This is a genomic window from Legionella londiniensis (assembly GCF_001467825.1).
GTDB lineage: Bacteria > Pseudomonadota > Gammaproteobacteria > Legionellales > Legionellaceae > Legionella_A > Legionella_A londiniensis.
In genome coordinates this window covers 174621-229910 of record NZ_LNYK01000001.1, presented here as the reverse complement: position 1 = coordinate 229910, position 55290 = coordinate 174621, and the positions used below count along the sequence as shown (strand labels likewise).

Sequence of the window (55290 nt, the reverse complement as noted above, 5' to 3'; positions counted from 1 at the left end):
CCTCAGAGGCCGCGCGGCACGTATTAAGGAAAAACTTGCTGCAAAAAAAGACTAAGCAGTTAGCAAATGTTGCCCATCGTTTCTACTTTCAAAACGCCGTTCGGGTTGCTTGAAGTAGCCTTCGATGAGCAACATCTTCTTCGTTCCGCCTTTAAAGGCGCAACAAGAGAAGAGAACACATCCCATCCAGCCCAACTCAATGTCCCTGTTTCGGCTGATAACCAAAGCATATCTCAGGCCGCACGCAACTTTCATCAACTTATCTTTGATGAATTAGCCGCATATTTTCAAAATCCAAAGCATCGCATACAAATCCCATTAAAGCCACATGGTTCGGCCTATCAACTCAGCATCTGGAATGCCTTGCTGGTCATTCCTTCTGGCCGAACCATGACTTATGGGGAACTGGCCATCAGGATGCAAACAAGCCCCAGGGCTGTAGGCCAGGCATGCAAAAACAACCCGCTGCCCCTTTTTATCCCCTGCCACAGGGTAGTTGGAAAAACAAGTTATGGCGGCTACATGGGAAATAAAGACGCACTTTGCTATAAATTGGCTTTATTAAATCACGAAGGCAAACCCTAATGCGCTTGAGGCCGGCCAATTAAAGTTTTTTTGACCGTTGGCGATAAAAAAATAAAGCCAACTGGATAGCTTATGAAAACGTGGATATCGTATATTTTTTTTCTGATTTTACCTTTTACCGTTCAGGCAAACTGCGATCTTACCCAATTTCGTTGGGATTGTGAGTTGCCGCTTCAAACCAAACCCAGCCGTGCTGCACATTCTCTTGTGTATTGCGGAAACAATTACGGTTATTTAAATGGCGCGCAATATGATCAGTTGGCGCGTTATCAGCGGGCCAATGTGAATATGATTTTGACCATTAACGGCGAATATATTGATAGCCCATGCATTCCCGCCGGACGTTATGGGCCAAACTAACGTCCTGTTAGCCCTTTCCCGCAAGCGTTAGAACAACCAAAAAAATCAGGCAGCCGACGTACTGGATTCAAAAGCCATCCGTGCTATTATCCGGGCACAAAATTTTTTCATACTTAAAAATGCACAGCCCTTTTACCACACTCGAAGGCATAGCCATAGAAATAAGACGCAGACCTGTCAAACACATCTATTTGCGAATTTATCCGCCCGATGGGCGAATTTGCCTTACAGCTCCTCAGAGGCTCAGCCAAGAATTGATATCGGAATTTATTAAAAAAAACAGAGCTGGATTCTAGCCAAACAGATTGAAATGCGTCATTATTCCGCTCAATCCGTGCCCGCCATGACCGATGGTTCCCTGCGCCCTTACCTGGGGCAGAATTACCCCCTTGAAATCCATGAAACCACTCATCAGCCTAAAGTCCTCCTCAAAGACAATGTATTGCAGCTTTGGGTTAAACCCCACTCCTCTCAAGCAGTTAAGGAGCGATTGTTGGAAAATTGGTATCGTCATAACATGAAAGCACTATTGCCGATACTCATTGATAAATGGCAGGCAATTATTGGTGTCCATGTTGCTGAATGGGGAATCAAAGCCATGAAAACACGCTGGGGTTCATGTAATACAAGGGCACGAAGAATATGGCTGAATCTGGAACTGATAAAAAAACCAGAACTTTGCCTTGAATCAGTATTGGTCCATGAAATGGTTCATTTATTGGAACCAAGTCATAATAAACGATTTTATGCACTGATGGATAAGTTCATGCCACAGTGGCGAGAACATCCGCAATCATTAAAAAAATAGGGCATCATATTTACCAGATGGGTTGTAAAATGCGCTGATTTAAATTAAGACTAAAAGAGTTTCCGTAGAGTTCTTAATGTTTAAAAAATTGTTAATCCAGTGATTTTTTAGGATAAAGCCTTACTTTGAGAATTTTTGAAGCGGTAGCTTTCTCGATAACCGCTTTGAATTCTGGAAAATCAATATGCTCCCCTTCTTTGGGAACGTAACCCAGCCGTTGCAGAAACAATCCATTCAAAATCTCAATATCATCCTCTACATCAATATCGAGATCAAGGGCTTGTTCTAAAGAGTATATCGAGCAGTTTCCAGATGCCGATATGCTGCCATCATCATTTAATACCCAATCAACTTTAGTGCGGTGAAACTCATCCTGGATTCGACCGATGAGTACCTGAAGCAGGTTATCTAGGGTGATAAATCCAAGAATAGTTCCTTGATAGTTATAAACTACTGCAAAATGAGGCATTCCCTCACGGAATTTACGCAACAAATCCAGCGCGGGCACACGGCGTGAAACCTTTAACACTGGCCTAAGCAAGGATCGTAGTTCTGTTATCTCGCCTTGATGATAAAGGATGGGAAGAATATCTTTCACATGAATAATCCCGATCACATCATTTTTTTCAGGATCATACACTGGATAGCGGCTATAGCGATGTTCCATGATTGTATCCATGATTTGCTCAATCGGTTTATTGATATAAATCATGACCATTTCTTCGCTAAACCGCATGACCTCAGTCACTTTAAGATCAGCCAAATCAAAAGTGTGCTCGATAATTTCAACTTCCTCTTCGGTCAGCTCGCCATGAAGATGGCTTGCACTTAAGAGCAGCTTGATTTCTTCTGTTGAGTAAAAATATTCACCTTTATGAACTATATCTAAATTAAACAATTTCAGCAGATAATTTGAACAATTGTTGAGCACCCAAATTGCGGGGTGCATGAGCCAATAAAATCCATATAACGGTATGGCAGTCCAAATAGATACTTTTTCTGATTGCCGGATAGCAAGTGATTTAGGCATTAGCTCCCCAACAACAATATGGAGAAATGAAATAAAGGAAAATGCCAGGAAAAAAGCAATCACAGCCGTAAACTGAGGCGAACCAATCCCAATAAAAAATAGGAGGGGTTCTATTAGGTGAGCAAACGCAGGTTCACCTATCCAGCCTAATCCAAGAGAGGCGAAAGTTATCCCCAACTGGCAGGCCGATAAATAAGCATCAAGGTGTTTATGGACATGAAATAATATTTTCCCCCTCAAGCCATAAGCACTTTTGATTGCCTCTACGCGGGTTGATCGAAGTTTTACCATGCCGAACTCAGCAGCCACAAAAAAAGCATTTAACAACACCAAAATAAAAGCGAGTAAAACCAGTAAAACATGAGTCATCTGCCACATCCCTATCAAATCATATGCTTGTTCAGCTCGGCATTTTAATGATCACTTGAGCATAAATAGAAAGCTCTGGCGCATTGAAAAAAACATTCGTTGCAGCCAGCTTGAGCTCACATGCTCCCACCTGCATTTTTAAATCCTTGTCACTGCTTAAGGTTAAATCCCTTGTCGCTTGAACCGCCAATGTATTTGCTTCAGCAGTTAACGCCCTCCCCTGAAAATATAGAGAAGAAGCCTTAGCCTCTATTTTATTGCCTTGTAAGTCTAGATTACCTTTTGCGCATTGCAATTGCCAGTCATGGCCCGCGTTCTGCCTGATGCTTTCCTTTGCCTGCCAGCTCATATCCTTTTGCATTGCCATGCTCAATTCCTGATTGGCAGAAAACTCGGTACTTTGATTGGCCATAACAAAATCCTGGCCTGAATGAATATTGAAATCCTTTGCGCTTTGAACATGCATTGTCCCGAGGCTATCCAGCAAAATGGATTCATCATCCTGATTTTTCGAGAAAAATAAACCATGATTCTTCGATTTTGTGTGAAGATAAATATTTTGTTTCTGCTCTGAATCCTCAAATATAAGCGCACTGCCAGAATGATGCCGTATAACCAATTGGGTTGGGTTGCAAGAATTAACTGGGTCTTTCTGCAATTCCCCCGCAATTGTCCCTAAAATGATTGGTTTATCAATAAGGTTATGAAGGTGGGCTAAAATAACCCTTGTTCCGGCAAGCAAAGGCATATGCATCCCCCATGCTTTATCGCAAGCTTGTCCTGTTGCAGGATGAACCATTCTGACTGCATAGGCTTTATTTCGTGCTTTCTGTTGCGGGCAAAATAAAGGAAGCATGGGATAACGTCCTTTTCCATCCAACGCCAACTGGCCTTCCTGACCCGCTATCAGAGCAGTTTCTAATCCAGGGGTTGGGTAAGTTACGCTGTGCTGCCAACTTTCTGGCGCTGGGCCGTATGCTTCATTCCATATTAATTTTGTCGCTGGATGCGGCATGCGATAGGGGTAATCGATAGAAATCAGCCATATTGTTTGCCTGGCAGGATGGGTTGCAGACGATTTTAGACTGCCGTCTGCACTGCCTGTAATCTGGAGGATGCGAAAAACCCCATTTGCACGCGGATTGGGGTGATTTTCAATGGCAATACAATCGCCAGCTTCTGCCGGGAACAGGTTGGTTTCCAACCGCAACCATTCTCTTTGCCAGTCCAGTTGTTCCTGCAAACAAAGCGCACGCCGTTGGCAATCTGCTTCATCGGTTAAAACATATACATGGTCCAGGGTGATAACGCCCTGGCCTGGAATATCCGTTTTATTCACGGTAAACGCCTCAAGGATTCGGGTGGGCTTATCCTCACTTGCGCCTCTTAAGCTTATGTTTTCTGCCAGGTTTTCGCAAAAATAATGAAGGGCGGAAATGACCGGCTGCCCACCTGCCATGCCATTGGCCGGATTGAACAGGACTCGATGTTCATGATAAGGATACCAGTCGTAAGTAAAATAAAGCTCTGTTTCCTGCCGCTGATTGTTGTGGTAGAAAAATACAATGCCGTGTTCGATGCAAAGTCTCAGCAAAAAATCATAATCAGAAACATCGCCCTGTGCTGCATAAGGAATGCGACAGGACACTTTCTCCAAGTGGAAAACCGCTTTTATTTCATGTGAACTTAAAATATCGCGAATGATCTCTTCCAAGCTGCAATCAATGTAAAGCCTATGCTGAACGCTGTTTTCCAGGCGATGCAAGCTTGAGCCAAAAACAAGCTTGAATTCAAAGCCATCCTGTCCCAGATGCTTCTGGGTTAATGATAAAAGCTCGCCATCATAGATTAAATGACTAATCTTGCCAAACTGAATACGCGCTTTGCCATAATCTTCCCTGCAAAGTTTCTTTGGGGTTAAACCGCAAACAGTAATCCGATAGCGGGAATTTAACCCAAAATTCTCCCAACTGATATGATTGGCATAAATGATACAGCCTTGATTTCCGGTAACAGCGGCTGCGGCGTGGCTTGCTAATTCCATTTATAATCCATCCTTTAATTTGGCTTGAAAAATATAAATAAAACAGCATCTCTTGGCAAGCAATCCATGCCCAGATCCTGAATGCTATACTGAGGAAAAGGAATAAAGAAAGAGGTCACCATGAAAGACAAGGATTTTATTGCCCATCTAAAACAAGTTCGTGAACAAGCCAGAAAACACCTGAACCGCGGCCCCGTGACTGAAAATTATGGTCTGGACTTACATGAAGTTTTTGCCATGCTAAACAGCGCGCTCGCCACCGAATTGATCTGCAACTTACGCTATCGCAAGCATTATTATCAGGCAGCAGCAATGGGAGCAAGCGTTGCAGCACGCGAATTTTTAGAACATGCTATCCAAGAAAATGATCATGCAAGCCAGATTGCCGAGCGTATCGTCCAGCTTGGCGGCGAACCCGATTTTTCTCCTGATGGCCTGTCAGGGCGTGCCCATGCAGACTATGTCGACTGCCCGGATATAGCCTGCATGGTCAAAGAGAATTTAATAGCAGAGCGTATTGCCATTGATATTTACCGCGAAATGATAAAAAAAATAGGCTATGCTGACCCAACTACCCGGCAATTATTAGAGAATATTTTAGCTGTAGAAGAAAAACATGCCGACGATTTGCTTGATGTAGCAGCAGAATATGATGTTTCTCTGGATTAACGCTTAAAAAAACACGCAGATTAAAGTAAAGCGCTAGAGGCAAAACATGATCTTAAGGCCATGGTTCTACGCCCCGCGACTTGTTCGCGGGATCCAGCATTTGATTCAGAATCACTGGATTCCAGATAACCCGCAGAACCTGGAAGTCAAGCGTTTTTTCATGCGTAGGTCCTGCAGGCAATGAAGCGGTTGGTTTTTAAGTTCCTTGAATTGCCGTATAATTGAATGTTCCGCATCAATCTAATTTTCCCTTATGGTTTAACGAATGTATGCTCTTGAAATCCAGGGATTGCGTAAAACCTACGATAATGGCGTTGAAGCCTTAAAAAATATCGATCTTAAAGTTAAATCCGGTGATTTTTTTGCGCTGCTCGGAGCAAATGGAGCCGGAAAATCCACCACCATAGGCCTCATCACCACCTTGCTTAAAAAAAGCTCAGGTACGATTAAGGTATACGGTTATGATTTGGAAAAAGAGCCGCAAAAAGCCAAGGCATGTCTTGGCCTTGTTCCTCAAGAATTCACATTGAATATTTTTGAAAACTGTGAACAAATACTGCTCAATCAGGCGGGTTATTATGGTATCTCGCGGCAAAAGGCCAAGCATGATGCCCATTCCTTATTAAAACAACTCGGACTGTGGGAAAAACGCCGGGACATGGTGCGGCATTTATCAGGCGGTATGAAAAGAAGGTTGATGATTGCCCGCGCCCTGATTCATCGGCCTAAGCTGCTTATTCTGGATGAACCTACAGCAGGCGTTGATATCGAAATTCGCCGCAGCATGTGGCATTTTTTAAAAAAAACCAACCAGCAAGGCACTACAATTATTTTAACCACCCATTATTTGGAAGAAGCTGAGCAATTATGTCAAAACATCGCCATTATTCATCAAGGACATATCATAAGAAATACATCCATTAAAAATTTGTTGAGTTCGTTACATCATCAGACTTTTGTAGTCGATACGGTTGATGCGATCGATATACTGCCTGAACTTAGCCCCTTCAGCACAGTCAAACTTGATACGCACAGTTTTGAAATACGTGTTGACAAGCAATGGACATTAAATGATGTATTCGCGGTACTAACCAAACACAAAATCCGCATCGCCAGCATGCGTAACAAAACCAACCGTCTGGAAGAACTTTTCTTGGATCTGATTTCCCAATGAACATTAAACAGCTGATCGCCTTATATACCCTTGTAAGAAACGAAATTGTACGCCTGTTTCGTATTTTTAATCAGGTTTTTTTTCCGCCCATCATTACAACATTTTTGTATTTTCTTATTTTCGGCTCAATCATCGGTGAACGCATAGGATCCATACAGGGGGTAAGCTATTCGCAGTTTATTGCACCTGGCCTCATTATGATGACCGTCATCACTAACGCCTACAGTAACATCTCGACATCCCTGTTTAATATGCGTTTTCAAAAAAGCATTGAAGAAATGCTGGTAAGCCCCATGCATTACAGTTTAATTTTAACGGGGTTTACGCTTACAGGCATCTTGCGCGGCATATTGGTTGCAACCCTCGTTTTCCTCGTTTCTTTTTTATTCGTCGACATTGACCTCACCATTCTTCCAGCTACCTTAGGCGTGGTTGCTTTGGTTTCCGCCTTATTCGCCCAGGCGGGATTTACGAATGGTTTGCTGGCAAGAAATTTTGACGAAATAGCCATCATACCGACGTTTATTCTAACCCCTTTAACTTATCTTGGCGGTGTTTTCTATGATACTGCAATGCTGCCCTCTTTTTGGAAGGAAGCAAGCTTATTTAACCCTATTTTTTATATGGTCAATGCCTTGCGCCAGGTCATGACCGCTCAGCAATTTCTGAATCTACCCCTTGCGCTTAGCCTGATTGTACTCATGCTTGTTTTAATGATTGTCATGAATTTATTTCTGCTTAAACAAGGTGTTGGCATAAGAGAATAAATATAAGGGACGAAATAGATCCTCATCAGAATCCTCAAATCGGAGAGCCGCTGGCAGGGAATGCTTGACGATAAGGCATCATTTCAGGTTTATTTTCAGCTCCCTGAACTTTAGTAAGAGCAGGTTCTTGCAACGCTATCCCAATATCATCTTCACTGATATGCATATCTCGGCGTCCTGTTAACGCAGCCAAAAATTGCAGGTTGATCGCCTGGGCAGCATCAAGATTAATGACGTCTTCCCAAAGGAAGAACCCCTTTAAAATAAGAGGCGCCAACAGATGTAAAGGCTCACCCAGCCCATCGGGAATATTTAAGGCTTTTGCTTCTGCAATGGGTAACTCTCCTGCTGTAATCAGTGGCTCCAAACAAAAGAGGTTTTTACATTCCTGCTCGCTCAGTCTTTTCGCTTCTCTTATGGTCAAGCGCTCAGAAAAAATTAGGGGCATGACCTTGTGCAAATTTAACAGTTCCATGGTAGTTAAGCGCTTTGCTTCAGCCACAGTCAGCAGGTTATTCTGAATTAGGGGTTTTAAATCACAAACGCTTATGCGCTCTCGATTTGTAAGATTGACCGCTTCTTGCAGGGTGAGGATTCCATCCTGAATTAAAGCAGCCGCTTCTTTAAGATGCAAACGCTGGCTATCGGATAAAGATAACTGTTTTGCGTCACTCACAGTCAACTTCCCTGTTGCAACGAGTGTTGTTGCTGCATGAAGGTTTTCACTTTCCTCTCTGGTCAGTCTTCTGCCTTCATTGAGCGCGATATTTCCTGAAATAACAAGGGGCGCAACCCTGCCAAGATTGTACGCTTCTTCAAAAGTCAGCATTTTAACTTCTTCAAGGCTGATTCGATTTGCTATCAGTAATGCGGCTGCAGATTGAATTTTATCACCCTCCTCTCCGCTGAATTGCATTTCCATAGCCTCTTCAAATGAAATATAGTTCGCCAAAAGCAACTCTTTTGTTACCCGCAATTTTGCGCGTTCAGTATCATTTAACCTTCCTGCCCTTTCAATAGAAACAAGATTTGCTTGAATAAGGGAAGAGGCAGTCTGAAGATTCATCCTGAGAGGATTCAGTTGTCTATGTATGGGTAGAGCGCTTCTATCAGGCGCTTTCCGTTCCAGGTATTTTTGAGTCTCTAATTTCATCCGCTTGGCAAACCAGCTTCGACCATGTTGATCCTCTCTTGCAAATTTTGGCAGCCTGCATTCAGGGTGCTTGATATAAATTGCCCGCGCTTCTCCCTGCATTTTGCTGTCATAAATCCGGAAGGGTTCCTTTAAAAAGGCATTCCATAATTGATTGGAGAGAGCAAGAAAATTAAATTTAGCACAAACAAGACGTTTTTTTTCCAGCTCCGAAGGCCCTAAAAATGACAAGGTTTCCAGATTTGAATCATGAGGCTGGTCAAAAAAGGATAAAGGCATTGGGTAGGCTCCCTGCATGAATCATAAAGGGATGGAATTTACCAATTGCAGGCAAGGGAATCAAATCACAGTATAAATTTAATTCATTCTTAATCGCGGCTATTTTTTCGCAATCATGGTACGCCTGGCAGGTAAAAATGCAGAACATAGACAGTATTATTACAACCAGTCCTTGTAGCTAGGTGGATGCCTCTGGAGCGCCTTAGGCTTCCTGATCACAGTCAGGCTTGCTCACAGCGCTCTCAATCTGGCTTCCAGACTGATGATGTTGGCTGTGTAATAGATACTGCCTACACTGGATAGTTTAGATCAGACCTTGAGAAGCTTCCAATATAATGGCAAGGAAAAGTGCAAATTTTTTGTAAATTCACGCCCATGCTTACGCTTTGGGCTTAAATCCAAGAGCCTTAAGCCTTTGCAGGAGGCTTGGATGGGTGGAAAAGACGGAACTTAATGATTTAACAGGATCAATGGAGCTCGGGTCAAAAAGATAAGCTGCCTGCCGGATTTCTTCATGCGCTGTATCGCCATATTCACGGACATATGCGTCTCTATGAACTTCATGATCCTCACTGATTTTTAATAAAGCGCGAGCCATGGGTTCATTGTCCCTCATCAATTCCACTGAACCGGCATCAGCCATATATTCGCGTGTACGGCTCAAAAATAAGGCTAAAACAACTGTCAGCAATGGCAATACATAGCGCAATACCATAATCACCGCCAATAATCGGTTATCCTGTTTGCGATCACGCTTAAACACGGCAGCATAAAATAAGGCATCAATCACAAGAAGCAGCAAGTTACTTAAGACAGCCACCATTAAGGTTAATTTGATGTCATGATGGCGAATATGGCTTAATTCATGGGCCATGACCGCCTGTAATTCTGCGCGGTCCAGCTTTTCCATCAGCCCTCGCGTGATCGCAACCATGGCTGATTTTTCACTATAACCGCTGGCAAAAGCATTCATGTAATTGGCTTCAATCAAATAGACTTTTGGCATGTACTGCAAGCCCGCAGCGACCTTCATTTCCTCGACGACATTATAAAGTTGCTTCTCGCGGAGATTTTGAGCAGTTTCTGGCGTAATTTCCCGGGATTCGGTACCGAGCAGCATAATGCGGTCATAGAGAGCATAGGTCATCATCAAGGAAATAGCAGCAATTATCACCATTAACCCGGTGGCATAAGGCATAAACTGAAAGGTGATAAGCGCACGCAGGCACTGCCCGATAGTTGCATGAGGATAAAATGACTGGAGGATGAATGTGTCGGCAACGAGGCCCACGCCAAGATAAATGAGAAAAAAAGTGATGATGACCCAGCGGGTTTTGCGCTCATTGCGCTGCAATTGTTCCCGCCAGTTGCCCGTTGTTGCGTGATAATCAGATAAGGTCATGTCAATAGTTAAAACTTAACGGTGTAATCTTCTCGGCTTTGGATCACTTCTTCGGGTAAAGACCAGTAGGTGAATTCTTTATCGAGCTTACCGGGAAAAAGACTAACAACCATAGATTCAAAAAAAGACTTTTTCTTTGCATAATAACGTTCTATTCCGTCATTATAAGCCTGTTTGGCATACGACAGTTTATTTTCGGTATTGACAATTTCTTCTTGCAATTGCATCACATTCTGACTGGCCTTTAAGTCGGGATACTGTTCGAAAACCACGTTCAATCCTGAAGCAATACGAGAGATGCCCTCTTCGGCCTGGATTCGCGCCTGTTCATCGCCAGATTCCTTGGCAGCCTGAGCCTGGTTACGCAATTCAACCACATCTTTGAGTGTGGTTTTTTCATAATCCATATATTTTTTGACCGCTTCAATCAAGGATTGAAAGACTTTAAATCGCCTGTCCAGCTGAATATCAATCTGGCGCTTGTTATTGTTTATGGCTTCAATTAAGGCAATAAGCTTATTGTAAATACCAATAACCCAAAAAAATATCAAAAAAACAATTATCAATACGGCTATCAGGAACGTAGTCATCACTCACATCCTTTTCTGATTCAATATTTTTTGCAGGCGCGCGAAACGCGACTGGACCCTGCCATGATCAAAGTTACTATAATATGCAATCTCATGCTAGAGCAAAGAACGCAAAAACTGCCCGGTATAGGAATGAGGCAATTCTGCAACCATTTCCGGCGTTCCTGCAGCAATAATTTTCCCGCCCTTGCTGCCGCCTTCCGGCCCCAAATCAATAATCCAGTCCGCAGTTTTAATCACATCCAGATTATGTTCAATAATCACAATGGTATTGCCCTGCTCCCGAAGCCTCGTCAACACGCTTAGCAATTGTTTGATATCATGAAAATGCAACCCTGTTGTCGGTTCATCCAGGATATAAAGCGTACTGCCCGTTCCGCGTCTTGATAACTCTTTAGCAAGCTTTATCCGCTGGGCTTCGCCCCCTGATAAAGTCGTAGCGCTCTGCCCCAACCGGATGTAGGACAACCCCACATCAATCAAGGTCTGGCATTTGCGCGCCAGAGTGGGAATAGCCGCAAAAAATTCGCACGCATCTTCAACAGTTAACTCAAGGATCTCATGAATATTTTTGCCCTTATATTCAATTTCTAGCGTTTCGCGATTATAGCGCTTGCCCTTGCAAACATCGCAGGTCACATAGATATCCGGTAAAAAATGCATTTCCACCTTAATGAGGCCCTCTCCCTGACAGGCCTCACAACGGCCGCCGCGCACATTAAAACTAAAACGTCCCGGCTGGTAGCCACGCGACCTCGCTTCCGGCGTATTCGCGAACAATTCACGAATTGGCGTAAAGAGCCCTGTATAAGTGGCAGGATTAGAGCGCGGCGTGCGGCCGATGGGGCTTTGGTCAATATCAATCACCTTGTCGCAGAATTCAAGTCCGCTCACGGCCCGGATATCTCCAATCGGTTGCATGCTGGCACGATTCAATCTGGAAGCGGCTAAAGGGTATAGTGTGTCATTGATAAGGCTTGATTTACCTGAACCTGAAACGCCGGTAATGCAGGTTAGCAAGCCGACTGGTATTGAAACATCTACATTTTGAAGATTATTGCATGTAACGCCTTCCAGGCGAATGACTCGCTCCTCATGAAAAGGAATTCTCGTTTTGGGTACGGCAATGACTTCTTTTCCAGAAAGGTATTTCCCGGTTAATGATTGGGGATTTTTCATGATATCCTCCGGGGAACCGCTGGCAACGATGTGGCCGCCGTGCACGCCGGCCCCAGGGCCTAAATCAAGCACAAAATCTGCTCTGCGAATTGCATCTTCATCATGTTCAACGACAATCACTGTATTCCCTAAATCGCGAAGATGAAGCAATGTCTTAAGCAATCTTTCATTATCTCGTTGATGCAGGCCGATGGAGGGTTCATCCAGAATATACATGACCCCAACCAAACCTGAGCCTATTTGGCTTGCCAGACGGATCCGCTGGGCCTCTCCTCCCGAGAGTGTTTCAGCGCTTCGGTTTAAGGACAGGTAATCAAGCCCCACATTCACCAAAAAGCCAAGCCGTTCTACAATTTCTTTATTGATCTTCAGAGCTATTTCACCGCGATAGCCGTCAAGTTTCAGGTTTTGAAAAAAGGCATACGCTTTTTCAATGGAGTATGAAACGATCTCAGGTAGATTTTTATTTTGAATAAACACATTTCTGGCCGCTTCCTGTAAGCGCGTCCCCTGGCAGGATGGACATGGCCTGGTCGATAGGTATTTTGCCAGCTCTTCACGAACGAGATCTGATTCAGATTCACGATACCGGCGGCGCATGTTGGGAATAACTCCTTCAAATGGATGTTTTTTGACCAAAAAACCACCATTTGGGCGTTGGTAACGGAATTCAACAGACTCTTCCCCGCTGCCGTATAACACAAGGTTTTTAATAAAATCAGGTAAATCAGCAAATGGCGTATCAACAGAAAACCGGTAGTGTTCTGCCAAAGAAATCAGGAGAGAATAATAGTATGTGGTGCGCTTGTCCCAGCCGCGAATTGCGCCTTCTGCAAGGCTTAAAGTTTCATCGTGGATAATCTTTTGGGGATCAAAATATTGATCAACCCCCAACCCATCGCAGGCAGGGCAAGCGCCCAAGGGGTTGTTAAATGAAAACAGGCGCGGTTCAAGTTCACTTAAACTATAGCCGCATTCGGTACAGGCAAATTTTGAGGAAAAAACCATTTCCTGAAATTCGTTCCCCATCGGCGTTACAACAGCCAACCCGTCAGCAAGATTAAGCGCGTTTTCGAAGGATTCACTAAGGCGCTGAGCTATATCATGCCGGACTTTAAACCGATCAATCACCACTTCGATTGTATGTTTTTTCCGTAAGGCTAATTTCGGCGCGGCATCCAGCTCATACAACTCACCATTGATTCTGGCCCGGACATACCCCTTAGCCTGCAATTGCTGCAGTAACTGCACATGCTCCCCCTTGCGGTCACGGACCACCGGGGCGAGGATCATCGCCTTACAGCCTTCTGGAAGGGCAAGTACTTGATCAACCATTTGGCTGATTGTCTGAGCCTTAAGGCTTATTCCATGCAAAGGACAGAACGGTTCCCCCACACGGGCAAACAGTAATCTTAAATAATCGTAAATTTCGGTTATTGTTCCAACAGTCGAACGCGGATTATGTGATGTTGCCTTCTGCTCAATCGATATGGCAGGAGACAGCCCCTCAATTGAATCTACCTCGGGTTTTTCCATCATCGATAAAAATTGCCGGGCATAAGCTGATAAGGATTCTACATAACGGCGCTGACCTTCAGCATATAAAGTATCAAAGGCCAGAGAGGACTTGCCCGAGCCAGAAAGTCCGGTGACAACAATTAAACGGTCGCGGGGTAAATCTACACTAACATTTTTTAAATTGTGCGTTTTTGCGCCACGGATGCTGATGGTTTGCATAAGACAATTCTTTTGATACAAAAAAATACAAATTATATCTCTGCTATACTAATAAAACAAACGCACCTCTCCTTCACTCAAGGACGCATATGAAGGGAAAAAAGACAAATCTTTGGCCATTGCTTCTGGCGCTTCTGGCGGTTATTTTGTTATCTCCAAGTCCTTATGCAGCAACGGGCAAAGACGATGAAGTTGCGATGTGGGCAGAAGAGACCCTGCTTGCTACCCTGTCTTTGGATTATGCAAGCGAAACAGAGCGCCTTGAAGAAACGCGCAAAAATTACACTCTCAACGCCTGGAAGGCAATTCACGGCTTTTTAGGCAATTACATGGAGAAAGTGCTTACTGATCAGTTAATTCTGCACCCGGCCCCCATAAGCCCCCCTGTGATTGTTAAATCAGGCATAGTGACCAAAAGCAATTTTTTTGCCGGCGTGCCTTACTGGGTGATCCAGCAACCCATCGCCATCCCCGAACTGAGTATCACCATTGATTTTATCGTCGTGGTGATAGAATTGAAACAGAAAAATCAATACATTATTCAAAGTCTGAATATGAGCATCAAAAATTCATCACCAATGTAGGCGCTGAAGAGGGATAAGGCCAAAATATGAGTTGCCCTGGGCCCAGAGGTAAAAAACTTGGCCTTCGGCTATTCAATGTTATAATGAAATCAGCGTGAACTCTGCCCGGCTTGATATGCGATTATTATACTCTATAATTTTTCTTCCGCTGTTGCTGATTGCCAATATCCCGACGCATGCTGCTGATTTGAAGCATCTTGAGCAACAGTTCAGCGATTCATTCATCACTGCCAAAATCACCGCTAAATTTACGGAAAGCAAAAACCTAAATCCTTTAAAAATCTCGGTATCGACTGATAAAGGAGTAGTCCATTTACACGGGCATGTCAAAAACAAGGAAGCCTTTGTGGAAGCGTTAAGGCTTGCGGTTTCGACAAAAGGGGTAAAATGCGTTGATACTGAAGATTTACATATTAAACGGGTCAATACCCTTTTTACTGATGCCTACATCACAGCCAAAGTGGAAGCAGCCGTGCTCAAAGCAAAGGTTCTTGATGATGAATCCATTCCTCTTGTAGGCATTAATGCCACAACCACTAACGGTATTGTGACTTTATCTGGCCGTGTCAAAAATAAACAATCCATCGCTTTTATCATTAAGCGGGTCAGTGCCGTTCGCGGCGTAAAAAAAGTTATTGCTCATTTGGATGTTAAATCGGATATTCTGTGACCACATTAGGCCGCCTTAAATTTTTTCTGTGGTATTTCAGCCGGTTTAAAGTGCCGCTTATTGGCTATCTCAAACTCCAGCTGCTTACCCTGACCGATAGCGAAGCAGTGGTTAGGTTGCGCTTAAAAAGACGCAGTAAAAATCATCTAAACTCCATGTATTTTGGCGCATTGGCAATAGGCGCTGATGTAGCTGGCGGACTTCATGGCTTTTACCATGCAAAAAAAAACCAGGTTTCTATCTCTTTGGCATTTAAATCCTTTCATGCCAGTTTCTTGAAACGCCCCGAATCAGACGTCTATTTTGTCTGCCGGATGGGAGAAACAATCAGGGATATGATTCTTCATTCCAGAGAATCCAAACAGCGGGTTAATCAGGCAATAGAAGTTAAAGCCTTTACCCATTACTTCCAGGAGCCGGAGGAAGTGGCGCAATTTTGCCTGGAGTTATCGATTAAAGCCTTATAGGCGATAATTTAATCAGAAAGAAATTATTCTCACTTCTCATTGACAAATCCATCCGCGCTCTCTAATTATTATATATCAGCAATTAATATTCAGCCGTATCTTTAAACGCTTCCATTTCATGATTGAACTGAATATCCATACACAACCGGATGATGAAAGCTGCGGCCCAACCTGCCTGCATGCCATCTATGCCTATTACGGACTGGAAAAAAACCTTGAAAGTATGATAGGTGATGTTGAACGCTCTTTTTCTGGCGGAACCTTAGCGCCCCTGCTAGGCAAGCACGCCTTGAAAGAAGGATTCACAGCCACAATTTATGTGAACAATCTTGATGTATTTGACCCAACCTGGTTTGTGCATGGAGAAGCAAGAAGAGAGGTATTGATTTCTAAATTGGACGCGCAGTTAAAGCATAAAATGGATTTGGGCATAGCTCAATCAAGCATTGCCTATCAACAGTACCTGCGCCTGGGAGGCAATGTCCGCTTTGACACGCTGAGTATTGCTTTGTTAAAAGAATTTTTTAAGCAAAAAATTCCCATATTAACCGGCTTAAGCGCCACTTACTTATATCGTAGTGCAAGAGAATTTTTCACCTCAGACGGCTTAAGTGTTTATGATGATATTCGTGGCACGCCTTGCGGACACTTTGTTGTATTATGCGGGTACGATGAGAAAAAAAGAAATGTGGTGGTTGCCGACCCGCATCGGGAAAACCCTTTGTCACATGATAATTATTATAAGGTCAGCAGCACAAGGCTAATTAATGCCATCTTGCTGGGCGTACTGACTTATGATGCAAATTTGTTAATTATCCAACCAAAAAGGATGATGCATGCAAACCATTTTGGTCACCGATGACCCAGAGAATTGGCAGTTTTTAAGCGGCCTTGCCCCCATAGTTTCAGCGAATGATTATTTATCTGATGAGACCTACCATCAAAGCCGCTCCCTGAGGATTATCAACCTCTGCCGCTCTTATAACTACCAAACCATTGGTTATTATGTTTCCTTGCTGGCCCAAGCCCGGGATCATAAAGCCATTCCTACCGTTTTAAGCATCCAGGATGTTTTAAGCTTAAGCCTGTCGAAGCAGATTTCCCAGGAAATCAATGATGAAATTCAGCGAAGCCTGCAAGATATCAAGGGCAATGAGTTTATATTCAGCCTTTACTTTGGGCAGAATATTGCCAAAAGGCATGCCCTTTTGGCCAAAAAACTGCATGGCTTGTTTCCCTTGCCGCTGCTGCGTTTTACCCTGGAAAAAAAGAAACAGTGGAGTATTAAAGAGGTTGCAGTCTTGTCTGTTGCGGATATTCCTGCCCAGCATGAGGAATTCATGCATCAGGCTGCTGAAACTTATTTTTCAAAAAAAAGATTTCATCTTTGGCGAAAAAAACAGCGTTTTCATGATCTTGCTATCTTGATTGATGAAAGTGAGCCAACACCGCCATCTAACAAAAAAGCCCTCGATTTTTTTGTTGCTGCAGGAGAAGATCTGGGGCTTAATGTTGACTTTATTGATAAAAATGAAAGTAAATCTATAGCGGAATATGATGCGCTGTTTATTCGGGCAACCACAGCAGTCGATCATTTTACTTACCGCTTTGCAAGGCGCGCGGCCCAGGAGAATCTCGTCGTGATAGACGACCCCCAGTCGATTGTGAAATGCACCAACAAAGTATATCTTGCCGAATTAATGCAAAGCCATCAGATACTCACGCCAAGCACCCAGTTTATCAGTAAATATGACGAGAAACTGCCGGAGTGCGAATTTCCCTGCGTTTTAAAAAAACCAGACAGCGCTTTTTCTCAGGGCGTCATTAAACTAAGCGACGCCAGGGAATTACAAAAATCGCTTGCCCAGTTTTTTAAAACTTCCGATTTGGTTCTTCTGCAGCCCTTTATTCCTACAGAATTTGACTGGCGGATAGGCATACTCGATAACAAAGCTTTATATGCCTGCCGGTATTACATGGCAAAAGGGCATTGGCAAATCTATAACTGGAAATCCAGTCAGGAATTAGAAGGAGCCTGTGAAGCCGTACCGTTACATGAAGTTCCAGAAGGAATTCTTAAAACGGCGCTTAAAGTCACCCGTTTAATCGGCGATGGTTTTTACGGAGTTGACCTTAAAAGCCAGGGCGACAAACATTATGTCATCGAAGTGAATGATAATCCAAGCATTGATCATGGCAATGAAGACCAGATATTAGGCGAATCCCTTTATCATCAAATCATGAATGTCTTTTTGCAGCGCATCCGCAGGAAACACGGCTATGTCTAATTACCCGCTTTTTTCTGTTATGGGCATTGAAATTGAATACATGCTGGTCGACAAAGAAACATTAAATGTCAAGCCGCAAAGCGATGCCATTCTTAACCTGCTGGCTGGCTGGCAGGCAAATGAAATCTCGCTTGGGGATATTGCCGTCAGTAATGAGCTGGTGCTTCATGTACTTGAATTAAAAAACAGCGGCCCTAAACCCATAGGAGCCCCCATCAGCGCACACTTTCAAGAGGCGATTTTAAAACTACAGCCGCTTCTTGCCGAGTACAATTTGCTGCTCTTGCCCTCAGGGGCTCATCCCTGGATGGATCCCAGGGTTGAAACCAGGCGATGGCCGCATGGCAATCAAGAAATTTATCAACAATATGACAGGGTTTTTGGTTGTTCAGGGCATGGCTGGTCTAATTTACAAAGCATGCATGTCAATTTGCCTTTTGCCAATGATGAAGAATTCTGTCAGTTACACAATGCCATACGGCTCATTTTACCCTTGTTACCGGCCCTTGCTGCAAGCACCCCATTTCTGGATGGAGAAATAACCGGGTTTCAGGATTCAAGGCTATTATATTATGGGAAGAACCAGCAGCGAATTCCTTCAATTAGCGGCGATATCATTCCAGAATTTATTCATTCCCAAAGCCAATATGAACATGAAATTCTAAAACCCATGTATCGGGATATCAGCCGCTATGATCCGGAAGGGATTTTGCAGCATGAATGGCTGAATTCTCGCGGCGCCATCGCTAAATTTGAAATGATGGCGATAGAAATACGGCTGCTTGATACCCAAGAATGTGTTCAGGCAGATATTGCCATCGCTCATCTGGTGTTTGCCATCCTCAAAAAATGGCATTGCGACTCCCATTTATATTTAGAAGATCCTTTCGACACAAAAAAGCTCAAAGCGCTTTTTGAGCAAAGCATCAAAGATGGCTTAAGTGTCACCGTTGACGATGGCTTTTTGCTTGAGCAGTGGCAGCTGCCTAAAAGAACGATGACGATGCGGGATATATGGTCGTCGCTGATTGAGTCGGTGAGCACCGAGCTCGACGAGAAAAGCCAGCTTGCCCTTGAGCATATCTTGCGCTTTGGTAATTTAAGCGAACGGATCCTCAAAGCTTGCAAAAACAATCACAACAGATCCACCCTGGCTCATGTGTACCGCCAGCTGAGTCAGTGTTTATTAAATAACCAATTATTTTATTGATCATGAAACCTACAGTATTGATATTCAGTTGTGAGCATGGAGGAAGAGAAATTCCTGAAGAATACCGGCATCTGTTTCCCAAACAGGAAAAATTGCATTCTCCTTCTGCCGTGGATACAGGGAGCCTGGAAATTGCGCAATATTTAAGCCGTGCTCTGAACTGTGATTTTACCTATACCAATATCTCGCGTTTAATCATCGACTGCAACCGAAGCTTAACTCATCGCAACTGTTTTTCTTCCTATACCCATGCCTTGCCAAGTGCTGAAAAAAAGAAAATCATTGCTAACTATTATTTGCCTTTTCGCGAGAAGACGAGGCAAATCATTCAACGCCACATTGCAGAAAGCAAGCAGGTTTTGCATTTATCGATTCATACTTTTGCCCCGGAAGCGAAGGGCGTCTTGCGCAATGCGGCTATATCCATTCTTTATGATCACCGCCGCCATGGTGAAAAAGAAGTTGCCCGCATTTGGCATGAGCTCCTTCTTGCCCAGTCGCCCCGATATCGGGTAAGGCTGAATTATCCATACCGGGGCGACAGCAACAGCTTTGCCAGCGAGCTTCGCCAGGAGTTAGGCGAAAAAGATTATCTAGGGTTAGAACTTGAAGTCAATCAAGCATTGTTACAGGATGAAAAATCCTTCAAAGAGATAACTGAAACCATCGTCTATACCTTACAGGAGTTAATTCGCCTGCTCTAGCGCTCATCACCAGCAGAAATCATCCCTCTCAACTATACTTTAAATGCACCTCGCAGTGGATGGAGCAGCCTTCATGTATAAACTCTCAAAACTTGAAAATATTGGCGTCAAGTTTGCAGCGCTTTTGCTTGAGGCAGGCATTGAGGATCAGGAGCAATTGCTAGATTTCTGCCGCCTTCGCAATAAACGCCTTGAACTCGCCCAAAAAACAGGGATCAACCCCAAACTGATTTATAAATGGACAATTGAGGCTGATTTGGCCAGGATCACAGGTATTGGCGGAGAATATGCTGAACTGTTGCAGTATTGCGACATCGATTCAGTACAAACGCTCGCCGTGATGGATGCAGAGAAATTGCAGCAAATACTTGAAGATGAGAATAAAAAGACTAAACTGGTACGTCACTTGCCAAGCCTGAACCAAATAGAAACCTGGATAGCTCAAGCCAAAAAACTCCCCCCTGTCGTTGAAAAATAAGCAGCACCCATCAACAGCAACTGGAACAGGATTTCATCAGGCTGCCTGGCAATCCGGGCATAATCCGTAAATATTTAAAGCATGATCAGTCATTTTAAACTGTGCTTCTTTTGCGATGATTTTTTGCCGCTGCTCAATCAGTTCATCATAAAATTCTTCCACCCGGCCGCATTGGATGCAAACCAGATGATCATGGTGCTCGCCCTGGCTAAGTTCATATACTGAGTATCCGCCTTCAAAATTATGGCGGTTTATCAAGCCCGCGGCCTCAAATTGCGCAAGAACCCGGTAAACTGTTGCCAGCCCGACATCTTCCCCCATGTCCAGAAGCTTCTTGTATACATCTTCAGCGCTTAAATGATGATCTGTAGATTGCTCAAGAATTTGCAGCACTTTTAAGCGCGGCATGGTTATTTTCAAACCAGCATCTTTAAGCTGTTGGCTTTCATCCACTCAAGCTCCTCACAATAACAGTTGCAAAAATCATGTTGTACAATTGCTGCAATATTAGTCTTGCCATGAATTGCGTGGTATTATGGCCGAATTTTTCAAGACAGGCAAAAAATAATGCGAAATAGAATCATTCTCATGCTTATCATGGCTTTATTTCTGGCTGGCTGCGCTTCTTATGACTTTTCAAGGCGCAATGTTCAGCAGGGAAACCTGTTGCCAAAAGAAAAAATAGAACGGTTAAAGATTGGAATGAGCAAGCAAGATGCCGCCATCCTCATGGGAACCAGCCTGCTTAGCCCCTTGTTCACCAATGACCGCTGGGATTATGCCTATACCTGGCGCGAAGGCAACGGTCCTGTGGAAAAAAAGAGTTTAAGCCTGTATTTTGCCCATGGCCGATTGGCAAAGATTGAGTCCCATTCTTAAGTTGCGCATGAAATTAGAGGAAAATCCATATGGGTAGTGCAGCAATATTAACGTCCTACCCTTTTATCTCAAAGCCTGGGCATTAGCCCATTTTTTAAATCTCCCTGAACAATGATGCCAGGATCAATCATTGTTCAGGGAAAATCCATCCAGCCGAACCGCCAAACCAAAGCTTGCAGCTTATTATGTTCTAATTGTCCGCTGTATTATTTTGTGCTAAAGTGCACTAAATTTTAAAACATCGAGGTAATTATGCCCAATTTTAAAACCCAACTAAATGAGTTAAAAAAAATTAATCCATCCATCATATACTCATTCGAACCTGAGTCGACTCCGGAACGATTGGCCGGGATAGAAACTTGTGAAACCAGCATTATTCCCGAGCAAAACCAACGTTTAGACATGCTAAATGGATATTTGTATGTTGAAAATCATATCCTGCCTCATCTGGAAAAACATGCAGGAACCATTAGCTCCCAGGAATTATTAACCTGGTTTGATGAATTGCATCGCATCATGGGCAACACATTAATGAAAAATCTTCGCAGCGCCTCCGGGAAATATACAGAACAATTAATCCTTCGCTGGCATAATGGCTGCGCAATATCTGATGAGATTATTTTTTATTTTTCAGGCAAACATCCAATTAAAAAAGAAAAAGAATTTGTCAATGCCTTGGTGAAACAGTATGGAGTTGAAAAAAAGGCAATGGAAGGATTCATAAACTTGCTTCATAAATTGGAAAAAAACGAGGCTATCGAAATTCCACAGTGGCAGCTTCAATTTATACAAGAAAACGCAAAACGTCTTCCAGGAATTCTCGTATTGAATAAATTAGCCATAGCTTGCCTGGAAGATAAATTAACTTTTGAAGAAAAGTCCTGTGTTGATAAAATCTTGAAGATATGCTGCTATCCCCATGAAATCCCTCATAAGATGGATGCGTTAGCACAAGAAACTGCCAAAAAACTCAAGGAAGTCGATACAAATTCTGAAGACGACATGATTCAATTTCTGGCAGATTTCTATTATAAGTTTACCGAGATCCATCCCTATGGGAATGGAAACGGGCGTGTTGCTGCCGCCATGCTCAATGCCTTTTTGCTTTACTTTAAAAAGCCAAGTTTGTCGTTAAGGCTTCCAGGCGAACGGTCGGAAGAAAACAGCGACTATAATCAAGCGTTTAAAGAAATTGATAAGACAAGAACAGCTTTGGCAGAATTGATAAAAAAACGGATTCATACTGAAGAACAAAAACCCTATTCCGATGAACTGCTGCTGGAAACCATCGCAGCCCGGGTAGATACCGCGTTATCCATGCAGGAAATTTTGAGACTGGATCCAAAATTTAATTTGCAAACCCTTCTCGATGAAGCGAACAAAAATCACACACAAACTTTGAAAGAAATGGTTCCTCAATTTTTGTCACTTCTTAATCATGATGTGCAAATTTTTGACCTATATTCCCTTATCCTATCCAAAAAACTATTCGAGATAACCCTGAAAAAGGAAAAGGAATTAAAATTAAAGCATGAAAGCGTTAAAAACATCTCCTTTATTACATCATTAAACCCGGAACAAAAAAATAAGGTTCTGGCAGGCTTATACAATTTGACCGAATGCAAAGAGTGGAAGCTGACCAGCAAGGGTGATAGTGCCTGGATAGTGCTTAACGACAAGAAAACCGCAGGTATGATCCAGCAAAAACTTATGGAAGCCCAAATAGGAACCATAGCGATGGGACAAATCAAGGGGCAAGAGGGTGTTTGGTCCGTTCAGTGTAGGAATATTGACGTTAAAAAAGTTATCGATGCAAGTCACGCCACTTCAGGACTAAATCCGAGTCAGACTCCAGCGCTATCCAAAAACTAAACAAATCAACCAATGCCATTGGCTGTTTTCATCGAGTAAGCAGCCAACATTTAACATGGGCCACCATATTGCCCTGTTTCATTTTGGAGTTAATTTTTTTTTAACTTTGAGCCGTCTTTTTTCCTTCGGGTCAAGGGCTAACGGCCGGTAAATTTCGATGCGGTCGCCGGTTTTCAGTGGTGTATCAAGCGGCAGTTTTTGCGCAAAAATACCGACAGGATAATTGTTTGTTTCGGGATGGACGCGATGGATTCCGGATTGTTGCAGCGCGTCACGGATGGTTGCCCCTTCCGGCAGCTCAATATCAAGATGGAAGGGGTCATTTTTTTCAGGCAGGTAGATCAGTTCAACTTTGACCATACAATGCCTCTGCGCGTTCACAAAAAGCATCCACCATTTTGTCGCTGACTTGCTCAAAAACTGAACCTAGCAGCATGGAAAAAAAGCGGCCGGCGAAATCAAACTCCAGGTCAAAAGAGATATGGCAACCCTCCGGCACTTCATCAAAGCGCCAAAATCCTTCCAAATGACTAAAAGGGCCATCCACTAAACGGATTTCAATCATTTTATTGATTTGCAGGCGATTGCGCGTGGTGAATGATTTGCTGATACCTGCAGCAGAAATCATCAAAGTTGCCTGCACTTCATCTTCATCACGATGATGCACCACGCTTTTGGTAAAATAGGGTAAAAATTCTGCATAACGTTCAACATCATTGACCAGGTTATACATTTGTTCGCAAGTATAGGGAACGGTGCGCGATTTTTTAATGATGGTCATGAGTTGCCTCTTGTTATTTAAAAGATGAATAGTTGTCAGTTAGCCATCTTGTCAAGTCGACAATTTCCTCAGCACAAATCGAGTGTTCCATTGGATACTCATGGAAAGCAATATGGGAATATTCCATCTCCCGTAAGCGATCGGCGCTTTTTTTTGTCCAAACAGGGGAAACAACCGTGTCAAACTGACCGGCAGCCATGAAAACAGGAATGTCCCGATCCTGCTTGAACCTGATTTCCGAAGCCTGCGGCAAATATGCGGATAAAGCGATGATCCCCCCCAATGCCTCCTCATGTTGCAAGGCCGTAAATAAGGCCATGGCCCCGCCCTGGGAGAATCCGGCTAAAATAATCTGCCTTGCAGAAAATCCTTCTTCATACTGTTTCTGCATAATACGGGTGATTGCATCTTGTGATTCAAAAATGCCTGCTTTATCAGCTTGATCGCGTTCTGCAAGACTGGCAATATCATACCAGGCGCGCATCGGCATCCCCCCGTTTAAGGTAACCGGGCGAATCGGCGCGTCAATAAACACGTGACGAATTCCGAAGGACAATGGAAGTTCGCGAGCCAGACCCATCATATCCTGTGCATCAGCTCCCAAGCCGTGCAGCCAGATAATGCAGATTTGCGCCGGCATTCTGGAATCTATCTTGTAAGTATTCAAGCCGCAGTCTCCAGCAAAAAAGAGCAGGGCCTACGCATGAAAAAACTCTTGACTTCTACGTTCCGCGGTTTATCCGCGGAATCCAGTGATTCTGAATAAAATGTTAAAATGTTGGATCCCGCGAACAAGTCGCGGGACGTAGAAACAGGAGTCAAGTTGACCTCATCTAATTCAAGTTTGATTTTTATGCATAGGCACTGCAAAAAAAGAGAGATTATCGCTAATGTGAAATCTCATGACAAGCAGGAATAAGAGTTTTTTATCATGTATAAAAAGCCCCGCATCCACTGTACAAAAATGCAAGTCAGTTGTTGTTTCAGTTTAGTCGATGCATCATCAGATTGCGGAGAAGCCCTTGAGAGCGGGGATTTTCATCACCGAGGGAAACCAAAAATTGACTGTCTTGCCCAATCATTTGTATTAATACTGTGGTAGGATTGGAGAATAGCCATCAGATTTGCCAAAAACCCGGAACAGTAAGGAGAAAATTTTGTTTTTCTTGAGTAAAAAAATCTTGCTGGGTATTATCTTTTTAAGTCTGGGTTTAACTTGTCTTGTATCATGCGGGCAAAAAGGCCCCCTGTATTTGCCTGAATCAGCTTCTGCAAGCAAAGATAAATCATGAAAAAAATTAAATTTACAAAAATGCATGGCCTTGGCAATGATTTCATGGTCATTGATGCAACTCATCAGGATATTGACCTTACTCCAAAAGATATCAGGGCCTTGGGTCGCAGGGATACCGGCGTCGGCTTTGATCAATGTCTAATCATTGAACCCAGTCGCCAGGACAGCGTTGATTTTTTTTATCGAATTTTTAATGCGGATGGGCGGGAAGTTGGCCAATGCGGCAATGGCGCGCGCTGCCTTGCGCGATTTATTCATCACTATGGCCTTTCTAAAAAAAAGGAACTGACTGTTGCCACCTGTACAACATCCATGCGCTTAAAGATAAATGATGATTCATCAGTCAGCGTTAATTTTGGCCATCCTAAACTGGCTCCCGGAGATATCCCATTACTGGCAGAAAAGGAGCAACCTGTCTACAGCGTATTGTTGAAGCATGAAGAAATATCATTTCATGCCATTCATGTCGGCAATCCGCACGCCGTTATCAAAGTGGAGGATGTCAAGCAGGCACAGGTCGGTCAAGTGGGGGAAACAATCAGCAAACATCCTGTTTTTCCAGAGGAAACCAATGTTGGCTTTATGCAAATCATATCGCCGGAACATATTATGCTGCGGGTATATGAACGAGGCTGTGGAGAAACCAAAGCCTGTGGGAGCGGCGCCGTAGCCGCAGTGGCCGCCGGCCGGCTTTTTCATCAGCTGCAAGGCACAGTGAAAGTCAGCCTTCCCGGTGGAGATTTGTGGGTGCATTGGCCCCGCACTGAGCATGATATCACTTTAACGGGGCCCGCTTCTTTCGTGTATGAAGGCATTTTAATGAACATATAGGATAAAAAATGCGTATTGTGATTCTTGGCGGCGGACAAGTGGGCGGCAGTCTTGCCCAAAACCTGGTTCACGAAGACAATGATATTACCCTTGTTGATATTGACGAGGAACGCTTAAGGGATTTGCAGCATCGCCTGGATATTAAAACGGTATTAGGCTCAGCCTCTCATCCCAATGTGTTAATAGATGCCGGCATTCAGCAAGCCGATATGTTGATTGCTGTCACCAATAGCGATGAAATCAATATGATGGGGTGCCAAATAGCCTACAGTCTTTTTCGCACGCCCAGCAAAATAGCCCGCATTCGTTCTACAGATTATTATCAATATCCCCAGTTGTTCTGTAATGAACATATTCCGGTAGATGTATGCATCAGCCCTGAGCAGCTGGTCATGGAGCACATTGTTAATCTGATTGATTATCCCGGCGCTTCCCAAGTGGTTGATTTTTGCAATGGCGAAGTATTGCTTGCTACCATAAAACCTCGGGAGGAGGGTATTCTGGTCGGTAAAACCATTGCCCAAATCGATGAGCATTTACAATCCATAGAAGCAGGCGTTGTAGCCTTGTTTCGCAATCAGTCCGCCATTCTGCTGCAAGAGGATACTGCTGTCGCCAAAGGCGATGAAGTTGTCTTTATTGCGTCTCCTCAGGCAATTCAACAACTGTTGATTGCTTTAGGACATTACACTCACCCCAACCGACGAATCATCATCGCCGGCGGCGGTCATATAGGCGCAAAACTGGCCCAGACGCTGGAAACCCGTTACCGCCTGAAAATCATAGAACACAATGCCTCGAGAGCCAATTATCTCGCAGCCAAACTGCATAAAACCACCGTGTTGCAAGGTGACATTGGCGATAGAGATTTATTAATCAATGAAAACATTGAATTTACAGATGTCTTTTGTGCCGTTACTAATGACGATGAAGCCAATATCATGTCCTGTCTTCAGGCTAAAAGGCTTGGAACAAGGCATGCTTTGGCACTGGTCAACCGAAAGGCTTATGTGGATCTTATCAATGACAGCACAATTGATCATGCTATATCACCGCAGTTGATCACAATTGGCAGCATTTTGACAAAGTTAAGACGCGGGAATATGGTTAAGGTTCATCGGCTTTACGACGAGGCAGAGGCTATAGAACTAATCGTTCATGGCGATGAACAAACATCTCAGGTTATAGGACGCAGCCTTGCGGAAATTGAATTGCCGCCCTCTTGCCTCATAGCCGCCATTATGCGTGAAAATAAAGTATACATCGCAAGCAAGGAATTAACTTTAGAAACAAACGACCATGTGATTTTATTGGTCTTGAAAAAACGCTATATTCGTCAGGTTGAATCTTTGTTCCAGGTTAATTTAAGCTATGTTGACTAGAGCTTACGCCCTAAACCCAATGTTATGGTATGTACAAATGATAAGCCATCTCATTTCGATTGCGTCATTGCTCCCCTCTTTCCGTCATCCCGAACGCAATGAGGATATCTGATTTGGCATCCCCATGATCTTCGCCGGCGCTCAGGGTACGGGGCAGGAAAGCATTTAGACTACGGCTCTATCCAGGATTGATTATGCAAATCAAAACAATATTGCGCTTCATCGGCTTGCTGCTCATGATATTCAGCGGAAGCATGTTGACTCCTCTCATAGTCAGCTTGATTTTTCATGAAGCATTCTGGTTTCCTTTTGTCGCCGCTTTTCTTTGCACTTTAGGCACAGGATCAATATTGTGGCTTGCTTTTCGCAAGCATCAACAGGAACTCAAAATCCGCGACGGCTTTTTAATTGTGGTGCTCTTCTGGTTTGTGCTTTGTTTCTTTGCTGCGCTGCCATTCATATTTACCATTGACGATCATGGTTTTACCGATTCTGTATTTGAATCCGTTTCCGGGTTTACTACTACCGGGGCTACCATCATTACTCACCTCGATGATTTACCGCATGCCATCTTGTATTACCGCCAACAGCTGCAATTTTTAGGAGGCATGGGTATTGTGGTGTTAGCGGTAGCCATTTTACCAATGCTTGGCGTCGGTGGAATGCAGCTATATCGGGCCGAGACCCCAGGACCAATGAAAGAATCGAAACTCACACCCCGAATAGCACAAACCGCAAAGGCACTCTGGTCTATTTATTTTTTACTCACTTTTCTTTGCATGCTTGCGTACCGTGCTGCAGGAATGGACTGGTTCGATGCTATTGGAGAAAGCTTTGCAACCGTGTCTACGGGCGGGTTTTCCATGCATGATGCCAGTTTTGCGTACTATCAAAGCACAGCTATAGAATTAATTGCCTGTGTTTTCATGCTTCTTGGCGCCACGAATTTTGCCTTGCATTTTATTGCATTACAAAAAAGAAGCATCAGCCATTATTGGCAGGATGAGGAGTTTCGTTTTTTCACGCGATTTATCCTGGCAGCAAGCATCATTATCACCTTCAGTCTTTTGTGTTATGGTTTCTTTGAAAAAAGCAGCCATGCCTTCACCAAAAGTCTTTTCAATGTCATCTCGCTTGCGACAACGACCGGGTTTATTTCTGCCCCATTCAATCATTGGCCAAGTTTTACCCCCATACTCCTTACCTTATTAGCAATTGTTGGCGGATGTGCTGCTTCTACAAGCGGTGGGGTTAAAGTGCTGCGTGCACTTTTATTGTACAAGCAAAGCCGAAGGGAAATGACGCGCCTCCTTCATCCACATGCCATCATTCCTATTAAATTTGGCCAGCAAATTCTGGCTGAGCCGGTTTTGCAATCGATGTGGAGCTTCATATCTGTATTTATTGCTCTTTTCTTGTTGTTGGTGTTAGCCTTGGTGGCTTTAGGGAATGATTTTCTCACCTCATTTTCTGCGGCAACGGCAACGCTTGCTAACGCAGGTGCCGGCATAGGAGCCATCAGCGTTACTTTTTATCACCTTAACCTGCCCAGCAAATGGTTATTAATGGTCGCCATGATAGCAGGAAGGCTTGAAATTTTTTCTTTATTGATTTTATTTACCCGGCAATTCTGGCAAAAATGAGCGATGCAGGGGTTTTAGTCTTTAACGAAGACCCTAATGCCATTAAAGGCGACAGGCCGTTCGCCTCCAAAGCGCGGGCGCAAGCAGGCTTGAAGAGACTCAGCGCCAGATGCAGCTTGGATTCGCACCCTCGCTTGGAAGGCAGGGAATCGTGGACGCTCTTTAATGTCGCCCGCCAAAATTCAGTGGAAACGGCGTTAGCATTGGTTTTTTAACTTCCAGCGCTTATGCAGCCAAAGCCATTGCTCAGGATGCGCAAGAACCATCCGCTCCAGCGCCTGATTATACGCCAGGGTATTACGGTAGATTGCCTCTTGCGCATTTGCAAAATCCTGCCAGTAAATCGGTTCGTGAAACTCAAGCACATGACGGCCGTTAGCTAAGCGATAGCCGGCAGCAGGGATTACAGGGATCCCGGTATGCCGGGATAAGCTTGCCAGGCTGCGGTAAGTACCCGCCTTTTTGCCAAAAAATTCTACCGCAATCCCATCGCGATTAGCCAGTGAGGCATGCTGATCTAGCACAAAAACTACTGCATGATTGGCTTCTAAAGCGTCGCAAACTTTCTGTAAGGAATTTTTTTTGGGAATAACGTTAAGCCCTGCCCGGTAGTAACGTCGAAACAAAATTTTTTCCACAAACTTATTCCCCAAAGTACGGCGGATAAAATGAAACTGCCCTTTAAATTCATGAAAATTCAAAATTCCGCCGATGGGCGCAAATTCCCAGTTACCAAAATGACCGGTCAAAATCAGCACCCCACGCCCCTTGGCGGCTTCAGCTAACAGACGCTCATAGCCACGCACTTCCACCTGATCACGAATTTTTTTTTCGGTCATAAAGCGCATTTTGAGCATTTCTTTAATGGAAGTGGCAAGATGGGAGTAAAAAGCCTTGGCAAGATGCTTTTTTTCTTGCAGGCTTAGGCTTTCACCAAACACCTGATTGATATTGTGCAGAACTACCTGGCGGCGATAAGGCAGGAGATAGTAAAATACTTGACCAGCCAGGGTTACGGGCAGTGATTTAACTGATTTCATAACTCAAGTACAGGCTTTCAGCAACAAACAGGCATTCATGCTTGCAAAACCGCGATTAATCACCAAAGCATGTTTCTTGCCGCTTTCCATGCTGCGGTGGTTGTGACTGATATTCAATTGCGCACATTCAGGAGCAGGCTGTACTAAATTTGGAATCCCCGGGACACAGCCATCGCGCAACGCGTGTACCGCCAATACGGTATCCAGGATTCCCGAGGCACATAAAGTATGCCCCATAGACCACTTATAAGCCGTCACAGGAACTGATGCTTGACCAAAAACTGATGAGATGGCAATTGCTTCGCTCACATCCGATTTTTTGTTGCCGTTGCCGTGCGCGACCAGCAATCCTACTTCTTCTGGCTGAATGCCGTTTTTATATAAAACATGAGCCAGCAAGGCAGCTAAATGCGAGCCGTCTTCTTCGATAGAGAACAAGCCGGCAGCCTCTGTAGTTGATGCGCCTTCCAGTAACTCTGCATAACAAACCGCCTCGCGCGCATTTACGCTCGTTTCACTTTCGATCACTATCGCTGCTGCTCCTTCACCAAGTATTGTGCCGTCATGCTCCGCATCAAAGGGCTTTAAATGGCGGGAACTGATAACGCCAAGCCTGTTGTAATAAAACAAGGCCTGCGGTTCCGTTCCAGTATCATACGCCACAACCACAGCTCTCTCGGCCTGCCCGGTTTTAATGGCATGATAAGCTTCAATCAAAGCCTGCATGCCGCCTGCAGCATGGTTGGTCACATTATGATTGACTCCCTTGAAGCCATAGGTAATGCCCGTATAGGCAAGCACATTGTTCGGCAGAATCCGCAACAGCCACATTGGATGCACTTCGGCAAACAATTGTTTGGCAAAATGTCGCATATCGCCTTTTGTCTTGGCCAGCAAAGGCAAGAAATCATATTGTTGATAATATTTGTTACCCGGCGAGCCGACAAAAACCGCAGTTTTATCATTAAATTCTTCAGAATTATCAAGAGAGTCGCGGTAGCCCTGTAGCTGGCTGCTCTCAATTGCCTGCATGGCAGCATTGATTCCCAATACATCCTGCCGGGAAATAACTTTCATCAATTTACGATCAGGCAGGAATTTTGCCGGTTGAAATTCTTTGAGTTCGCCACCCAGCCGATGAGACCATGAAGCAATATCCCAGCTTTGAATTTCATCTATATTCTGAACTCCGCCTAAAATACTTGCCCAGTTTTTCGCATCTGTGGTGCCTGAAGCTGTTAAGGCGCCAAGTCCTGTGATAAATACCCGCTTTGTGCTGCTCATGCGTAGACCTCATGGAAAGCTGGGTGCTTAAATAAAAGGCAACTATTTGAGCCGCCAAATCCAAAAGAATTGGAAAGTACTACTCCCAGTGCTTTTTCTCTGGGACCGTCGGTGACGTAATCTAAATCACATTCTGGATCACGTTGAGTTAAGTTGGCCGTTTTAGGGATTTTTGCATGCCGGATGGCAAGCACAGATAAAACAGCCTCCAGGGCGCCGGCAGCAGCAATGAGATGCCCTGTTTGGCTTTTGGTAGAACTGACCGGCAATTGATGAGCACGCTCGCCAAAAACCGCCTTAATGGCGTTGGTTTCACTTAAATCATTCATTTTGGTAGATGTTCCGTGAGCATTGATGTAATCGACATCGTCGGGCTTAACACCCGCATCACGCAAAGCCTGTAAAATAGCCTGAATCGCGCCATCCCCATTTGGGTGCGAATCAGTAATCCGGTAAGAACTTAGGGAGTTACCTTCCCCTGCCAATTCAGCATAAATTCGGGCGCCGCGAGCCACCGCTTTTTCCCATGCTTCCAAAATCAGGAAGGCGGCTCCTTCTCCCAGTACGAATCCGTTGCGCGTGGCATCAAATGGCCTGCTCGCAGTGACGGGAGCATCATTGTAATTCGACAATGCCCCTAGAAGACAAAAACTTGATAAACCCAAAGGATTAATCATGGAGTCAAATCCGCCTGCCAGCATATAATCCGCTTCACCCCGGCGAATCACCTGCATGGCGAGACCCAAAGCCTGGCCGCCTGATGCGCAGGCTGTATGAACAGAGCTGGCATATCCCTTGATGCCAAACTCCTGAATCAATAACGACAAACCGGAGTTCGATGTTGTTTTACCAAAATCAATCAATTTGTAAAAATTGCGCGCCTCATGCTCAAGTTGCGCCCAATCTGGGTTACCGTTTGCTGCACAAGTAGCCTGAAAACGGTTCAAATACTCAAATTCAGCAGTCATCATGCCGCTGCCCACAACCACTCCCCATCGGGAAGCAGTGTTTTTCCCTGGCCGGATAGCTGCGTCAGATAATGCTTGGTGTGCTGCATCCAAAGCATACCGGGTAAAGGACATCGCAAAACGCTGATGCTTGCCAGAAGTGGGGAAAGAGGGCGAAAAATTCTTCACTTCAGCAGCAATAGAGGTCGGGAAAGAAGAGGCATCAAAATGGCTGATTGCCGCAATGCCGGACTTTCCTTGCATCAAATTGCTCCAGGTTGTAGAGACATCATTTCCCAGTGGCGAAACGACGCCAAGGCCCGTAATCGCAACCCGCCTCTTACTCATGTGATCCACCCTTTAGAACTAAAACCACATCCAATATGCAAACCCTCTTTCTGTTGATTTCAGTATGATAATTTAAAACCATCTCTTGTTCGCTTTGGCTTTTTACTGTCATTTCACACTGCAAAACATCACCCGGATGCACAAACCCGCTCATTTTAATCCGACGCATTTCGCGAACAACATATCTGCCGGCAAGCCCCGAGCGGGCAAGAAATTCTCGTGCCAGGTTTAATTTACACTCTAATAAAACAGTCAAAGGTAAAACCGGTTTCTTTGGGAAATGATCCGGAAAATAAGCAGCCGCCCGGGTAACACGCTTCTCTGCACGGATAGAAACATGAGGTTCGCAATGCAAGATGTGATCAAATTGCATTTGTATTAAATGCAAACCTTCATTCGCCACAACGCCGCTGCCCTGTTCAAAAAGTGATTGAGCCAAAGGCCAATCGGCTGGGCGATTAATTTCATTAAACTGTTGGCGTACAGCCTCTTTATCAATAAACTCATTCATGGGCAACAAAGGCCCCAAAGCGCTGTCAATACGGAATATGATCTCTTGGCCTATGCTTGCCGTACCGTGATAACGGACAACTGCATCATCCACTGCATCAATAGCAGCTTCGAGCTGGATTGTTTCCCCTATATAAGCCGGCCGATACAAACAGGCGCTGGAAACTACTCCTGCAACCGGCCGGCAGGAGAATTCTTGACTTGCCATTACATGCCAGGCAGCCAATTGGCCGAGGGTTTCTCCAATAAGAGAAGGAATAAAACAAGGACGGCCATCATCATCCGCGCAAAGATAATAATCCTCACGCGTGACATGCTTAATACCCCGCGCTATGGTCGGAGATAACTGTAAAATTCTATCGACGAATAAAAACCGCATCAGGCTACTGTTTCACAAGCTTTTTGTTCTTTAACGGCAGCTACAATCAACTTGCAAAAGGTTTCAACAGTAAACAAGGCAGGAATTTCATTGACCTTTAAATTGGGTTTAAAATATGCCTCCGGTACTTCGCTTAAGTAATTTTTCAATGCGCTCATCCCTTTTGCAGTTAATACCCCCCCTTTTTCAAATTCATCTTCAGGGAGATCGCCTCTTGCATTCTTCTCAAGTTGGCCACGAGGAATTTTAATATCAAATTCTTTTTCAAGCTGGAAAACAAGATCCAGAAAATCAATTGATTCAGCACCTAAATCAGCGATCAAACGGCTTTCTAGAGAAATATCGCTTTCATCAATGACCAATACATCTGCTATAATTTCCCGTACTTTGGGATATACGCTTTCTACATTCATGTTAAACCTCGTGCTCAAATACCGTTCAAATGGCAAAGTATATCATAAGTTTTTAATTTACAACCATCAGAAACGTTGGGGGATTGATTAAATTATTCACAAAAAAAATTTCACTGCGATTTTGCGCCCCACTAACCAACCACGCTATACCCTGCATCCACATATAATGTATGACCTTTAATCATTTCTGCTTCCGGGAGGCATAAAAGATAGATAGCGTTTGCCACATCTTCTGGCATCAGCGGCCGTTTTGCCAGTGCATGGGCCTGGTATTCGTCCAGCAATTGCTCGCGATTGGGGAAATGTTTCAAAGCATCTGTATCAACAACGCCTGCAGACACGGTATTTACACTAATACCCATTGGGGCAAGCTCAAGGCTCAACGAGCGAACCAATGCCTCAAGGGCTGCCTTGGATGCCCCGATAAATGCATAATTCGGAATAGCACGCTGCGCACCAAGGCTTGACAATGCTAAAACCCGGCTTCCGGCGGGCATCAAGGAACGCGCTTCGCTGACTAAATGATTTAATGCCAAGGCATTGGTTTCCATACACCAGCGCCAGTGTTTGGTTGTCATCTTCATTGCCGGCTTTAATACGCCGCTTGCAGCATTACTCACTAAAAAATCGAGTTTGGAAAAGTGTTCTTTAAAATCATCGAATAATTCCCTAACAGACTGATGATCAGCTACATTAGCCTGTATTGCTACAGCATGCCTTCCCATTTGTTTGATGTGTTCTGCCAGCTCGCTTGCTGAATCTGAACTGTTAAAATATACAAGGGCAATATCGCAACCCTCCTGAGCCAGTTTCAAGGCAGTAGCCCTGCCTATACCGCGGGCGCCGCCAGTGATTAATGCCACCTTGCCAGTTAATGCCGTACCCATCGCCTTTTCCTCTGGATTAAAAATGAACTAAATTACTCGGATTAAAGGAGCCTGTCAATTTTACCGGGAGAATTTGTACGATTCACTGCAACTTTAGCCGCACCAGAAAGAATTTATTTTATCAAGCGCCACGTGTTTCGGCCTTGCTTCCCGCATCCAGTTCACCATCAAGCTTGTCTCTGGAACACGAACTTTGTACCATCTGCACACGAATTTAAATCATCCGCCAGGCTCCTATGAAACAAATTTGGTTAAAAACCGTAGCACCCATTGCTTTGCTCTTTTCTTTTCGCATGCTGGGACTTTTTATGTTAATCCCGGTATTTACGGTATATGCAAACCATCTGCACTCAGCATCCCCTGCTTTAATCGGCATAGCCCTTGGAAGCTACGGTTTAAGCCAGGGCTTATTGCAAATTCCATTTGGCATGCTTTCTGACCGCTTAGGCAGGAAACCTGTTATTGCAGGGGGTCTTATTTTATTTATTGCGGGCAGTCTCTGGGGCGCTGTCACCCAATCTATCTATGGCATGATTTTAGCGCGAATCCTGCAAGGCATGGGGGCTGTCGGCAGCGTTTTAATTGCCCTGCTGGCTGATTTAACTCCGGATGAGGCAAGAACCAAAGCCATGGCTGCCATAGGAGCCACAATCGGCTTATCGTTTATCTTCTCAATGGTTTTAAGCCCGCTGCTTGCCCACCGTTTTGGGTTAAGCGGCATATTTTATCTTAGCGGATTTTTAGGCATAACAGGGATAGCGCTGTTATATGGGTGCATACCAACCCCCAAGCGGGAACCATTTCATCCTGATACAGAAGCAAATCCCGTTTTATTTAAAACAGTTGTAAAAGACGAGGACTTATTGCGCCTGGATTTTAGCATTTTCTGCCAACATTTTATCCTGACTGCTACTTTTTATGTTTTACCAATCCTGCTGCATGCTCAAATGAAACAGGGCAACCTTGCTCAATCCTGGCATTTTTATGTGCCTGTCATGATAATCTCGTTTTTTATCATGTTGCCACTTATTGTTTTGGCCGAAAGGAAGCGCCAGACAAAACGCATCTTCATCAGTTCTATCGTGGTAACTGCTGTTTCTCAGCTTGCATTGGCTTTTGGTCATCAATCACTGACGGCAATTTTCATTACTGCCTTTATTTACTTTATTTGTTTCAATTATCTTGAAGCAAGTTTGCCTTCTTTGGTGTCTAAGCAGGCACAGCCCCATGTTAAAGGAACAGCCCTTGGGATATATTCAAGTTGTCAGTTTTTAGGCATCTTTGCGGGAGGGTCAGCAGCAGGCCTGCTTTATCATTATGCGGGTTTGAGCGCAGTCTTGCTTGTCAATAGTCTGCTGGCATGCATGTGGCTGATAATAGCCTGCTTTATGAAGTTAACCATTTATCGCTCTACCTTACTTATTCATTATCCAGATCCATTAGGAATGCCAAATAAGGCTTTGCTGACTGGACTTAAGAATTTGCCAGGGATAATCCGTATCGACAGTTCTCAAGAAGAAAAGTTGATTTATCTGCAGGTAGATCATGCGCTTTATCAACCAGGCAGCGCTGAGCGGTACTTAAAAAGCTTACGCTGATTCTGAAGATAACTGATATTATACCTACGAATTTCAGATGAGATTGGCTATAATCAGCCAAAGCATGTTATGAATTGGAGATTAAGGTATGGCGCGGGGAATCAATAAAGTTATTTTGATTGGGAACGCAGGTGCTGACCCTGAGGTACGGTACATGCCAAATGGCGCTGCTGTTTCAACTTTGTCTATTGCTACAAGCGAAACCTGGAAAGACAAACAAACTGGCGAAAAGCAGGAACGAACCGAGTGGCATCGCGTAGTATGCTTTAATCGCCTTGGTGAAATCGCGGGAGAATATGTCCGTAAAGGTTCAAAGCTCTATATAGAAGGAAGTTTACGCACAAGAAAATGGCAAGATCAGCAAGGTCAGGATAGGTACACGACCGAAATTGTGGCGTCAGATATTCAACTGCTTGACGGCAAAGGACAGAGTCCGGCCTATCAAGACAACGAACTTGGCTCTTCACAACCAGCCTCAGGCAGCAAGCCTGCTCATGAAGGTAACTCAACTCAATTTAATGATCTTGATGATGACATTCCATTTTAATTAATCAAGCCGAGGTAAAATAAATTAAATTTCAAAAAGCACATTCGCACCGTTAAAGGCGCCATCCCTAAGTTGCACTTAACAGCATGCGTTCAAGTCACATATCAAGCCAATTAGGCTTTATGGTTAGTAGGCTCTGTTTCAACGCATCACTAAAATAAAAAAAAAAGCCAGAATAAATTCTGGCTTTTTTCTAGATATATAATTACTCGGCTTCTTTTTCCTCTGCCGGCCTGTCAACAAGTTCAACAATGGCCATTGGTGCGTTGTCTCCAGCCCTAAAACCGCATTTTAAGACGCGCACATATCCACCCGGCCTTTCATTGTAACGAGGTCCCAAGGTGTTAAACAACTTGCCTACTGCACTCTTTGAGCGAAGCTTATTAAAGGCTTGTCTGCGAGTTGATACACTATCTTCTTTGCTAATTGTAATTAATGGTTCAATATATCGTCGTAATTCTTTGGCTTTTGGCAAGGTTGTCTTAATTAACTCATGCTCAATCAGCGAACAGCACATATTTGAAAACATGGCTTTTCTGTGACTGCTGGTTCTACTTAAATTACGACCACTGTTTCGGTGACGCATAGCTAAAACTCCTAAAAATTATTCGCCAAGATTCTCTGGTGGCCAATTTTCTAATTTCATTCCTAGTGATAGGGAACGCGATGCAAGTACATCTTTAATCTCAGTTAATGATTTCTTGCCAAGATTGGGTGTTTTGAGCAATTCATTTTCCGTCTTTTGTACCAGATCACCAATATAATTGATATTTTCTGCTTTAAGGCAATTTGCAGAACGGACCGTTAATTCAAGGTCGTCCACCGGCCTTAGCAAAATGGGATCAAACTCATTTGCTTCACTTTTATCTTGCCCTTTTTCCTCAAACTTAATATCAACAAAAGCATGCAACTGTCTCTGCAGGATATTTGCTGAAATGCGGATTGCTTCTTCAGGTTCAATTGTCCCATTGGTCTGCAGATCAATCGTTAGCTTATCTAAGTCGGTTCGATTTTCAACCCGGGCGTTATCAACAAAATAAGCAACCTTACGTACTGGCGAAAATGAGCTGTCAATCCTTAATTTTCCTACTGACTTGCTTTCTGCTTCCTCGTCAAAATTGCGTATAAAAGTATCTGTAGAACGAAACCCAATGCCTTTCTCAACTTTCAAAGTCATGGAAAGTTTGCCATGCTCATTGAGGTTTGCGATAACAAAATCTGGATTGAGTATTTCGACACCGTGAGTTAACTCGATATCACCAGCGGTTACCTTGCAAGGCCCTTGCTTATTGAGTTTCAATGTCGCTTCATTTCCAGCAGTCAACTTGACCGCCACTTCCTTAAGATTCAACAGGATATTGACCACATCCTCTTGAACCCCTTCTATTGTACTATACTCATGCAGCACATTATCAATTGTGACTTCAGTAATTGCACTTCCAGGCATGGAAGAAATTAATATTCGTCGTAGAGCATTTCCTAACGTATGACCAAAACCACGCTCCAAAGGCTCCAAAACAATTCGTGAATGATTTGGAGACTCAGAGTGTACTTTAAGAGCCTTAGGTGTCAGCATTTCACTAATATCGGTATACATTCGGCATTATCTCCGATTTTACTTAGAGTAAAACTCAATCACTAAGTTTACGTTAAAATCTGGGGGCAGATCATCAAGCTTCGGTACGGTAGAGAAAGTACCTTTGAAAGATGCTGCATCCACGCTAATCCAATCACAAGGCGCGCGTTGTTCAGAAAGCGCAAGTGCTGCCTGGATTCGACCCTGTTTCATTGCTCTTTGTCTTATAGATACGACATCTCCTGGCTTAACCAGATAAGATGGGATATTCACCACACGGTCATTGACCATAATAGCTTTGTGTGAGACCAATTGCCTTGCCTCAGCCCGAGTGCTTGCGAATCCCATACGGTAAACCACATTATCAAGCCTTCTTTCCAGCAGAATCATCAAGTTTTCACCAGTTGAACCCTTTTGGCGCCCGGCGAGCTTGTAATAATTATGAAATTGCTTTTCTACTATGCCATACAATCGCTTGATCTTCTGTTTTTCACGCATTTGTATGCCATGATCACTTAATCTTGGACGCTTATCGCCATGCTGTCCTGGCAATTTTTCAGCCTTGCATTTTGATTTGTGATCTCTTACACCACTTTTTAGTAATAAATCGGTCCCTTCTCTACGTGACAACTTGCACTTTGGACCAAGATATCTAGCCATTGAATACTCCTCTGAGATTTAAACGCGACGTTTTTTAGGTGGCTTGCAACCATTGTGGGGGATGCCCGTCACATCGGTTATCTCGACAATTTTAAAATCTTGTGAAATTAGTTCTCTGATAGTAGATTCACGACCCGGCCCAGGTCCATGCACAAATACAGCAACTGATTTCATACCATACTCCTTAGCCATCTGAGATGCTCGCTCAGCAGCAACCTGGGCTGCGAATGGAGTACTTTTTCTTGACCCGCGGAATCCAGATCCGCCGGCGGTAGCCCAACACAAGGCATTGCCTTGCCGATCGGTAAACGTAACTATGGTATTGTTAAACGAAGCCTGGACATGAACACAACCATCTGTAACTACACGCTTTACCTTTTTTCTTGTCTTTTGTTGTTTAGCCTTAGAATTTGCCATATCAATTTACCTAAATTAAATTCAAACCACGCTTGCTTTACGGCGACCTTTGCGCGTTCGGGCATTTGTTTTTGTTCGTTGCCCTCTAAGAGGCAACCCTCTTCTATGCCGGAGCCCACGGTAGCATCCCAAATCCATTAAACGCTTAATATTCATGCTGACCACCCGGCGCAAGTCTCCTTCAGTAGTCAATTTGGATATTTCGTTTCTAAAAAGATCCAATTCTTCTTCGCTTAGCTGCGATACTTTGGTTTCTGGATTAACACCTACTTTTTGGCAAAGTTTTTTTGAAGTAGTCTTTCCAATGCCATAGATCGATGTTAATGCAATAACCACATGTTTGTGGTCCGGTATGTTAACTCCTGCAATGCGAGCCATTAATATCTCCGATCTTATTTGCTCTGTCGAAAAGGACAGAAGAATACTAGTTTCAGAATTTAAGATCAAGTATAAAACTTAACCTTGACGTTGTTTGTGCCTTGCGTCTTTGCAGATTACTCTAAGTGTGCCACCACGCTTAAGGATTTTGCAATTACGGCAAATTCTTTTCACTGATGCTCTAACTTTCATGATTAACTCCGATACAAATTCATAACAATCCTGGCAGCCTTGTTCCTTTTAGGTTAGCTTTTTTCATTAGTGAATCATATTGCTTAGTCATAAGATGTGCTTGTACTTGAGCAACAAAATCCATAATGACTACAACAATAATCAGCAATGAAGTTCCACCGAAATAAAAAGGTACATGCCAGGTGTACATCAAAATTTGCGGCAGCAAGCAAACTAAAACTAAATAGATTGCACCAACCAAGGTTAAACGAGTCATAACTTGATCAATATATCGCGCTGTTTGATCTCCAGGGCGTATTCCAGGTATGTAAGCACCAGATTTTTTCAAATTATCCGCCGTATCCTTTGGATTAAACACCAACGCAGTATAGAAAAAAGCAAAAAATATAATTGCACCAGCATACACTATTAAGTACAGCGGTTGTCCAGGCGAAAGCGCCAACCCAATATCAGCCAACCAATCCATTCCTCTACCCCTGCCAAAGAACTGTGCTAAAGTGGCCGGCAATAGGATAATGCTTGAAGCAAATATTGGCGGTATAACACCTGACATATTAATTTTCAATGGCAAATGGCTTGTTTGGGCCGCATAAACCTTCCGACCATGCGTACGCTGGGCATAATTGACCCTGATCCTTCTCTGAGCTCGCTCCATAAAAACAACAAACCCGGTAACAACGATAACTATTACGGCAATCGCAATGAGCGTTAACGCTTGCATCTGTCCTTCTCTGACTTGTTGCAAAACTGATGCAATAGCTCCAGGCATACTGGATACGATTCCTGAGAAAATGATGAGGGATATCCCATTGCCAACACCTTTTTCAGTAATTTGTTCCCCTAGCCACATGAGAAACATCGTACCTGTCACTAGCGTGACTACGGCCGTAAAATAGAAAAATAAATCAGGCTGCAGTGCTATTTGCTGACCAGCCAGCCATCTAGCCATGCCCAGTGACTGAAAAATGGCAAGAACTAACGTTAAATAACGCGTGTACTGATTTAATTTTCGCCTTCCAGATTCACCTTCTTTTTTCAGCTGCTCAAGCGAAGGAAGAACAACAGAAAAGAGTTGTATCATAATTGATGCTGAAATATAGGGCATAATCCCGATTGCAAATACGGTTACCCGCGATAATGCTCCTCCAGAAAACATATTAAATAAGCCAAATATGGTGTTCTGTTGCTCACTAAAAAAATTGGCTAATTTTTGCGGATCCAAACCTGGAACAGGTATATGCGCCCCTAATCGATATACTAAAATACCAAGCACCACAAACAGCAGCCTTGACTTAAGCTCGCTTAATCCACCGAAAGGGGATCCGCCGACATGTTTCTGACTATTCATTGTCACTCTTCTATGCTTCCGCCTAACTTCTGAATCAATTCGCGCGCACCTTTGGTTACACGTAACCCCTTCAGCTTTAATGGCTTATCAATATCGCCGGATAGGATTACTTTAACGCTGCAAATTGATTTTCTAATTAGACCTGCATCTTTTAAGGTTTCCAGCGTAATTATCTCTTTGTCCAACTTTACAAGCTCACCCAGGCCTACTTCGTCTACAGTCTTGCTGACACGGGATTTAAAACCAAATTTAGGCAAACGTCTTTGAATAGGCATCTGACCGCCTTCAAAATTAATCTTATGATATCCGCCTGCTCTTGATTTTTGGCCTTTATGACCTCTTCCGCTTGTTTTACCTAATCCAGAACCAATGCCTCTTCCGACTCTTCTTCGAGCAGCACGTGATCCATCGTCAGGAGATAAATTATTTAAATTCATTCTGATTTCTCCTCAACTCTAACCATATACTGTATTTGATTAACTAAACCTCGAATTTCTGGTACATCATTATGAGTGACTTCAGAATTCACTTTTTTAAGGCCTAACTGTTTTGCTATTGCAATGTGCTTTGGTTGCCGTCCGATTAGGCTTTTAACCAATTTTATACATATTTTACTCATATCAACCTGCCGTAATCTCTGCTACTGTTTTACCGCGTTTAGCCGCGACATAATCAGGTGTGCCAATGCTGGTCAGCGCACCAATGGTAGCTCGCACAATATTACTCGGGTTTGTTGACCCAATGCTTTTTGCCAAAATATTTTGGACGCCTAAAACCTCAAGAACAGCTCTCATTGCTCCACCAGCAATAATACCTGTTCCCTCACTGGCAGGCTTCATGAATACTTTTGAGGCACCATAGTTATATGTAATCTCATGATGTATGGTATTTCCAGCCAATGGGACATAAACCATATTTTTTCTTGCCTGATCCATTGCTTTTTGTATGGCAATTGGCACTTCACGGGCTTTGCCCCGCCCATATCCGACCTTACCTTTACCATCGCCAATGACAACAAGTACGGCAAAACCAAATACTCGCCCACCTTTTACTACTTTGGCGGTTCTGGTTACAGAAACAAGCTTTTCCTGGTAACCATCATTTTTTGTAGATTCATCTAATGCCATATCTGTTCCTTAAAATTCCAAGCCAGCTTCTCGCGCACCATCTGCTATGGCTTTAACGCGACCATGATAGAGGTATCCAGATCGGTCAAAAGCAACCTGGCTGATATTCTTAGCTTTTGCACGCTCTGCCAAGCTCTTGCCAACTTGCATTGCTTGTTCAGTTTTGCTGCCTTCAACTTTAGTTCGCAAATCTTTGTCCAACGTTGAACAGGATGCAACCACCACATCACCTTGTTCTCCTGCAGTAACGATTTGTGCATATATATGCTTAGAGCTTCTATATACAACCATTCTTGGCAAGCCTGATTTTCGAATAATAGCTTTAGCTTTTGCTCCTCGCCTGCTTCGAGCAATATATTTATTCATGTTCAACACCTTATTTCTTTTTCGCTTCTTTACGGGCTATAACCTCGCCAGCATATTTTACACCCTTGCCCTTATACGGCTCTGGCTCGCGGAAAGCCCTTATTTCTGATGCAACCTGGCCTAAAAGTTGCTTATCCATGCTTTTTAAAACAATTGAAGTTGCGCTGGGAGTTTCGGCCGTGACTCCTTCCGGCAGGTTATATTCAATTGGGTGTGAATACCCCAGTGATAAGGTTATGCTCTTGCCTTTACTCTGGGCTCGATAACCTACGCCAACGAGTTCTAAAGTTTTTTGAAATCCTTCGGTAACGCCTTGAATCATATTGCGCACCAGTGCTCGGGCTGTTCCTGCCTGCGCCCATCCTTCCTGAGTATCATTCTTGGGCTTAAAATGCAACTGCTTGTTCACGTCTCCTGATTGCGTGATTTGCACCAGGCGATTATGATGCTCAGTCAATTTGCCCTTTGGTCCTTTTATCGTGAACACCCCTTTCTCTAAAGAGAAATCTACATTGCTGGGTAAAAGAACCGGAGCTTTAGCTACTCTAGACATATTAATCCTCTTTATTACTACGCCACTTCACAGATAACTTCCCCACCAATGCCTTGATTTTTGGCCATAACATGTGTCATCACTCCCTTAGAAGTCGACAAAATGGCAATTCCAAACCCTGGCACTGGGGTGAGTTCTTTAGCAGCCTTATAAATCCTCAACCCAGGTTTGCTTATACGCTTGATGTGCCCGATAACCGGCCTGCCTTTATAATACTTAAGCTGGATTGTGATTTCTTTTATGTTGTTGCTTGATGACTTTATCTGATAGTCACTGATATAACCTTCATCTTTTAATACGCTTGCAATAGCTTCTTTCAAATTAGATGAGCTGAGCGTAACTTGCTGATGACCAGCTTGCTGGCCATTTCTAATTCTGGTCAGCATATCAGCAATAGGATCATGCATACTCACTGTTATTCTCCAAATAATTAATCAATTACCAGCTGGATTTTCTACCGCCGGTCACATTGCCATTCATTAATTGTTGCCGCAAACAAATTCTGCACAATTGAAACTTTCGGTAAACTGCATGTGGCCTTCCACATTGTTTGCAGCGCGTAGTATGGCGTACAGGATTAGAATTCAATGGTAATTTTGCCAGCTTGGCTTGTGCTTCCATGATTTCATCATAATTAGTTGACGACTTGATGATATTCTTTAGCTCAGCTCTGCGGTTGCGGTACTTGTTAACCAAATGTTCTTTCTTGGTTCCTCTTGCAATCATTGATTTTTTAGCCACTTTATTACCCTTCTATTTTTTGTCGCGATCTTTTAATGGAAAATTAAAAGCTTCCAGCAATGCTTTTGCTTCTTCGTCAGTCTTAGCGCTTGTAGTAATACAGATATCTAGCCCACGTATTGTATCAATTTTATCAAAATCAATTTCTGGGAAAACAATCTGCTCATGCAAACCCATGCTGTAATTACCTGTTCCATCAAATGATTTTGGATTTAATCCACGAAAATCACGGACACGAGGCAAAGCTACTGATATCAAACGATCTAAAAATTCATACATACGATCGCCGCGCAATGTTACCTTGCAACCGATTGGCCACCCTTCACGGATTTTAAAACCAGCAATCGATTTTCTCGCAACTGTGACAACGGGTTTTTGCCCTGAGATACGCGTCAGATCATCCATTGCTGAATTCATAACCTTTTTGTCACCAACTGCCTCTCCTACACCCATATTCAGTGTAATCTTTTTAATGCGCGGCACTTGCATAACACTTTTATACTTAAACTTAGTCATCAAGTTATTGATTACTTCTTTATTATAAAATTCTTTTAATCTAGCCATTTCGTCACCTAATTAAACAAGGTCTACAAGTTCATTGTTAGATTTAAAATACCTTGCCTTGTATTGATTGCCATCTTTTTCAATCAACCTGAAGCCTACTCTATCCGCTTTCTTAGTTGCCGGATTATATAAAGCCACATTTGAAACATGGATTGGGGCTTCTTTGTCAACAATCCCTCCAGGCTGGTTTGCCTGGGGATTAGGCTTTACATGCTTCTTAACTAGATTGGCACCCTCAACAACGACTTGATCATCGGTTACTCGCAACACCTTGCCAATGTGATTTTTGCTTTTTCCAGCTATTACGATGACAGTATCGTCTTTTCTTATACGCTTCATAATCAATCCTTCTTACAACACTTCTGCAGCAAGAGAAATAATTTTCATAAATTTTTCTCTAAGCTCGCGGGTAACTGGGCCAAATATTCGTGTACCAATTGGCTCATATTGGTTGTTTAGCAGTACAGCAGCATTACCATCAAAGCGGATCAAAGATCCATCGTCTCTACGCACGCCTTGGCTTGTTCGCACGACAACTGCATTCATAACAGCCCCTTTTTTTACTTTGCTGCGTGGTATTGCTTCTTTAACACTCACTTTAATCACATCGCCAACACGTGCATAACGCCTATGAGAGCCGCCAAGCACTTTGATACACATTACTTTGCGCGCGCCACTATTATCAGCAACGTCTAGCACGGTCTGCATTTGTATCATTCTATTCTCCAGCTTTCTAATTTCAACCAGAAAAAGGCTGCTGATTATAGCAGCCCGTTTGGTTTTATAAAAGTAATCTATTAGGTATTATCAAGAAATAACTTCAATTAGCTTCCAAGCCTTTGTTTTTGATATAGGCCTTGTCTCTTGAATTTTTACAATATTGCCAATCTTACAAACTTCATTTTCATCGTGCGCATGCAGCTTTGTTCTTCGCTTCATAATCTTTCCATATTTAGGATGCTTAACTGCGCGCTCAACTAGAACAACGATTGTTTTATTCATCTTATCACTGACAACCTTTCCAATGATGGTTCTGGCATTGGTTTCTTTCATCTTAATGTCCTGCCTTTTCAGTCATAATCGTTTTAATTCTTGCAATAGACTTTCTTACTTCGGCTACTTTATGCGTTTTATCTAATGCGCCGCTGGCCTTTTGCAAACGATGGTTTAGTTGTTCTTTGCGCAAAGAGATTAGCTCTTTTTGTAACTCATCCAGAGATTTTTTTCTCAATTCATCAGCTTTGTTCATCACATCACCTTACGCTCTTCAAATATCACCTTAAATGGAAGTTTTGCCTTGGCCAAATTGAATGCCTCCATAGCCAACTCTTTGCTTACCCCTTCCATTTCAAATAAAATTTTTCCTGGTTGTATCTGTGCAACCCAGTATTCTACGTTTCCTTTACCTTTACCCTGACGCACTTCCAGTGGTTTTTGCGTAATTGGCTTATCGGGAAACACGCGAATCCATATTTTGCCGCCTCGCTTGATGTGGCGAGTCATTGCTCGACGTGCTGCTTCTATTTGGCGCGCTGTTAGCCGGCCTCTTTCAATAGCCTTTAATCCAAATTCGCCGAAACTGACCTTTGAACCTCTCAAGGCCAGACCTCTGTTTCGACCCTTCATCTGCTTTCGGTATTTTGTTCGTTTTGGCTGTAACATTTTAAAAAATCCTCACTTACTGGCTACTTTCAGCAATTCTAGTCTTTTGAGCAACTGTCTCGCCCTTGAAGATCCAAACTTTCACACCGATAATGCCGTAAGTAGTTTTTGACTGCGCTGTTCCATAATCTATATCTGCCCTAAAAGTATGAAGAGGTACGCGCCCTTCTCTATACCATTCGCTTCGGGCAATTTCAGCACCACCCAACCTGCCGCTGACACAAATTTTGATCCCTTTAGCACCAGCTTTCAATGCTGATGTAACTGCACGCTTCATTGCTCTTCGAAACATGACGCGCTGCTCTAGTTGCTGTGCTATATTTTCTGCAACCAAAGTTGCATCAAGCTCTGGTTTTCGAACTTCTTCAATGTTGAGATGGACAGGAATACCAAGCTTTTCTGAAATTTCAGATCTGAGCGATTCTATGCCGCCGCCTTTCTTACCAATAAGCACGCCAGGCCGTGCGCTATGTATTGTCACTACAGCGTTATTAGCAGGCCGCTCTATTAGAATTTTGCTCACTGCTGCAGCAGATAGCCGCTTTTTTAGTTCTTTACGAATATTAATATCTTCGTTTAATAGCTGAGCATAATTTTTGCTGGCATACCATTTGGAATTCCAATCTTTAATAATTCCTAATCTTATGCCTATTGGGTTTACTTTTTGTCCCATTTTTATTCCTCATCCGATACTTTAATGGTGATATGGCATGTTCGTTTGCTGATACGGTTTGCACGACCTTTTGCACGCGCACGAATTCTTTTGAGAGTCATGGCTTCATCCACGCACACCATACCTACCTTTAATTCATCAATGTCAGCACCATTATTGTTTTCGGCATTCGCTATCGCTGACTCTAATACCTTCAGCATTAATTGAGCACCTTTTTTAGGTGTAAATTTTAACACTTCTACTGCATTAGATACATCCATATTGCGTATCAAATCTGCAACAAGTCTACCTTTCTGCGCAGATAGAGGTGCGTTTTTAAGTTTTGCTATTACTTCCATCTTCGCTCCTTATTTACTTTTTGGCCTTTCTATCGCCAGCATGACCCTTAAATGTTCTGGTCATAGCAAATTCGCCCAATTTATGACCAACCATGTTGTCGGTTATAAACACCGGCACGTGGTCACGACCGTTATGGACGGCAATTGTTAAATCAATCATTTCCGGTATAATAGTTGATCGTCTTGACCATGTTTTAATAGGTTTTTTAGACTTGGCTTTCGCTGCTTCTTCTACTTTAGCGAGCAGATGATAATCAACAAATGGACCTTTTCTAATAGATCGTGCCACTTTAATTTCCTCATAACTAATTATTTATTTTTGCGACCACGTACAATATATTTACTGGTACGCTTATTCCTTCTGGTTTTATAACCTTTTGTAGGAATTCCCCAGGGAGTTACAGGATGCCGTCCCCCAGATGTCTTACCCTCACCACCTCCGTGCGGATGATCAACAGGGTTCATTGCGACCCCTCTCACGGTTGGCCTTTTACCTCTCCACCTTGAAGCGCCTGCCTTGCCTAAAGCTCTTAAATTGTGCTCGCTATTACTGACTTCTCCGACAGTAGCCCGGCATGCCGACAATACTTTTCGCATTTCCCCTGATCTTAGCTTCAAGGTACTATAAGCGCCTTCTTTGGCGACAATCTGTCCGCTGCAACCGGCACTTCTTAATAATTGTGCTCCGCAACCTGGCTTTAACTCAACACAGTGGACTGTTGTTCCAACAGGTATATTTTTTAGAGGAAGGGCATTGCCTGTGCTAATTGGAGCGTCATCGCCACTAACAACAGTATCATTGAGAGCTAAACCTGCAGGTGCAATGATATATCGTCTTTCGCCATCTTTATATACAATTAATGCAATTAAAGCAGAGCGATTAGGATCATACTCAATTCGTTCAACTCTGGCTTCAATACCATCCTTATTACGCTTAAAGTCTATGTGCCTGTATTGAACTCTTGTACCGCCGCCTATATGTCTTACCGTAATTCGCCCTTGATTGTTTCTTCCGCCTGTTTTCTTGACGGTTGATATCAGACCAGGAAAAGGGTCACCTTTGTATACGTCGTGACGAACACGTATTTCACCGCGCTTTCCAGGAGATGTTGGTTTGGATTTTATTAGTGCCATCTTAATTGCCTTCTTACTCAGTCACTGTGAAATCAATATCAAATCCAGGCATTAAGGATACGTAAGCCTTTTTCCAGTCCTTACGCTTTCCTTGCATCTGTCGAAAACGCTTATTTTTGCCTTTCACATTAACGACAGAAACTTCTTTTACCTTTACATTAAATACCTGTTCCACAGCTTGTTTAATCTCATTTTTGGATGCAGATTTTAACACTTTAAACGTAAATTGTTTAAACTTATCCGCCAAAATAGTAGTCTTTTCTGACGTGTGTGGCTCACGCAGGGTCATCAGGATTCTTTCAGAATTCATTGCAACTGCTCCTCTAACTTTTTGATGGCTTCTTCGGTCATCAAAATGTTTTTAAATTTCAGCAGACATACAGGATCCAACCCGGCAACATCACTAACATCATAATTGATCAAGTTGCGAGAAGATAAATACTCATGTTCACCCACTTCATTCAAAACGACAAGCGCGTTTTCGAGATTCAATTCTTTCATTTTGGCCATGAAATCTTTGGTCTTATGAGTAGAACACTGAAAATCGCTGACTACCAGCAAAGAACCTCTGCGCTGCATTTCAGAAAGAATGCTTCTCATTGCCCTCTTGTACATTTTACGATTAATTTTTTGTGAGTAATCGCGTTTTTTTGAAGCGAATGTAACACCGCCTGTACGCCATAATGGGCTTCTAATGGTACCTGCACGAGCTCTGCCTGTCCCTTTTTGATTCCATGGTTTTTTCCCGCCTCCACTGACTTCGGAACGGCTTTTTTGCGCGCTGTTGCCACTGCGAGCGTTATTTAAAAACGTGGTAACAGCCTGATGAACCAAGCCTTCGTTATAGTGATAGGCGAATATATCATCACTCACTTCGATTTTTAGGTTTGTATCTTTAGTGACCAACTGCATGACTAGCCCCTTTCTCTTTTCTTAATTGCAGGCTTTATTTCTACTCTGGCTCCGGGAGCGCCGGGAATTGCACCTTTAATTAACAACAAATGTCTATCACCATCAACCCTTACCAGCTCTAAGGATTGAACTGTGCATCGCTTATTTCCCATTTGGCCTGCCATTTTTTTCCCTTTAAAAACTCGGCCTGGAGTTTGGTTTTGCCCTATAGATCCAGGTACTCGATGAGACAGAGAGTTACCATGCGTTGCATCCTGAGTTCTGAAGTTATGTCTTTTAACCGTACCAGCAAAGCCCTTTCCTTTAGAGATTGCGGATACATCGACATACTGGCCGCTACTAAACACATCCGTGAGTGATATTTCTTGCCCAAGCTCGTACTGCTCTCCTTCGTCCAGGATAAACTCGCATAGCATATCACCGGCTTCAATGTTGGCTTTTGCGAAATGGCCGCTTAAAGATTTGCTTAAGCGACTTGGTTTTTTACTGCCTGCAGTTAGTTGTAATGCAGTATATCCATCTGTTTGCAAAGTTTTAATTTGTGAAACGCGATTTGGCTTTACTTCTACTACAGTTACAGGCACAGAAGCACCTGCATCTGTAAATACTCGCGTCATTCCGATTTTACGGCCTAATAAACCGATTGTCATGGCAACACCTCTTTTTCAGTCCTATGCCCTCTTTTCAACTAATCATCTAAGCTGATTTGCACATCTACGCCAGCTGCCAGATCTAGCTTCATTAGAGCATCAACCGTTTTCTCAGTTGGGTTTACGATCACTACTAACCGCATATGTGTTCTTAGCTCATACTGATCACGCGCATCTTTGTTTACGTGAGGAGAGGTAAGTACAGTAAATTTTTCCTTCCTCATTGGCAAAGGAATGGGCCCACGAATTTGTGCTCCAGTTCTCTTGGCCGTATCGACTATTTCACGTGTTGATGCATCTATCATCCGATGATCAAATGATTTCAGACGAATTTTTATATTTTGATTATTACTCATATTTTTTACTCTATGATTTTAGCGACCACGCCTGCGCCGACAGTACGGCCACCCTCTCTAATTGCAAACCGCAGTCCTTCGTCCATCGCGATAGGAGCATGCAGGCTTACAGTCATTTGCACGTTATCGCCTGGCATTACCATTTCTGTCCCTTCCGGCAAATCACATGTCCCTGTTACATCTGTGGTTCTAAAATAGAACTGGGGTCGGTATCCGTTAAAAAACGGGGTATGGCGGCCGCCCTCATCCTTGGACAGAACATATACTTCCGCCTGGAATTTTGTATGCGGCTTAATGCTACCAGGCTTGGCCAATACCTGTCCGCGCTCCACTTCATCACGCTTGGTGCCTCGCAACAATACACCTACGTTATCTCCTGCGCGGCCTTCATCCAGAAGCTTGCGAAACATTTCAACACCGGTACAAGTCGTCTTGACCGTATCGCGAAGCCCTACTATCTCAACTTCATCGCCTACCTTGATAATGCCGCTTTCTACGCGTCCGGTTACTACCGTTCCCCTTCCTGATATGGAAAACACATCTTCAATCGGCAGCAGAAAATCCTTATCAATATTGCGTACAGGCTCCGGTATGTAATCATCCATCGTTTCAACTAATTTCTCAATTGAAGGCACACCTATTTCACTTGTATCCCCTTCCAGCGCCTTCAATGCTGAACCAACAATAATCGGTATATCATCTCCAGGGAATTCATAGGAACTCAACAGGTCGCGGACTTCCATCTCTACCAGCTCCAGAAGCTCAGCATCATCCACCATGTCCGCCTTATTCAAATAGACTACTATGTACGGAACTCCAACCTGGCGTGACAGCAGAATGTGTTCCCGGGTCTGCGGCATCGGGCCATCGGCAGCTGACACAACCAATATCGCCCCGTCCATTTGGGCAGCACCTGTAATCATGTTCTTCACATAGTCCGCATGCCCTGGGCAATCTACGTGCGCATAATGCCGCTTCGCTGATTCATATTCAACATGCGCCGTTGATATCGTAATGCCGCGCTCGCGCTCTTCCGGTGCAGAATCAATCTGATCATAAGCCCGTGCTGTGCCACCGTATTTCTTCGCCATAATCGTTGTTATCGCCGCCGTCAGCGTCGTCTTACCATGATCCACATGCCCTATGGTGCCCACATTCACATGTGGTTTCTTACGTTCAAACTTTTCCTTTGCCATCGGAAAATCTCCCCGTTGAATTAATTAAACATCTTATGGTGCCCACAACTGGACTTGAACCAGCGACCTCTTCCTTACCAAGGAAGTGCTCTACCGCCTGAGCTATGTGGGCCATCTTTTGATTTTACTTTGCACAAATCCTAAAAAATATTTAAAAATGGAGCGGGTGATGGGAATCGAACCCACACCATCAGCTTGGAAGGCTGAGGTTCTACCATTGAACTACACCCGCATGCTGCGAACTGCAATTTAACCCTGTATTAGCAGGGTTACCGATTTTTAATATACTTCTAATGTGCATTGACTTACATTCGAAGCAATGCTCATTTGTCCTATAATCAAATTCTGGTGGAGGGGGAAGGATTCGAACCTTCGAAGGCTGTGCCGTCAGATTTACAGTCTGATCCCTTTGACCGCTCGGGAACCCCTCCAAAAAGAACGTCATTTTCTTTCATGAAGCTTCTAAAGTCAATAGCTTTAGCAATGAGGCAGATTCAGATGGTGCTGGCACCAGGAATCGAACCCGGGACCTACTGATTACAAATCAGTTGCTCTACCTGCTGAGCTATGCCAGCAATTCTCGTTTTGTTGAAGCCATTCTATACTCATATAGCTTCTTTATATATCAACCAACAAGCCATTATATGATATTTTAATGGATTATTTACCTTATCCAATCTACTCAGCACAATACTGGCAAAAAAAAGCCCTGGCGATGACCTACTTTCGCATGGGGAGGCCCCACACTATCATCGGCGCTATCAAGTTTCACTGCTGAGTTCGGGATGGGGTCAGGTGGTTCCATGATGCTATGGTCGCCAGGAAAACTGGTTTGGGCTTGAGTTCAAGCCATTGGTAAAGATTGAGGTAACGGCAAGCGTTATCCAAAAAAACTCAGGATATATGGTCAAGACAATCAGCCAATTAGTACGAGTTAGCTTCACACATTACTGCGCTTCCACACCTCGCCTATCAACGTCGTCGTCTTCAACGGGCTTCATGGGAAAACTCATCTTGAGGGGGGCTTCCCGCTTAGATGCTTTCAGCGGTTATCCCGTCCGAACTTAGCTACCCGGCAATGCAACTGGCGTTACAACCGGTACACCAGAGGTTCGTCCACTCCGGTCCTCTCGTACTAGGAGCAGCTCCTCTCAATTTTCCTACGCCCACGGCAGATAGGGACCGAACTGTCTCACGACGTTCTAAACCCAGCTCGCGTACCACTTTAAATGGCGAACAGCCATACCCTTGGGACCTGCTTCAGCCCCAGGATGTGATGAGCCGACATCGAGGTGCCAAACACCGCCGTCGATATGAACTCTTGGGCGGTATCAGCCTGTTATCCCCGGAGTACCTTTTATCCGTTGAGCGATGGCCCTTCCATTCAGAACCACCGGATCACTAAGACCTACTTTCGTACCTGCTCGAGCCGTCACTCTCGCAGTCAAGCACCCTTTTGCCTTTACACTCTTGGTACGATGTCCGACCGTACCGAGGGTACCTTTGTGCTCCTCCGTTACTCTTTGGGAGGAGACCGCCCCAGTCAAACTACCCACCATACACTGTCCTCATCCCAGTTCATGGGACCAAGTTAGAACCTCAACAATCACAGGGTGGTATTTCAAGGTCGGCTCCATGCAAACTGGCGTCTGCACTTCTTAGCCTCCCACCTATCCTACACAGTCATTGTCAAAGTCCAGTGCAAAGCTGTAGTAAAGGTTCACGGGGTCTTTCCGTCTAGCCGCGGGTATACGGCATCTTCACCGCAATTTCAATTTCACTGAGTCTCGGGTGGAGACAGTGTGGCCATCGTTACGCCATTCGTGCAGGTCGGAACTTACCCGACAAGGAATTTCGCTACCTTAGGACCGTTATAGTTACGGCCGCCGTTTACCGGGGCTTCGATCAAGAGCTTCTCCTGCAAGCAGAATAACCCCATCAATTAACCTTCCGGCACCGGGCAGGCGTCACACCCTATACGTCTTCTTACGAATTTGCAGAGTGCTGTGTTTTTAATAAACAGTCGCAGCCACCTGGTCTCTGCGGCCTCCGCCAGCTCATTACGTAAAGCAATTCACCAGCAAAGGCGTACCTTCTCCCGAAGTTACGGTACCATTTTGCCTAGTTCCTTCACCCGAGTTCTCTCAAGCGCCTTAGTATTCTCTACTCGTCTACCTGTGTCGGTTTCCGGTACGGTTCCCTATAAGCTGTCGCTTAGAGGCTTTTCCTGGAAGCTTGGCATCAGTCACTTCTTCAGCATAATCGCCGAATCCACATCACACCTCAGCGTTATCAAAGGGCCGGATTTGCCTAACCCTTCCGCCTGCATGCTTGTACCAGGACTACCAACCCCTGGCTCACCTAGCCTTCTCCGTCCCCCCTTCGCACTTATAGAAAGTTCAGGAATTTTAACCTGATTCCCATCGACTACGCGTCTCCGCCTCGCCTTAGGGGCCGACTCACCCTGCTCCGATTAACGTCGTGCAGGAAACCTTAGACTTCCGGCGAGAAGGTTTTTCACCTTCTTTATCGTTACTCATGTCAGCATTCGCACTTCCGATATCTCCAGCAAACTTCTCAGTTCACCTTCTCAGACCTACAGAACGCTCCCCTACCACTCACACTCTGTGTGAATCCGCAGCTTCGGTGTATGGTTTAGCCCCGTTACATCTTCCGCGCAGGCCGACTCGACCAGTGAGCTATTACGCTTTCTTTAAAGGATGGCTGCTTCTAAGCCAACCTCCTGGCTGTCTATGCCTTCCCACATCGTTTCCCACTTAACCATAACTTTGGGACCTTAGCCGGCGGTCTGGGTTGTTTCCCTCTCCACGACGGACGTTAGCACCCGCCGTGTGTCTCCCGTGATCCAATTAACCAGTATTCGGAGTTTGCATCGGTTTGGTAAGCCATGACAGCCCCCTAGCCGAAACAGTGCTCTACCCCTGGCAATCACTCACAAGGCGCTACCTAAATAGCTTTCGGGGAGAACCAGCTATCTCCGGGCTTGATTAGCCTTTCACTCCTAGCCACACCTCATCCGATAATTTTTCAACATTACCCGGTTCGGACCTCCAGTTGGTGTTACCCAACCTTCATCCTGGACATGGCTAGATCGCCCGGTTTCGGGTCTACTCCCAGCGACTATCGCCCTATTCAGACTCGATTTCTCTACGGCTTCCTTATCCAGTTAACCTCGCCACTGAAAGTAACTCGCTGACCCATTATACAAAAGGTACGCAGTCACCCAACCTAAGTCAGGCTCCCA

Annotated in this window: 67 protein-coding genes, 4 tRNA genes, 2 rRNA genes, 1 other RNA gene and 1 pseudogene (2 of these 75 running past the window's edge); 23 read left to right on the top strand and 52 right to left on the bottom strand. The window is 43.9% G+C overall.

What is annotated here, in order from left to right; translation table 11 throughout:
* From rplS to Llon_RS01155, 4 genes are all read left to right on the top strand, one after another.
* On the top strand, window positions 1-55 hold the end of the coding sequence (rplS, locus tag Llon_RS01170; protein ID WP_058528234.1) for a 50S ribosomal protein L19. 308 nt of this gene lie to the left of the window's left edge; 55 of the gene's 363 nt are visible here — the last part of the coding sequence; the start codon falls outside the window, past its left edge; the stop codon is at window positions 53-55.
* Window positions 56-66: 11 nt separating this feature from the next.
* Complete coding sequence (locus tag Llon_RS01165; RefSeq protein ID WP_058528233.1) at window positions 67-585, top strand: methylated-DNA--[protein]-cysteine S-methyltransferase; 519 nt, start codon at window positions 67-69, stop codon at window positions 583-585.
* A gap of 72 nt (window positions 586-657) precedes the next feature.
* Window positions 658-945 carry a hypothetical protein gene (locus tag Llon_RS01160; protein ID WP_058528232.1) on the top strand — a complete coding sequence of 96 codons (288 nt, stop codon included), beginning with the start codon at window positions 658-660 and terminating at the stop codon, window positions 943-945.
* A 310-nt stretch (window positions 946-1255) separates the two neighbouring features.
* Complete coding sequence (locus Llon_RS01155; RefSeq protein WP_237758229.1) at window positions 1256-1753, top strand: M48 family metallopeptidase; 498 nt, start codon at window positions 1256-1258, stop codon at window positions 1751-1753.
* Window positions 1754-1844: 91 nt separating this feature from the next.
* Here Llon_RS01155 and Llon_RS01150 read toward each other — a convergent pair whose 3' ends face one another.
* Together Llon_RS01150 and Llon_RS01145 are read right to left on the bottom strand one after the other, a co-directional pair.
* Window positions 1845-3152, bottom strand: coding sequence for a hemolysin family protein (locus Llon_RS01150; RefSeq protein WP_058528260.1), 1308 nt, complete (start codon window positions 3150-3152; stop codon window positions 1845-1847).
* Window positions 3153-3183: 31 nt separating this feature from the next.
* Window positions 3184-5196: a contractile injection system protein, VgrG/Pvc8 family gene (locus tag Llon_RS01145; RefSeq protein WP_058528231.1), complete on the bottom strand. Its 2013-nt coding sequence runs from the start codon at window positions 5194-5196 to the stop codon at window positions 3184-3186.
* A gap of 120 nt (window positions 5197-5316) precedes the next feature.
* Between Llon_RS01145 and Llon_RS01140 the strand changes: the two genes are divergently transcribed.
* The 3 genes from Llon_RS01140 (at window position 5317) to Llon_RS01130 (ending at window position 7806) form a co-directional block, all read left to right on the top strand.
* Window positions 5317-5865 carry a ferritin-like domain-containing protein gene (locus Llon_RS01140; protein ID WP_058528230.1) on the top strand — a complete coding sequence of 183 codons (549 nt, stop codon included), beginning with the start codon at window positions 5317-5319 and terminating at the stop codon, window positions 5863-5865.
* Between the two features lie 265 nt (window positions 5866-6130).
* Window positions 6131-7039, top strand: coding sequence for an ABC transporter ATP-binding protein (locus tag Llon_RS01135; protein ID WP_058528229.1), 909 nt, complete (start codon window positions 6131-6133; stop codon window positions 7037-7039).
* Window positions 7036-7806 (top strand): ABC transporter permease, encoded by a 771-nt coding sequence (locus Llon_RS01130; RefSeq protein WP_058528228.1) that lies wholly within the window; start codon window positions 7036-7038, stop codon window positions 7804-7806. Before Llon_RS01135 ends, Llon_RS01130 begins: the two co-directional genes overlap by 4 nt.
* A 34-nt stretch (window positions 7807-7840) precedes the next feature.
* On the opposite strand, the gene Llon_RS01125 is transcribed toward Llon_RS01130, so the two are convergent.
* The 5 genes from Llon_RS01125 to uvrA all read right to left on the bottom strand — a co-directional run bounded on the left by Llon_RS01125 (window position 7841) and on the right by uvrA (window position 14146).
* A complete protein-coding gene (locus tag Llon_RS01125) occupies window positions 7841-9238 on the bottom strand; it encodes an F-box protein (RefSeq protein WP_058528227.1) in 1398 nt (465 codons plus the stop codon).
* A 132-nt stretch (window positions 9239-9370) separates the two neighbouring features.
* A non-coding RNA gene (gene ssrS, locus Llon_RS11165) (6S RNA) lies at window positions 9371-9538 on the bottom strand.
* A 79-nt stretch (window positions 9539-9617) separates the two neighbouring features.
* The gene (gene htpX / locus Llon_RS01120) at window positions 9618-10640 is read right to left on the bottom strand and encodes a zinc metalloprotease HtpX (RefSeq protein ID WP_058528226.1); all 1023 of its coding nucleotides are present in this window, start codon (window positions 10638-10640) and stop codon (window positions 9618-9620) included.
* Window positions 10641-10648: 8 nt separating this feature from the next.
* Window positions 10649-11230 carry a LemA family protein gene (locus tag Llon_RS01115; protein ID WP_058528225.1) on the bottom strand — a complete coding sequence of 194 codons (582 nt, stop codon included), beginning with the start codon at window positions 11228-11230 and terminating at the stop codon, window positions 10649-10651.
* A gap of 96 nt (window positions 11231-11326) precedes the next feature.
* Window positions 11327-14146 carry an excinuclease ABC subunit UvrA gene (gene uvrA / locus Llon_RS01110; protein ID WP_058528224.1) on the bottom strand — a complete coding sequence of 940 codons (2820 nt, stop codon included), beginning with the start codon at window positions 14144-14146 and terminating at the stop codon, window positions 11327-11329.
* Window positions 14147-14235: 89 nt separating this feature from the next.
* On the opposite strand from uvrA, the gene Llon_RS01105 reads away from it, so the two are divergent.
* The 8 genes from Llon_RS01105 (at window position 14236) to Llon_RS01070 (ending at window position 20547) form a co-directional block, all read left to right on the top strand.
* A complete protein-coding gene (locus Llon_RS01105; protein WP_058528223.1) occupies window positions 14236-14730 on the top strand; it encodes a DotI/IcmL family type IV secretion protein in 495 nt (164 codons plus the stop codon).
* A 94-nt stretch (window positions 14731-14824) separates the two neighbouring features.
* A complete protein-coding gene (locus Llon_RS01100; RefSeq protein WP_237758228.1) occupies window positions 14825-15400 on the top strand; it encodes a BON domain-containing protein in 576 nt (191 codons plus the stop codon).
* Window positions 15397-15867 carry a PaaI family thioesterase gene (locus Llon_RS01095; RefSeq protein WP_058528222.1) on the top strand — a complete coding sequence of 157 codons (471 nt, stop codon included), beginning with the start codon at window positions 15397-15399 and terminating at the stop codon, window positions 15865-15867. The genes Llon_RS01100 and Llon_RS01095 overlap by 4 nt, the downstream gene beginning before the upstream one ends.
* Before the next feature lie 118 nt (window positions 15868-15985).
* Window positions 15986-16729 carry a C39 family peptidase gene (locus tag Llon_RS01090; RefSeq protein ID WP_058528221.1) on the top strand — a complete coding sequence of 248 codons (744 nt, stop codon included), beginning with the start codon at window positions 15986-15988 and terminating at the stop codon, window positions 16727-16729.
* Entirely contained in the window at window positions 16704-18155 is a 1452-nt protein-coding gene (locus Llon_RS01085) for a RimK family protein (RefSeq protein WP_058528220.1), read from the top strand. The genes Llon_RS01090 and Llon_RS01085 overlap by 26 nt, the downstream gene beginning before the upstream one ends.
* Complete coding sequence (locus Llon_RS01080; protein WP_058528219.1) at window positions 18148-19365, top strand: glutamate-cysteine ligase family protein; 1218 nt, start codon at window positions 18148-18150, stop codon at window positions 19363-19365. The genes Llon_RS01085 and Llon_RS01080 overlap by 8 nt, the downstream gene beginning before the upstream one ends.
* A 2-nt stretch (window positions 19366-19367) precedes the next feature.
* Entirely contained in the window at window positions 19368-20069 is a 702-nt protein-coding gene (locus Llon_RS01075) for an N-formylglutamate amidohydrolase (RefSeq protein WP_058528218.1), read from the top strand.
* 73 nt (window positions 20070-20142) lie between these two features.
* Entirely contained in the window at window positions 20143-20547 is a 405-nt protein-coding gene (locus Llon_RS01070; protein ID WP_058528217.1) for a DUF4332 domain-containing protein, read from the top strand.
* A gap of 36 nt (window positions 20548-20583) precedes the next feature.
* On the opposite strand, the gene fur is transcribed toward Llon_RS01070, so the two are convergent.
* A complete protein-coding gene (gene fur, locus Llon_RS01065) occupies window positions 20584-21000 on the bottom strand; it encodes a ferric iron uptake transcriptional regulator (RefSeq protein WP_058528216.1) in 417 nt (138 codons plus the stop codon).
* 82 nt (window positions 21001-21082) lie between these two features.
* Between fur and Llon_RS01060 the strand changes: the two are divergent.
* A pseudogene (locus tag Llon_RS01060) lies at window positions 21083-21426 on the top strand (outer membrane protein assembly factor BamE).
* A 252-nt stretch (window positions 21427-21678) separates the two neighbouring features.
* Window positions 21679-23298 carry a Fic family protein gene (locus tag Llon_RS01055; RefSeq protein ID WP_058528214.1) on the top strand — a complete coding sequence of 540 codons (1620 nt, stop codon included), beginning with the start codon at window positions 21679-21681 and terminating at the stop codon, window positions 23296-23298.
* A gap of 78 nt (window positions 23299-23376) precedes the next feature.
* Here the strand turns inward: Llon_RS01055 and Llon_RS01050 are convergent, their stop codons facing one another.
* Genes Llon_RS01050 through Llon_RS01040 form a run of 3 tightly spaced genes read right to left on the bottom strand, consistent with a single transcriptional unit; the run spans window position 23377 to window position 24746 of the window.
* The gene (locus tag Llon_RS01050) at window positions 23377-23658 is read right to left on the bottom strand and encodes an RnfH family protein (protein WP_058528213.1); all 282 of its coding nucleotides are present in this window, start codon (window positions 23656-23658) and stop codon (window positions 23377-23379) included.
* Window positions 23645-24079 (bottom strand): type II toxin-antitoxin system RatA family toxin, encoded by a 435-nt coding sequence (locus tag Llon_RS01045; protein WP_058528212.1) that lies wholly within the window; start codon window positions 24077-24079, stop codon window positions 23645-23647. Before Llon_RS01045 ends, Llon_RS01050 begins: the two co-directional genes overlap by 14 nt.
* Before the next feature lie 13 nt (window positions 24080-24092).
* On the bottom strand, window positions 24093-24746 hold the full coding sequence (locus tag Llon_RS01040) for an alpha/beta hydrolase (RefSeq protein WP_412754130.1): 654 nt from the start codon (window positions 24744-24746) through the stop codon (window positions 24093-24095).
* 457 nt (window positions 24747-25203) lie between these two features.
* Here Llon_RS01040 and lptM point away from each other — a divergent pair, with 457 nt between their 5' ends.
* From lptM to Llon_RS01020, 4 genes are all read left to right on the top strand, one after another.
* A complete protein-coding gene (lptM, locus tag Llon_RS11675; RefSeq protein WP_337589086.1) occupies window positions 25204-25371 on the top strand; it encodes an LPS translocon maturation chaperone LptM in 168 nt (55 codons plus the stop codon).
* Window positions 25368-26204 carry a diaminopimelate epimerase gene (gene dapF / locus Llon_RS01030; protein WP_058528209.1) on the top strand — a complete coding sequence of 279 codons (837 nt, stop codon included), beginning with the start codon at window positions 25368-25370 and terminating at the stop codon, window positions 26202-26204. The genes lptM and dapF overlap by 4 nt, the downstream gene beginning before the upstream one ends.
* A gap of 8 nt (window positions 26205-26212) precedes the next feature.
* Entirely contained in the window at window positions 26213-27586 is a 1374-nt protein-coding gene (gene trkA, locus Llon_RS01025; RefSeq protein WP_058528208.1) for a Trk system potassium transporter TrkA, read from the top strand.
* A gap of 194 nt (window positions 27587-27780) precedes the next feature.
* The gene (locus Llon_RS01020) at window positions 27781-29229 is read left to right on the top strand and encodes a TrkH family potassium uptake protein (protein WP_058528207.1); all 1449 of its coding nucleotides are present in this window, start codon (window positions 27781-27783) and stop codon (window positions 29227-29229) included.
* Between the two features lie 197 nt (window positions 29230-29426).
* Here Llon_RS01020 and Llon_RS01010 read toward each other — a convergent pair whose 3' ends face one another.
* The 6 genes from Llon_RS01010 to fabL all read right to left on the bottom strand — a co-directional run bounded on the left by Llon_RS01010 (window position 29427) and on the right by fabL (window position 35037).
* On the bottom strand, window positions 29427-30269 hold the full coding sequence (locus tag Llon_RS01010) for a lysophospholipid acyltransferase family protein (protein WP_058528205.1): 843 nt from the start codon (window positions 30267-30269) through the stop codon (window positions 29427-29429).
* 3 nt (window positions 30270-30272) lie between these two features.
* Window positions 30273-31553: a beta-ketoacyl-[acyl-carrier-protein] synthase family protein gene (locus tag Llon_RS01005; protein WP_058528204.1), complete on the bottom strand. Its 1281-nt coding sequence runs from the start codon at window positions 31551-31553 to the stop codon at window positions 30273-30275.
* Complete coding sequence (locus Llon_RS01000; protein ID WP_058528203.1) at window positions 31550-32848, bottom strand: beta-ketoacyl-[acyl-carrier-protein] synthase family protein; 1299 nt, start codon at window positions 32846-32848, stop codon at window positions 31550-31552. Before Llon_RS01000 ends, Llon_RS01005 begins: the two co-directional genes overlap by 4 nt.
* Entirely contained in the window at window positions 32841-33737 is an 897-nt protein-coding gene (locus tag Llon_RS00995; RefSeq protein WP_058528202.1) for an ApeI family dehydratase, read from the bottom strand. The genes Llon_RS01000 and Llon_RS00995 overlap by 8 nt, the downstream gene beginning before the upstream one ends.
* On the bottom strand, window positions 33737-34150 hold the full coding sequence (locus Llon_RS00990; RefSeq protein ID WP_058528201.1) for an acyl carrier protein: 414 nt from the start codon (window positions 34148-34150) through the stop codon (window positions 33737-33739). The genes Llon_RS00995 and Llon_RS00990 overlap by 1 nt, the downstream gene beginning before the upstream one ends.
* Window positions 34151-34281: 131 nt before the next feature.
* Window positions 34282-35037, bottom strand: coding sequence for an enoyl-[acyl-carrier-protein] reductase FabL (gene fabL, locus Llon_RS00985; protein ID WP_058528200.1), 756 nt, complete (start codon window positions 35035-35037; stop codon window positions 34282-34284).
* A gap of 236 nt (window positions 35038-35273) precedes the next feature.
* Here fabL and Llon_RS00980 point away from each other — a divergent pair, with 236 nt between their 5' ends.
* Window positions 35274-36635 (top strand): MFS transporter, encoded by a 1362-nt coding sequence (locus tag Llon_RS00980; protein ID WP_058528199.1) that lies wholly within the window; start codon window positions 35274-35276, stop codon window positions 36633-36635.
* Between the two features lie 88 nt (window positions 36636-36723).
* Window positions 36724-37182, top strand: coding sequence for a single-stranded DNA-binding protein (gene ssb / locus Llon_RS00975; RefSeq protein ID WP_058528198.1), 459 nt, complete (start codon window positions 36724-36726; stop codon window positions 37180-37182).
* Window positions 37183-37387: 205 nt separating this feature from the next.
* On the opposite strand, the gene rplQ is transcribed toward ssb, so the two are convergent.
* The 35 genes from rplQ to Llon_RS00805 form a co-directional block, all read right to left on the bottom strand.
* The gene (gene rplQ, locus Llon_RS00970) at window positions 37388-37768 is read right to left on the bottom strand and encodes a 50S ribosomal protein L17 (protein ID WP_058528197.1); all 381 of its coding nucleotides are present in this window, start codon (window positions 37766-37768) and stop codon (window positions 37388-37390) included.
* An 18-nt stretch (window positions 37769-37786) separates the two neighbouring features.
* The gene (locus Llon_RS00965) at window positions 37787-38779 is read right to left on the bottom strand and encodes a DNA-directed RNA polymerase subunit alpha (protein WP_058528196.1); all 993 of its coding nucleotides are present in this window, start codon (window positions 38777-38779) and stop codon (window positions 37787-37789) included.
* A gap of 18 nt (window positions 38780-38797) precedes the next feature.
* Complete coding sequence (gene rpsD, locus Llon_RS00960) at window positions 38798-39418, bottom strand: 30S ribosomal protein S4 (protein ID WP_058528195.1); 621 nt, start codon at window positions 39416-39418, stop codon at window positions 38798-38800.
* Window positions 39419-39436: 18 nt separating this feature from the next.
* Entirely contained in the window at window positions 39437-39835 is a 399-nt protein-coding gene (rpsK, locus tag Llon_RS00955; protein WP_058528194.1) for a 30S ribosomal protein S11, read from the bottom strand.
* Window positions 39836-39856: 21 nt separating this feature from the next.
* Window positions 39857-40213: a 30S ribosomal protein S13 gene (gene rpsM, locus Llon_RS00950; protein ID WP_058528193.1), complete on the bottom strand. Its 357-nt coding sequence runs from the start codon at window positions 40211-40213 to the stop codon at window positions 39857-39859.
* Between the two features lie 78 nt (window positions 40214-40291).
* Window positions 40292-40405, bottom strand: coding sequence for a 50S ribosomal protein L36 (rpmJ, locus tag Llon_RS11205; RefSeq protein ID WP_083503224.1), 114 nt, complete (start codon window positions 40403-40405; stop codon window positions 40292-40294).
* 19 nt (window positions 40406-40424) lie between these two features.
* A complete protein-coding gene (gene secY / locus Llon_RS00945; protein WP_058528192.1) occupies window positions 40425-41753 on the bottom strand; it encodes a preprotein translocase subunit SecY in 1329 nt (442 codons plus the stop codon).
* Between the two features lie 2 nt (window positions 41754-41755).
* Window positions 41756-42190: a 50S ribosomal protein L15 gene (gene rplO, locus Llon_RS00940; RefSeq protein WP_058528191.1), complete on the bottom strand. Its 435-nt coding sequence runs from the start codon at window positions 42188-42190 to the stop codon at window positions 41756-41758.
* Window positions 42187-42372 carry a 50S ribosomal protein L30 gene (gene rpmD / locus Llon_RS00935; protein ID WP_058528190.1) on the bottom strand — a complete coding sequence of 62 codons (186 nt, stop codon included), beginning with the start codon at window positions 42370-42372 and terminating at the stop codon, window positions 42187-42189. Before rpmD ends, rplO begins: the two co-directional genes overlap by 4 nt.
* Window position 42373: 1 nt before the next feature.
* Entirely contained in the window at window positions 42374-42880 is a 507-nt protein-coding gene (rpsE, locus tag Llon_RS00930) for a 30S ribosomal protein S5 (RefSeq protein ID WP_058528189.1), read from the bottom strand.
* A 9-nt stretch (window positions 42881-42889) separates the two neighbouring features.
* On the bottom strand, window positions 42890-43246 hold the full coding sequence (gene rplR / locus Llon_RS00925; RefSeq protein ID WP_058528188.1) for a 50S ribosomal protein L18: 357 nt from the start codon (window positions 43244-43246) through the stop codon (window positions 42890-42892).
* 10 nt (window positions 43247-43256) lie between these two features.
* A complete protein-coding gene (gene rplF, locus Llon_RS00920; RefSeq protein ID WP_058528187.1) occupies window positions 43257-43799 on the bottom strand; it encodes a 50S ribosomal protein L6 in 543 nt (180 codons plus the stop codon).
* Between the two features lie 17 nt (window positions 43800-43816).
* Entirely contained in the window at window positions 43817-44206 is a 390-nt protein-coding gene (rpsH, locus tag Llon_RS00915) for a 30S ribosomal protein S8 (RefSeq protein ID WP_115336896.1), read from the bottom strand.
* 31 nt (window positions 44207-44237) lie between these two features.
* Window positions 44238-44540: a 30S ribosomal protein S14 gene (gene rpsN, locus Llon_RS00910; protein ID WP_058528185.1), complete on the bottom strand. Its 303-nt coding sequence runs from the start codon at window positions 44538-44540 to the stop codon at window positions 44238-44240.
* A gap of 12 nt (window positions 44541-44552) precedes the next feature.
* Window positions 44553-45104, bottom strand: coding sequence for a 50S ribosomal protein L5 (rplE, locus tag Llon_RS00905; protein WP_058528184.1), 552 nt, complete (start codon window positions 45102-45104; stop codon window positions 44553-44555).
* Window positions 45105-45116: 12 nt separating this feature from the next.
* Complete coding sequence (gene rplX, locus Llon_RS00900) at window positions 45117-45443, bottom strand: 50S ribosomal protein L24 (protein ID WP_058528183.1); 327 nt, start codon at window positions 45441-45443, stop codon at window positions 45117-45119.
* A gap of 12 nt (window positions 45444-45455) precedes the next feature.
* A complete protein-coding gene (rplN, locus tag Llon_RS00895; protein ID WP_058528182.1) occupies window positions 45456-45821 on the bottom strand; it encodes a 50S ribosomal protein L14 in 366 nt (121 codons plus the stop codon).
* Between the two features lie 90 nt (window positions 45822-45911).
* Window positions 45912-46157, bottom strand: coding sequence for a 30S ribosomal protein S17 (gene rpsQ / locus Llon_RS00890; RefSeq protein ID WP_058528181.1), 246 nt, complete (start codon window positions 46155-46157; stop codon window positions 45912-45914).
* A 1-nt stretch (window position 46158) separates the two neighbouring features.
* Window positions 46159-46353: a 50S ribosomal protein L29 gene (gene rpmC / locus Llon_RS00885; protein ID WP_058528180.1), complete on the bottom strand. Its 195-nt coding sequence runs from the start codon at window positions 46351-46353 to the stop codon at window positions 46159-46161.
* The gene (rplP, locus tag Llon_RS00880; RefSeq protein ID WP_058528179.1) at window positions 46353-46766 is read right to left on the bottom strand and encodes a 50S ribosomal protein L16; all 414 of its coding nucleotides are present in this window, start codon (window positions 46764-46766) and stop codon (window positions 46353-46355) included. Before rplP ends, rpmC begins: the two co-directional genes overlap by 1 nt.
* A 16-nt stretch (window positions 46767-46782) precedes the next feature.
* Window positions 46783-47439: a 30S ribosomal protein S3 gene (gene rpsC, locus Llon_RS00875; RefSeq protein ID WP_058528178.1), complete on the bottom strand. Its 657-nt coding sequence runs from the start codon at window positions 47437-47439 to the stop codon at window positions 46783-46785.
* Between the two features lie 2 nt (window positions 47440-47441).
* Window positions 47442-47777: a 50S ribosomal protein L22 gene (gene rplV / locus Llon_RS00870; protein WP_058528177.1), complete on the bottom strand. Its 336-nt coding sequence runs from the start codon at window positions 47775-47777 to the stop codon at window positions 47442-47444.
* Window positions 47778-47790: 13 nt separating this feature from the next.
* Window positions 47791-48066, bottom strand: a complete 276-nt coding sequence (rpsS, locus tag Llon_RS00865; protein WP_058528176.1) for a 30S ribosomal protein S19 — start codon at window positions 48064-48066, stop codon at window positions 47791-47793.
* 20 nt (window positions 48067-48086) lie between these two features.
* Window positions 48087-48911: a 50S ribosomal protein L2 gene (gene rplB, locus Llon_RS00860; protein WP_058528175.1), complete on the bottom strand. Its 825-nt coding sequence runs from the start codon at window positions 48909-48911 to the stop codon at window positions 48087-48089.
* A 13-nt stretch (window positions 48912-48924) separates the two neighbouring features.
* Complete coding sequence (rplW, locus tag Llon_RS00855) at window positions 48925-49221, bottom strand: 50S ribosomal protein L23 (protein ID WP_058528174.1); 297 nt, start codon at window positions 49219-49221, stop codon at window positions 48925-48927.
* Window positions 49218-49823, bottom strand: coding sequence for a 50S ribosomal protein L4 (gene rplD / locus Llon_RS00850; RefSeq protein ID WP_058528173.1), 606 nt, complete (start codon window positions 49821-49823; stop codon window positions 49218-49220). Before rplD ends, rplW begins: the two co-directional genes overlap by 4 nt.
* Window positions 49824-49825: 2 nt before the next feature.
* Window positions 49826-50473 carry a 50S ribosomal protein L3 gene (gene rplC / locus Llon_RS00845; protein WP_058528172.1) on the bottom strand — a complete coding sequence of 216 codons (648 nt, stop codon included), beginning with the start codon at window positions 50471-50473 and terminating at the stop codon, window positions 49826-49828.
* 38 nt (window positions 50474-50511) lie between these two features.
* Window positions 50512-50829, bottom strand: coding sequence for a 30S ribosomal protein S10 (gene rpsJ / locus Llon_RS00840; RefSeq protein ID WP_058528171.1), 318 nt, complete (start codon window positions 50827-50829; stop codon window positions 50512-50514).
* A 5-nt stretch (window positions 50830-50834) separates the two neighbouring features.
* Window positions 50835-52025, bottom strand: coding sequence for an elongation factor Tu (gene tuf, locus Llon_RS00835; protein ID WP_058528170.1), 1191 nt, complete (start codon window positions 52023-52025; stop codon window positions 50835-50837).
* Between the two features lie 36 nt (window positions 52026-52061).
* Window positions 52062-52137 (bottom strand) — tRNA-Thr (locus Llon_RS00830).
* Window positions 52138-52183: 46 nt separating this feature from the next.
* Window positions 52184-52257 (bottom strand) — tRNA-Gly (locus Llon_RS00825).
* A 114-nt stretch (window positions 52258-52371) separates the two neighbouring features.
* Window positions 52372-52456 (bottom strand) — tRNA-Tyr (locus tag Llon_RS00820).
* 68 nt (window positions 52457-52524) lie between these two features.
* Window positions 52525-52600 (bottom strand) — tRNA-Thr (locus tag Llon_RS00815).
* A gap of 132 nt (window positions 52601-52732) precedes the next feature.
* Window positions 52733-52848, bottom strand: a 5S ribosomal RNA gene (gene rrf / locus Llon_RS00810).
* Window positions 52849-52928: 80 nt separating this feature from the next.
* Window positions 52929-55290 (bottom strand): 23S ribosomal RNA (locus Llon_RS00805) (it continues 534 nt past the right edge of the window).

Excerpts from the sequence above, each read along its gene's own strand:
- Llon_RS01165 (WP_058528233.1), top strand. The coding sequence starts at position 67 with ATGTTGCCCATCGTTTCTACTTTCAAAACGCCGTTCGGGTTGCTTGAA.
- Llon_RS01160 (WP_058528232.1), top strand. The coding sequence starts at position 658 with ATGAAAACGTGGATATCGTATATTTTTTTTCTGATTTTACCTTTTACC.
- Llon_RS01155 (WP_237758229.1), top strand. The coding sequence starts at position 1,256 with ATGCGTCATTATTCCGCTCAATCCGTGCCCGCCATGACCGATGGTTCC.
- Llon_RS01150 (WP_058528260.1), bottom strand. The coding sequence starts at position 3,152 with ATGACTCATGTTTTACTGGTTTTACTCGCTTTTATTTTGGTGTTGTTA.
- Llon_RS01145 (WP_058528231.1), bottom strand. The coding sequence starts at position 5,196 with ATGGAATTAGCAAGCCACGCCGCAGCCGCTGTTACCGGAAATCAAGGC.
- Llon_RS01140 (WP_058528230.1), top strand. The coding sequence starts at position 5,317 with ATGAAAGACAAGGATTTTATTGCCCATCTAAAACAAGTTCGTGAACAA.
- Llon_RS01135 (WP_058528229.1), top strand. The coding sequence starts at position 6,131 with ATGTATGCTCTTGAAATCCAGGGATTGCGTAAAACCTACGATAATGGC.
- Llon_RS01130 (WP_058528228.1), top strand. The coding sequence starts at position 7,036 with ATGAACATTAAACAGCTGATCGCCTTATATACCCTTGTAAGAAACGAA.
- Llon_RS01125 (WP_058528227.1), bottom strand. The coding sequence starts at position 9,238 with ATGCCTTTATCCTTTTTTGACCAGCCTCATGATTCAAATCTGGAAACC.
- htpX (WP_058528226.1), bottom strand. The coding sequence starts at position 10,640 with ATGACCTTATCTGATTATCACGCAACAACGGGCAACTGGCGGGAACAA.
- Llon_RS01115 (WP_058528225.1), bottom strand. The coding sequence starts at position 11,230 with ATGACTACGTTCCTGATAGCCGTATTGATAATTGTTTTTTTGATATTT.
- uvrA (WP_058528224.1), bottom strand. The coding sequence starts at position 14,146 with ATGCAAACCATCAGCATCCGTGGCGCAAAAACGCACAATTTAAAAAAT.
- Llon_RS01105 (WP_058528223.1), top strand. The coding sequence starts at position 14,236 with ATGAAGGGAAAAAAGACAAATCTTTGGCCATTGCTTCTGGCGCTTCTG.
- Llon_RS01090 (WP_058528221.1), top strand. The coding sequence starts at position 15,986 with ATGATTGAACTGAATATCCATACACAACCGGATGATGAAAGCTGCGGC.
- Llon_RS01085 (WP_058528220.1), top strand. The coding sequence starts at position 16,704 with ATGCAAACCATTTTGGTCACCGATGACCCAGAGAATTGGCAGTTTTTA.
- Llon_RS01080 (WP_058528219.1), top strand. The coding sequence starts at position 18,148 with ATGTCTAATTACCCGCTTTTTTCTGTTATGGGCATTGAAATTGAATAC.
- Llon_RS01075 (WP_058528218.1), top strand. The coding sequence starts at position 19,368 with ATGAAACCTACAGTATTGATATTCAGTTGTGAGCATGGAGGAAGAGAA.
- Llon_RS01070 (WP_058528217.1), top strand. The coding sequence starts at position 20,143 with ATGTATAAACTCTCAAAACTTGAAAATATTGGCGTCAAGTTTGCAGCG.
- Llon_RS01055 (WP_058528214.1), top strand. The coding sequence starts at position 21,679 with ATGCCCAATTTTAAAACCCAACTAAATGAGTTAAAAAAAATTAATCCA.
- Llon_RS01050 (WP_058528213.1), bottom strand. The coding sequence starts at position 23,658 with ATGGTCAAAGTTGAACTGATCTACCTGCCTGAAAAAAATGACCCCTTC.
- Llon_RS01045 (WP_058528212.1), bottom strand. The coding sequence starts at position 24,079 with ATGACCATCATTAAAAAATCGCGCACCGTTCCCTATACTTGCGAACAA.
- dapF (WP_058528209.1), top strand. The coding sequence starts at position 25,368 with ATGAAAAAAATTAAATTTACAAAAATGCATGGCCTTGGCAATGATTTC.
- trkA (WP_058528208.1), top strand. The coding sequence starts at position 26,213 with ATGCGTATTGTGATTCTTGGCGGCGGACAAGTGGGCGGCAGTCTTGCC.
- Llon_RS01020 (WP_058528207.1), top strand. The coding sequence starts at position 27,781 with ATGCAAATCAAAACAATATTGCGCTTCATCGGCTTGCTGCTCATGATA.
- Llon_RS01010 (WP_058528205.1), bottom strand. The coding sequence starts at position 30,269 with ATGAAATCAGTTAAATCACTGCCCGTAACCCTGGCTGGTCAAGTATTT.
- Llon_RS01005 (WP_058528204.1), bottom strand. The coding sequence starts at position 31,553 with ATGAGCAGCACAAAGCGGGTATTTATCACAGGACTTGGCGCCTTAACA.
- Llon_RS01000 (WP_058528203.1), bottom strand. The coding sequence starts at position 32,848 with ATGAGTAAGAGGCGGGTTGCGATTACGGGCCTTGGCGTCGTTTCGCCA.
- Llon_RS00995 (WP_058528202.1), bottom strand. The coding sequence starts at position 33,737 with ATGCGGTTTTTATTCGTCGATAGAATTTTACAGTTATCTCCGACCATA.
- Llon_RS00990 (WP_058528201.1), bottom strand. The coding sequence starts at position 34,150 with ATGAATGTAGAAAGCGTATATCCCAAAGTACGGGAAATTATAGCAGAT.
- fabL (WP_058528200.1), bottom strand. The coding sequence starts at position 35,037 with ATGGGTACGGCATTAACTGGCAAGGTGGCATTAATCACTGGCGGCGCC.
- Llon_RS00980 (WP_058528199.1), top strand. The coding sequence starts at position 35,274 with ATGAAACAAATTTGGTTAAAAACCGTAGCACCCATTGCTTTGCTCTTT.
- ssb (WP_058528198.1), top strand. The coding sequence starts at position 36,724 with ATGGCGCGGGGAATCAATAAAGTTATTTTGATTGGGAACGCAGGTGCT.
- rplQ (WP_058528197.1), bottom strand. The coding sequence starts at position 37,768 with ATGCGTCACCGAAACAGTGGTCGTAATTTAAGTAGAACCAGCAGTCAC.
- Llon_RS00965 (WP_058528196.1), bottom strand. The coding sequence starts at position 38,779 with ATGTATACCGATATTAGTGAAATGCTGACACCTAAGGCTCTTAAAGTA.
- rpsD (WP_058528195.1), bottom strand. The coding sequence starts at position 39,418 with ATGGCTAGATATCTTGGTCCAAAGTGCAAGTTGTCACGTAGAGAAGGG.
- rpsK (WP_058528194.1), bottom strand. The coding sequence starts at position 39,835 with ATGGCAAATTCTAAGGCTAAACAACAAAAGACAAGAAAAAAGGTAAAG.
- rpsM (WP_058528193.1), bottom strand. The coding sequence starts at position 40,213 with ATGGCTCGCATTGCAGGAGTTAACATACCGGACCACAAACATGTGGTT.
- rpmJ (WP_083503224.1), bottom strand. The coding sequence starts at position 40,405 with ATGAAAGTTAGAGCATCAGTGAAAAGAATTTGCCGTAATTGCAAAATC.
- secY (WP_058528192.1), bottom strand. The coding sequence starts at position 41,753 with ATGAATAGTCAGAAACATGTCGGCGGATCCCCTTTCGGTGGATTAAGC.
- rplO (WP_058528191.1), bottom strand. The coding sequence starts at position 42,190 with ATGAATTTAAATAATTTATCTCCTGACGATGGATCACGTGCTGCTCGA.
- rpmD (WP_058528190.1), bottom strand. The coding sequence starts at position 42,372 with ATGAGTAAAATATGTATAAAATTGGTTAAAAGCCTAATCGGACGGCAA.
- rpsE (WP_058528189.1), bottom strand. The coding sequence starts at position 42,880 with ATGGCATTAGATGAATCTACAAAAAATGATGGTTACCAGGAAAAGCTT.
- rplR (WP_058528188.1), bottom strand. The coding sequence starts at position 43,246 with ATGAATAAATATATTGCTCGAAGCAGGCGAGGAGCAAAAGCTAAAGCT.
- rplF (WP_058528187.1), bottom strand. The coding sequence starts at position 43,799 with ATGTCTAGAGTAGCTAAAGCTCCGGTTCTTTTACCCAGCAATGTAGAT.
- rpsH (WP_115336896.1), bottom strand. The coding sequence starts at position 44,206 with ATGCATGATCCTATTGCTGATATGCTGACCAGAATTAGAAATGGCCAG.
- rplE (WP_058528184.1), bottom strand. The coding sequence starts at position 45,104 with ATGGCTAGATTAAAAGAATTTTATAATAAAGAAGTAATCAATAACTTG.
- rplX (WP_058528183.1), bottom strand. The coding sequence starts at position 45,443 with ATGAAGCGTATAAGAAAAGACGATACTGTCATCGTAATAGCTGGAAAA.
- rplN (WP_058528182.1), bottom strand. The coding sequence starts at position 45,821 with ATGATACAAATGCAGACCGTGCTAGACGTTGCTGATAATAGTGGCGCG.
- rpsQ (WP_058528181.1), bottom strand. The coding sequence starts at position 46,157 with ATGAAAGAAACCAATGCCAGAACCATCATTGGAAAGGTTGTCAGTGAT.
- rpmC (WP_058528180.1), bottom strand. The coding sequence starts at position 46,353 with ATGAACAAAGCTGATGAATTGAGAAAAAAATCTCTGGATGAGTTACAA.
- rplP (WP_058528179.1), bottom strand. The coding sequence starts at position 46,766 with ATGTTACAGCCAAAACGAACAAAATACCGAAAGCAGATGAAGGGTCGA.
- rpsC (WP_058528178.1), bottom strand. The coding sequence starts at position 47,439 with ATGGGACAAAAAGTAAACCCAATAGGCATAAGATTAGGAATTATTAAA.
- rplV (WP_058528177.1), bottom strand. The coding sequence starts at position 47,777 with ATGGAAGTAATAGCAAAACTTAAAAACGCACCTCTATCTGCGCAGAAA.
- rplB (WP_058528175.1), bottom strand. The coding sequence starts at position 48,911 with ATGGCACTAATAAAATCCAAACCAACATCTCCTGGAAAGCGCGGTGAA.
- rplW (WP_058528174.1), bottom strand. The coding sequence starts at position 49,221 with ATGAATTCTGAAAGAATCCTGATGACCCTGCGTGAGCCACACACGTCA.
- rplD (WP_058528173.1), bottom strand. The coding sequence starts at position 49,823 with ATGCAGTTGGTCACTAAAGATACAAACCTAAAAATCGAAGTGAGTGAT.
- rplC (WP_058528172.1), bottom strand. The coding sequence starts at position 50,473 with ATGACAATCGGTTTATTAGGCCGTAAAATCGGAATGACGCGAGTATTT.
- rpsJ (WP_058528171.1), bottom strand. The coding sequence starts at position 50,829 with ATGAGTAATAATCAAAATATAAAAATTCGTCTGAAATCATTTGATCAT.
- tuf (WP_058528170.1), bottom strand. The coding sequence starts at position 52,025 with ATGGCAAAGGAAAAGTTTGAACGTAAGAAACCACATGTGAATGTGGGC.